The sequence below is a fragment of the Chitinibacter sp. ZOR0017 genome (genome assembly GCF_000799095.1).
Taxonomy (GTDB): Bacteria; Pseudomonadota; Gammaproteobacteria; order Burkholderiales; family Chitinibacteraceae; genus Chitinibacter; species Chitinibacter tainanensis.
The window spans coordinates 1-57,671 of the sequence record NZ_JTLG01000013.1 but is presented as its reverse complement, the minus strand read 5'-3'; the positions used below and the strand labels follow the sequence as shown (position 1 = coordinate 57,671).

Genomic DNA, 57,671 nt, shown 5'->3' with positions numbered 1-57,671 from the left:
TGGGGGTTACTCCGGATTGTAGCTTAACACTGCTCGTGGAATGTCCGGTTGATGACATCCAGCTGTTGCTCGCGAGTCAGTTTCACAAAATTCACGGCATAGCCTGAAACGCGGATAGTGAGCTGCGGATATTTATCCGGGTTTTCCATCGCATCGAGCAGGGTTTCTTTGTTCAGCACGTTCATATTCAGATGAAATAACTGGGCCATGATTTCTCCTTGTGGGGTATGGGCTACAAAGCTTTGATCCGCTTTGCTGAGCTGGCGATACACGGGTGGTGTATCGCCAAGCTGGGTTTAGCACTTCGCGTGGAAGGTCCGGTTAATCACGTCCAGCTGCTGTTCGCGGGTCAGTTTGACAAAGTTCACGGCATAGCCTGAAACGCGGATAGTCAGCTGCGGATAGTTCTCTGGGTGTTCCATCGCATCCAGGAGCGTGTCTTTATTCAGTACGTTCATATTCAGGTGGAACAACTGATCCGGGCCTTCTTCCAGCTCGGCCAGTGCTTGGTCTACGCGTTCCGCGCTTTGGCAAGTTGGGCACTCATCGCCGTGCGGGCCAAACAGACCATCGATCGACGCAGCCAGGGTTTTGACGCGATCGCTGGCATTGTGACCCAGCGCATCTGGCGTCATAGACGCAGTCCAAGACACCCCATCCAGTGCTGATTCGTACGGGATTTTCGACACGGAGAAGCCCGCAGCCACAAAGCCGTTTTTATCGCGGCCATTCATCGGGTTTGCACCTGGTGAGAATGGTGCGCCGGCACGACGGCCATCTGGCGTGTTACCGGTTTTCTTGCCGTAGACCACGTTTGAAGTGATGGTCAGTACCGATTGCGTTGGCATCGAGTCACGGTAGAACACTGGCTGGGCTTTGATTTTGTCCATGAAAGTGGTCGACAGCCACACCGCAATATCATCAGCGCGATCGTCGTTGTTACCGTAGGCTGGGTATTCGCCTTCGATCACATAATCGACCGCCAGACCGGCTTCGTTACGTTTGATATGCACTTTGGCGTGTTTCACGGCTGACAGCGAATCGGCCGCCACTGACAGGCCGGCAATCCCGCAGGCCATTGTGCGCAGGATATCGCGGTCGTGCAGCGCCATTTCGATCCGCTCGTAAGCGTATTTGTCGTGCATATAGTGAATGCAATTGAGTGCAGTGACGTAGGTTTTGGCTAGCCAATCGAGCATCTTGTCGTATTTGGCCATCAGCTCTTCGTAATTGAGCACGTCGCCTGTAATTGGCTCAAAACCTTTGGCTACCAGTTTGCCGGTTTTCTCGTCCACACCGCCGTTGATCGCGTACAGCATGGCTTTGGCCAGATTGACCCGAGCGCCGAAGAACTGCATTTGTTTACCCACGCGCATCGCAGATACGCAGCAGGCGATGGCGTAGTCATCACCCCATTTTGGCCGCATTAAGTCATCATTTTCGTACTGAATCGCCGAAGTGTCGATCGATACTTTCGCGCAGAATTCTTTAAAGCCTTGTGGGAATGACGTTGACCACAGTACGGTCAGATTAGGCTCTGGCGCTGGGCCGAGGTTATACAGGGTGTTGAGCACACGGAAGCTTGATTTGGTGACCAAAGTACGGCCATCTTCGCTCATGCCGCCGATCGATTCAGTCACCCAGGTTGGGTCGCCTGAGAACAGATCATCGTATTCTGGCGTGCGCAGGAAACGTACGATCCGCAGCTTCATCACCAGATGGTCGATGTATTCCTGGGCTTGCGATTCGGTAATGCGCCCTTCTTTGATATCGCGTTCGAAGTAAATATCGAGGAAAGTCGAAATCCGGCCGATCGACATCGCCGCACCGTTTTGCTCTTTTACTGCAGCAAGGTAACCAAAGTACAGCCATTGCACCGCTTCTTGCGCAGTGGCGGCTGGGCGGCTCAGATCAAAGCCATATTTTTTGGCCATGACTTTCAATTCATTCAGCGCTTTGATTTGCTCGGCCAATTCTTCACGCAGGCGAATCACATTTTCGCTGAATGCAACGTCATCGAGCTCGGCTTTTTCGCGTTTTTTGTCAGCAATCAGAAAATCTACGCCATACAGCGCCACGCGGCGATAGTCACCGATAATCCGGCCGCGACCATATGAATCTGGCAAACCGGTAATCACGCCTGAGCTACGGCAGGCCATGATTTCGGGGGTGTAGGCGTCAAATACGGCGTTGTTATGGTCTTTGCGGTAGTTGGTGTAAATCTCTTCGATTTGCGGATTCATTTCGAAGTGATACGCTTTCAGGCCGTTTTGCACCATGCGCAAACCGCCATTGGGCATAATCGCGCGGCGCAGTGGCGCGTCGGTTTGCAGACCAACGATGGTTTCCAGATCTTTATTGATATAACCGGCATCGTGGGCGGTGATGGTTGAGCCAAACTGGGCGGATACTTCCAGCACGCCGCGTTTGCGCTCTTCTTTCAGCAAAGCTGACAGTTCATTCCACAATTGGGTCGTACGTTCAGTCGGCCCCGCCAAGAATTGATCATCCCCTTCGTATGGGGTGTAGTTAGCCTGAATAAAATCACGTACAGCAACTTGCTGTTGCCACTCACCGGCGGCAAACCCGCGCCAGGCGTCCAGTTGTGATTGATCCAGAGCTTTATCGATTGGGGCGTTCATGAGTATCTCCTTGTGGCGATGTCGGCTGGACATCCTGTGCCAAAACCGCTTTTGGCTGTTCTACCGCTGTTCGGCAAACGTCGTTCAGGCATCGGCCGATACAAAAAAATTACATCCAATTATGCTAATCACCACGCCAGCGAAAAAAATTGATCTGGATCAGTTTCTAGCCGGTGTTGTAATGATTTGCTTGCTACATACTCGATTACTGACTGACATTCGGGTTTTGGTATTCCGAATGCATGAAAATATTCTATGCTTTTCGCGCACGAGCGGATATTCATTTTTGGCATTTTGGCCGGTTAATATTTACAGCGCAGATTAGCGGTCGATGCCGGGGTTTTTTGCGTTAAATCAATCATCCATATCTTGATGTTCGAATAAGGCGGGGCCCACTTGCACGATGGGCGTTTGCGGGTATAGCCGGTTATACAGCGCTTCTAATTCGGCGGGGCTAAGCTGCTCTAGCTGGGCACTGATGGCGCTAATGACACTGCTGCGGGGCATAGACATGGGGCATTCCTCCAGATTGGTTTACCCCAGCCTAGTCAACTTTGACGCCAGCGCGAGTAGCAGCGGATGAACAGCAAGCCCAGCGCGGCACCAAGCGCGTTGGCAAGCATGTCGTGCGGATCAAAACTGCGATTGGGGGTGAACGATTGTGCGATCTCGACCAAAACCCCCATCGTCGCGGCAAAGAGCCACACCCTAAGGGTATATGGCCAGAGCCTATATGCCAGAATGGCTAGCGTGGCATACCCGATGAAGTGCTGGATTTTGTCGCCCTGATCTACCACTTGCGGTGCGGCCGGCCCTAATGATCCTACCCATATGGCCAGCGTCCACAGTGCAAATAGGCTCTGTTTCGTGCGCGGATGTTGCCAATAGCACCAAAATGCTTGCATGTACTTCACCTTATTTTTTGGCGCTGCGCAGCAAAATAAGCACCGCTCCGGCGCTGCCGAGCTGCGGGCTGGCTTGAGTGTAGGCCAGCACTTCATCGCGCTGCGCGAGCCAGTTTTTGAGCTTTAGTTTCAAAATGGGTTGGCCAGCAGGAGAGCTCAGACCTTTGCCATGAATAATGCGCACGCATTTCAAACGCCGCGCCACGCTCTGGCTCAGAAACTGCGCGACTTTGGGGCGAGCGCTATCGATGTTTTCACCATGCAGATCCAATTCACCCTCCACCGGCCAATCGCCACGCCGCAGTTTTCGGATCGTTTCTACGCGTAAGCCGGGGCGAACAAAATGCAGGCTTTCGCCCGGCTCTAGCTCATCCCAAGGCCAGAAGTCGCTCATGTCAGCGATGACTTCAGTAAGCCCAGCCGGTTGTTGCCGTGGCCAGGGGCTAGGATGCCGTGGCGGATGCTGAATATATTGCTGCGCTAATGGTTGCACCCCCTGCATGGCGCGGGCAAATAATTCGGCCTCGCTCGGTTTGGGCGGGCTAATGGGGGTGGCTTTGGCACTGCGCAGATTTTTGCGCAGTTGTTTTAATTGCTCGATTGTTTTTTTATCCATGGCTAGTGGCCAACTGAACGATATAATTGAAGCATCGATTTGGGAGAAAGCCGAAATTGACGCAGGATAAAGTCCGTCTGGACAAATGGCTGTGGGCCGCACGTTTTTTTAAAACCCGCTCTTTGGCGGTGCAAGCGATTGCTGCCGGGCATGTTAACGTGAATGGCGAACGGGCAAAACCATCGCGTAGCCTGAAAGCAGCGGAAACCCTCGAAATACGCACCGAGCATGGGCGCTTTGTGGTGCAAGTGCTGGCGCTGAGCGAACAGCGTCGCGCAGCCGAGCTGGCGCGCGCTTTGTATGCAGAAACCGCGGAGAGTATTGCGCAGCGTGAACGTGAGCAATTTATGCGCGCGATGCAACCGCAGTTTGATCACGCCCATATCAAAGGTCGGCCCACTAAAAAAATGCGCCGCGAACTCAATCAACTTTACCAACAAGAATAAGACCGAGACCTGTTCATGTCTGCCACCCCTCGCCTGATTTATTTTGTGGCGCCGAATCAAGACACGCTGGCCAAAATTGGCGCCCAGCTGGCATTTTTCGGCTTTGATTACCGGGTGTTTGATCGTAATAGCGCCCTGCTGGCTGCGATGCACAGTGCGCAACCCTTCGCCGTGGTGCTGGATGAGCATGGGCTAAACGATTTTAGCGCCCTACAGTGCTTGCCCTTAATCCGCCGCTTGTTTGAAGGGCCGATTTTCCTCGCCTCGTTTGCGCTCGATATCGTCAAACAGCTGGAGTTTCTGCGCGCGGGGGTCACTGATTTTTTTGAGTATCCACTCAATATTCAGGCGCTGATTGATCGGCTGGATCATCATGATGAGCAGCGCAACCCACCCCCCTACCGTATTTTGCTGGTTGATGATTCGGAAATGGTGGCCAAGTGGGCGCAATCGGTGCTGCATGGCGCGGGGATGGTGGTGAAGCACCTGGCCGATCCCTTGCAGATTTTGAAGCGGCTGGAAGCCGATCAGCCGGATATTTTGCTACTCGATGTCTATATGCCGCAGTGCCATGGCGATGAAATTGCCAAGGTGATTCGTCAGCACCCGCAGTTTGATTCGATTCCGATTGTGTTTCTTTCGACCGAAACTCACCGGGGCCGCCAACTGATGGCGCGCAGCATGGGGGGTGATGATTTTCTCGTCAAGAATATGGAGCCCGATGAGCTCATCGCCGCCGTCAGCATCACGGTTGAGCGTTACCGCACGCTGCGCCGCTGGATGACCCGAGATAGCCTTACCGGTTTACTGAATCACACCAATCTGATCGACGCGCTGGGCCGGGAAGTCGCGCGGGCCAGTAAACAATCGCGCCAGCTCTCTTATTCCATGATCGATATTGATCATTTCAAGCGCATTAACGATCAGTATGGTCACTCGGTGGGTGATCTGGTGATCAAGAGTTTGTCGCGCTTGTTGAAGGAATTTAGCCCCAATGCCGAGCTGGTTGGCCGTTATGGTGGCGAAGAATTTGCCGTCATTTGGCGTGATCATACGCTGATCAAAGCCGCCCAGCGCACGGATGAACTGCGAGAGCGCTTTAATGCCCTGCTCCAGTGCGGGCATGACGCACAGTTTGTAGCCTCGCTCAGCGCCGGCGTAGCCCAGCTGGTTGATGGTATGAGTGCACAAAATCTCATCGATGCCGCCGATCAGGCACTGTATGAAGCAAAAGCCGCAGGCCGCAATCAAGTTGGCCTCGCCAAACGCTAGTTTTCAGGAATTTGCATGACTATTCATTATCAAGTGCGCCCGCAAGATATCGGCGCGCATGTGTTTGCCGTTCGACTCGATATTGCACAGCCAGATCCCGCTGGCCAGCAGCTGCAACTCCCCGTTTGGATCCCCGGTAGTTATCTCATCCGAGAATTTGCCCGCAATGTGGTGCAGATTCAGGCTCAGGGTATGCTGCCAAATGGGCAGTTGATGCCACTGAACGTGCAAAAGCTGAACAAATCGAGCTGGAAAGTGGCGCCATTTGCCGGGGCCATTCACATTAATTATGAAGTGTATGCCTTTGATTTATCGGTGCGTGGTGCGTATCTGGATCAGACGCGGGCCTTTTTTAACGGCACCAGTGTTTGCTTGCAAGTGCTCGGAGCAGAGCAGCAAGCGCATCAGCTGAGCCTTGCCGCCGGTAGCTGGCCTGCGGACGATTGGCAGGTAGCCACTGGCTTAACAGCCATCGCCTTGGATGAACAAGGTTTTGGCCGTTATCAGGCGGCCAACTATGACGAACTGATTGATTGCCCGGTAGAGATCGCACCATTTAGTGATGTGCGCTTTACCGCTTGCGGGGTGCCGCATCGCTTGGTGATTAGCGGCCGCCATCAGGCAGATTTAGCGCGCTTGGCGCAAGACCTAAAAGCCATCTGCGAGTATCAGATTCGTCTTTTCGGTGAGCCTGCACCGTTTAACGACTACACCTTTATGACGGTGGCCGTTGGGGATGGCTACGGTGGCTTAGAGCACCGCAATTCGACCGCCCTGATTTGCTCGCGCGGGGATTTGCCCAAAATCGGCGAGACAGAACAAAGCACCGGCTATCGGCAGTTTTTGGGCCTGTGTAGCCATGAATATTTTCATAGTTGGAATGTAAAACGCATTAAACCTGCGGTCTTTGCTCCGTATGATTTGCAGCAGGAAAACTATACGCGCTTGCTGTGGGCCTTTGAGGGCATCACTTCCTACTACGACGATTTAACGCTACTGCGCACCGGGCTGATAGATTGGACGCAATATCTACAATTGCTGGCTCAAACGGCAACACAGGTTGAGCGGGGGTATGGCGCGCAACGTCAGACTCTGGAAGACTCCAGCTTAGATACCTGGGTGAAGTATTATCGTCAAGATGAAAATGCGCCCAATGAGCTGGTGAGCTATTACACCAAAGGCGCGCTGGTGGCGTTCTGTCTAGATATGCATATTCGCCAGCACACGCACAATCAGCGCTCGCTGGATGATGTGATGCAACTTTTGTGGGCTCGCTATGGCCGCGACTTTGGGCACGAAGGTGTCGGCGTTGGCGAAGCGCAGTGGGAAGCGCTAGCTTGCGAGGCCAGCGGCCTTGATTTAAGCGTATTTTTTGACCGCGCCCTGCGCTCTACACAGCCCTTGCCATTAGCCGAAAGCCTTGCCTATCTGGGTATCGACAGCCAATGCCGTCCGGCGCTCAATGCGCAGGATAAAGGCGGCTGGCAGGATACCCTCATCGAAAAACTGAGCTGGGGCGTGCGTTACAGCGCCGATCCAGCTGGGATCAAACTCACGCACGTTCTGCGCGGCGAAGCCGCCGCTACGGCAGGCCTAGCGGCGGGGGATGTAATTGTAGCCGTTGATCACCTACGGGTGAATGCGGCGCAATTTGATGGTTTGCAGCAGGTCTTTACCGCTAACACCCCGGTGCAGATTCATGCTTTTCGGCGGGATGAATTGCTGCAATTGACCTTGCTGCCGCAAAAAGCCCGTTGTGACACTTGGGGCTTTAGATTGAAATCAGAGGCGGGTCAAGCTGAAGAAATAAATCGCAATGCCTTTGTAATTAAGTAATTGCGCAGCGCAGCAGATTGGGCTAGAACAAAGCTGATTTCAATTTCTAGCCCCTGTTACCCGCATGGCTGCATTCACGCTCGAACGTTTACGCAGTGCCCGTGCCAAGGTTTTATTGGTGCTGCTATCGCTTAATCTGCTGATTAGCGTCGTTCTTACTTTCAGTATTTACAAACAGCTAAGCGAAGCATTATTTGCCGAGCTAGATGGCCGTTTGCAAACTGCGGCCGCGGCCATTCCCTATATCCTGCCACCGGCTTATATCGATCAGGCTTTGGCCAAGCCTCCCGTACTATTAGGCGATTACGTCGGTCATGCCCGGCAAATGGCCCAATTTGCCCAGCAAAGTGGCTTGCGTTATGTCTACCTTTTGGCGCTGATTAATGGCCGGGTAGTCTATCTGGCGGATTCGGCCCCCGAGATCGAGCTGGCAGCCGGGAAATTTGGCCACTTTATGCAGCCGTACGCCGATCATGATGGTCGGGTGCGCAATACGCTGCTGAGTCGAGAAAATTATCGCGGGGTATTGCATGATGCCTATGGTGATTTTCGCTCCATTCTTTTGTTTCGAACGGCTGCCGATGGCACTCCCTATCTGCTGGGGGCCGACATGGAGCAGCAGCAGGTGCAATCCCAGCTGTGGTGGGTAGGCGCAAAAACCATTGGGCTTGGCTTGGCCTTGCTGATTATCGGCAGTGCTTTAAGCTGGTTGCTGGCCTCAAGGCTAACCGCCCCGTTGCGGCATTTTAGCCATGCGGTGCAGCGTTTCACCCTTGGCGAGTTTGATATACGGATGCCGGTCCATTCGTACGATGAGCTGGGCAATCTGGCAACAGCCTTTAATGCGATGGGGGATGCCATCCACGCGCGGGAGCACTTACTCAAGCAGCTGGCGTTTGTTGATCGCATTACCGGGCTGGCCAATCGCACCCGCTTTGTTGAAGAAATCGACGCCGATATCCGCCATGGCAAAGGTAGTTTTGCGGTAGTACTACTGAATCTTGCCGATTTTCATTATGTGAACGATTGCTTTGGCTTTGCCGAGGGTGACAATGTGCTGCGCACGGTGGCTGATCGGCTGCAGCAAATGCAGCCCAATGTCGTGCGCCATATTGGCCGGGTGTCTGGGAATGATTTTCTACTGCAAATTCCTTTCACCAATAGCATTCAGCTGAATGAAATGATTGTGTATATCGAGCAGAGCATTTCTGCGGCGATCGCCATTGATGAGCATCGCCTCAATCTCGCCATGCGTTTTGGTCTCAGCTGCCATCCATTGCATGCGACCGATGCCGAAGCCTTGCTGCGGCAGGCCGAAATTGCGCTGTTTAGTGCCAAAGAGCACTGCCAACTGTGCGTGTGTTATGACCCCAGCCGTGAAGTAGATCGGCAAAACCAGTTCCGGCTGATGGGCGATTTGCGCGAAGCCATCGATCACAATCAGCTTGTATTGCACTTTCAACCCAAGCTGAATATGCAAAGCACTCAAGTGCACTCGGTAGAGGCGTTGGTTCGCTGGCAACATCCACAACGCGGCTGGATCCCTCCCGGCGCGTTTATTGCCTTTGCCGAGCAATCGGGCAAGCTGCGGCTGATTACGGAATGGGTGATTAAAGCTGCGCTAGCGCAACAAGTAGCCTGGCAGGCGCAGGGCCTAGATTGGTGTATGTCGGTGAATGTGGGGGTGGCGGATGTGGAAGACCCACTATTTATCGATTTTATCGAGACACAAATTCGCTATTGCCCCGTGCCGGTCAATCTGTGCCTAGAAATCACCGAAACCGGGGTCATGCGCCATGCTGATCAGTTGCTACAAAATCTACTGCGCCTGCGCCAGCTGGGTGTGAAGATCTCAATGGATGATTTCGGCACCGGCTACTCATCGTTTGCATATCTGGCCAAAATGCCAATTAATGAGCTCAAGATCGACCAGAGTTTTGTGATGTCGATGAGTCATACTTTCGAGAGCATCTCGATCGTGCGCTCAATGATCGAGCTTGGCCATATTTTGGGCTTAACCGTGGTGGCCGAGGGGGTTGAAACCTTGAGCTGCTGGCAAGCCCTGTCAGTCATGGGCTGTGATGAGGTGCAGGGTTATTTCATCGCCAAGCCGATGGCCGCCGAGGCACTCTTTGCCTGGCAGCAAGAACAATTACCGCTGCTAAATCTAACCGCCATGCCAAACATGAGCCAGCAAGCCCGCTAGCGCGGTATACTGCGGCTTAACTTTTCGCTTTCGGATACATTGCCATGCGCCCTTCTCAACGCCAGCCCAATGAGCTGCGCCAGGTTACCCTTACCCGCCACTATACCTGCCACGCCGAAGGTAGCGCATTGGTCGAATTTGGCAATACCAAAGTCATCTGTACCGCCAGCGTTGAAGAAAAAGTACCGCCTTTTTTAAAAGGCAAAGGTGAAGGCTGGGTTACTGCCGAATATGGCATGCTACCCCGCTCGACCGGTAGCCGCATGAAACGCGAAGCTGCGGCTGGGAAGCAAAGTGGCCGAACTCAAGAAATTCAGCGCCTAATTGGGCGTAGCCTGCGCGCCGTGGTTGATCTCGCGGCCTTGGGCGAGCGGCAAATCACCATCGATTGCGATGTGATTCAGGCCGATGGTGGCACCCGTACTGCCAGCATTACCGGTGCCTATGTGGCACTGCAAGACGCGATTCAATCACTGATTGCTGCCGGTAAATTGAGCCAGAACCCGATTCGTGAAGCAGTGGCTGCCATTTCGGTTGGCGTATATGGCGATACGCCCGTGCTGGATCTGGATTATCTGGAAGACTCCGCCTGCGAAACCGACATGAATGTAGTCATGACGGCGGGTGGGGCTTTTATCGAAATTCAAGGCACTGCTGAGGGCAAGGCCTTTAGCCGCCAAGAAATGAATCAGCTCTTGGATTTGGCCGAGCACGGCATTGGACAACTACTGAAAAAGCAGGCACAAGCACTGGCCGATGCCGCCTAATCCTGCGCACTGTGCGAATAAAAAACCCGCTTTCACAGCGGGTTTTTTATTATCGATTGCCGTACTTATATTCACTCAAGCCCGTAGATCACTCATCAGCTCCTGCATTGCCCGATCAGTCAACGTCGCCTGCTGATCCAGCCGTTGCATCCGACCGCTATAGAGTTCATTTAACAATTCGGCTTGCAAAAAGGCCCGACCCTTTTCGGTGCGATTGGTAAACACATACCGAGTGCCTTGCGGGCTAATCCAAGAGAGCCGCAAGCGGATGAAATGCCCTTCTGGCGTTTGCCAATCGACCCATTCGCCTTTGCGGGGCAAGGTGGATTCTGGAGTGATATCAGGGCTTGCTTCTTCATCGCTGGCGCTATCCAGCTCACCACTAAGCTGCTCGACCAGCTCAGAGGTGGCAGTTGATGTGACTTCAGGCAGAGGAACTGCAGCTGCAGGTTGCCCTAGGACGGCTGGTGAAGTGCTGGCGCTGACTGGCGCAACGCTAATTGGTGTGGGCTCAACCGGCGCGTGCACTTCAACTTTAGCGGCGGGTTTGATGCCATTGCGGATTGCTGCGGCATGACATTGCACCAGCTCAGCAAAAAACGCATTGGCGGCGGTCTTATCCAGCCCCGCGGCCAATGCCCCCTCCTCCAGGGTTTTCAACATAGGGGTGAGTAGATTCACCATTTTGAATCGTTCTTCCGGCGTGGCTTTGGGCTGTACACTCCAGAGTAAATCATCCATTGCCTGTAGACGGGTGACAAACAATGGGGTGTTTTCTGCTTCGGTACCATAGGCCAGGCGTAACGCCTCTTGCCAGGTATTGGCCAGAAAGTCTTGAATGACTTGGGCTAGATCGCCATACCCTTGCAGGCGAGCTTGAATCAACTGCTCAGCGGTGACTTGCGCTAATTCCGCCCGCTCGTTTGCCGCCAAGTGATCCAGCTCTTCGCTCAAGGTGGCAATCGCCGCGGCTTCCAAGCTTTGTAAATAATCTTGTAGCGCTTGGTAGCTCTGCGCAAATACCCCCACATCCTGATCAAAATGCTTGATCAGATGTTGCACAATCTCCGCTAGCTTTTCGTAATGCGGCTGCCCTGGCTGCAGGGTTTCATCATCCATCGCACACAGTGCGAGCTGATCTACAAGCAGCCGTGCCGGGTGGTTTTTTTGCGCAAAAAAGCTCGCGTCGAGCATCGCGACTTTTAAGATCGGGATCTGTAAACGACCGATCAAGCTTTTCATCACTGAATTGAGGCGCGGGTCATCAAAGATATGCTCGAAGAGCATCGCCACCAGTTCCAGCGTCATGGCATTGAGTTGGGGCAGCTGTTTGGCCCAGCCACTTTCGCGCAGCATCGCGATCAGATTAATGCCCTGCTCTAGCGGATCTTGGCTGAGCTGTGCCAACTCGCTGCTGCCTTTGTGTTGCAGCAAATCAAGGAAGGTTTTCCACTCGGGTGTCTGCCCTTCTAAGCTCAGTGCGGCGCTTGGTGCGATAAAGTTTGCGCCCAATTCAGCCACATTCTGCGCGACCGGCGCCTGCAGGGCGGGTGAGCTAGCCGGCAAAGTGAGTTCGCTAAGATGATCAGCCAGCGCGCTGGGGCTGTGATTCACCGGCTTCACCGAGCGTTCGCTGGTTTCCCCGATTTCACCTTGACGGCTAGGGCTGCGACGTGGGGCGCTGCGTACGACCAACGGTTGCACGTTCTGCTTAATTAAATACTGGTTAACCTGGTGATACACATTCGCCACCTGGCTAGAAAGCTCTTTTTCAAAGGCTTTCATCGCCACCATGCGCGCTTCTACGCCGGTTTCGAGCTGTTTGCAGGCCCGCAAAAAAGCATCACAAATTGCTTCGGGGGCCATAGGGTTGGCAAAATCGGGGTTTTTGTCAGCGAGCAGGCGCGCAAAGCGCTGCTCCAGCTGATCTAGCTCTTCGCCGCCTTGATGTTTAATGCTTTTGACGACCTGATCCGCGGCAATGCTTTCTTCGTATTCTTCATTGGCGACGAGGCTAAGCTGATCAAGGTTGGCATTTACGAAATAGAATTTTTGCTCGGGCTGAGTGGCCGGATTGCTTACCCGCTGCTCGAACGCTTCGGTGATTAGCGTTTTAAACTGGCTGGCTAGTTGCTGGCGTTTATTGTGTGTTTCGATGCGGGCGGCAAAAAAATCATCGCGCAGGCGGCGGTCAAAACTGGTGTCGGCTAGCTGGAAATAGGTTTCTTCTAGCCGAACAAAAAATTGCTCGAGTGACTCGGTGAGCATTTTGACGGCGATATCGCGACAGGCGCGCAGCATGGGATCATGCGCACTACTCGATGGTGCGGCGCTGGGGCGCTGGATATGCGGCTGGCTCATGATCTCACCTGTTTAAATGGCACTGCTTCACTTGACTATATTAGCATTCCATAATATACAAGCCAACACCGTTGGTCATTCAATTTACTGCATCCAGCTTGCTGATTGTGGCAAATCCCACATCTGAGCCGTCAAACGTAAAGCCTTCCCCCAGCTAGAGAAAGCCGCTCCGGCGTTCTACAGTGCAAAGATCAGTTCACCCCGGAGCCGGTCATGCCCTTACCGCACGAATTAAGCAGCTGGTTAGCCCAGCATGGTCAAACTGAACAGCAGCGGTTTGCTGAGCGCTATTTTGCCGACGTGCCGGACGAAGACTGGCCACAGCGGCAAATCAGCGATTGGGGGGGCGCACTTTTGGCACATTGGCGCTTGGCCCAGCAGCGCCCAGCGGGGCAAGCCGTGGTCCGTATCTACAACCCCAATCAGGCCGAGCATGGCTGGCAAAGCATGCATACGATTGTCGAAATCGTGATCAATGACATGCCATTTCTGGTCGATTCGGTGGGTATGGCGCTGAATGCCTTGAAATATCAGGCTTCCATGGTGATACACCCGGTAATTACCGTACATCGAGACGAACAAGGTCACTTTACCGAGCAAGATGATGCGCTGGTGTGCAAAGAATCATGGATGCACTTTGAGATCACCCGCATTAGTCAGCCAGCTAGGCTGGCCGAGCTGCAGCAGCGCATCGAAAATGTATTGGCGCAAATCACGGCATGCGTCGCGGATTGGAGCCGCATGGCCGAGCACGTGGTTGACCTGTTGGAAGTGTTGCGCCATCAGCCGCCGCCCTTGCCCGCCCCTGCCGTCAAAGAAAGCGTGGCCTTTCTCGAATGGTTGCTGGCTGGGCATTTTGTGTTTCTAGGGATGCGGCAATATCAGTTTGCTGGTAACGAGCTCACGCTACAAGCTAATAGTGGCCTTGGTATTTTGCGCGATGCCGGTGAAGCCACGCCGTCCAAAATCTGGCGCAGCCTTAGCCCCGAATTACGCGCGATTGCGTATGCGCCAGATCGCCTGCTGATGCTCACGAAATCGGATCGCCGCTCTAGCATCCACCGGCCGGTGTATCTCGATACGATTTTGGTTCGCCAATTTGACGCCAATGGCGTGCTGTGCGGCGAAACGCGGATTGTGGGGCTTTATTCCGCCAGCGCCTATATGCTACAGCCGCGCAAAATCCCGTTGCTACGGCAAAAAATTGATGCCGTGCTGCAATTGAGCAAGGCCGATTTAAGCGGCTACCGCGGCAAAGCCTTGCTCAATACGCTGGATACCTACCCACGCGATGAGCTAATCGAAATCGAAGTGCCCGAGCTGCAGCGCATTGCGCTGGGCATTGTTTCGCTGCACGAGCGTTCAAGGGTGCGGGCGTTTTTCCGTGACGATATTTACCAGCGCTACGTGTCGGTGATGGTGTTTGTACCGCGTGATAATTACAGCACCGAGGTGCGCGTCAAAATTGAAAAGCTGCTGTTGCAGCGCTTGGGTGGCAGCAGCGTCGAATACACGGTATTGCTGGGCGATGCCAGCCTCGCTCGGATTCAGTTTATTGTGCGCCGGCCGGCCGAACAGCGTGGCCTTTATGATGGCCAAGCAATTGAAACGCAGATTGCCGAATTAGCCCAGCGCTGGCCAGATAGTCTGCAACGCGAGCTGATTCTGGCCAATGGCGAAGAGCGTGCGGCCGAGCTCTTTCAACGCTATCAAAATGCCTTTGGCAGTGCCTATTGCGCCGACTTTAGCCCGCGAGTGGCTACCCATGATATTGAAGCGCTAGAGCAGTGCCGACTGGAAAACCGGCTGGTGGTGACCTTGCAAGCTGGCGACCCGCTGCGGGCGGATATTTGGCGGATTAAGCTGTTTCGCAGCCAGGCGATCGAGCTCTCGGATTGCCTACCCTTGCTGGAAAATCTGGGCTTACGGGTATTGGATGAGCGGCCGTATCTGCTGCAACTCGCTGATGACAGTAGTTTTTGCATCATGGATATCGGCGTACGCTTGCCGGCCAATACCTCGCTAGAAAAACCGGAAGAACGGGCGCGTGTGGTCGAGGCGTTTTTGGCGCTATTTGCAGGTTTAGCTGAGAATGACCATTTCAATCGGCTGATTTTGCAAGCCGGCCTTGTGTGGCGCGAAGTATTATTGCTGCGCGCCTATGCGCGCTATCTGAAGCAGGTTGCGCTGAAATTTGCGATGGAATCGATCGGCGATTGCCTGCTGAAATACCCCTTGCTGAGCAAACAGTTGGTGAACGCCTTTGATCACCTACTCAACCCCGCCAACGCCCAACCGGCCGTGGCCGATATTGTGCTCGAAGAAGTCGAGCAAGCGGCCAAAGCACTACCCAATCTGGATGAAGAGCGCATTCTGACTGCCTATGTGCAAGCGATACGCGCGACGCTACGTACCAACCATTACCAACGGCAGCATGGTCAACCCAAGGGCTATCTCTCTTTCAAAATCGCCTCGGGCCGGATCAGCTTTATGCCGCAGCCGGTGCCGCTGTACGAGATTTTTGTGTATTCACCCGCGATGGAAGGTGTGCATTTGCGCGGTGGCAAAGTTGCGCGCGGTGGGCTGCGTTGGTCGGATCGGCGTGAGGATTTCCGCACCGAGGTGCTGGGCCTGGTGAAAGCGCAAATGGTGAAAAACACCGTGATTGTGCCGGTAGGCTCAAAAGGCGGCTTTATCGTTAAAAATCCGCCTGCCGAGCGCGAAGCCTGGCTTGCCAGCGGTATCGCCTGCTACCAGACCTTTATCCGTGGGCTACTGGATTTAACCGACAACCTCGTCAATGGCCAGATTGTGCCGCCGGTCGATGTTTTGCGTCGCGATGAAGATGACCCCTATCTGGTGGTGGCCGCCGATAAAGGCACCGCCACCTTCTCGGACATCGCCAATCAGATTTCGCAAGAATATGGCTTCTGGCTGGATGATGCCTTTGCCAGCGGTGGCTCGGTAGGCTACGACCATAAAAAAATGGGCATTACCGCCCGCGGCGCTTGGGTTTCAGTCGAGCGCGCCTTTATGGAGCAAGGGCTGGATACCCGCCGTGAAGCGTTTACGGTGGTGGGGATTGGCGATATGTCGGGTGACGTATTTGGTAACGGCTTATTGCGCTCGCCGCATACCCGACTGGTGGCCGCATTTGATCATCGACATATTTTCCTCGACCCCAATCCCGATCCGGTCGCCAGTTTCGCCGAGCGTGAGCGCCTGTTTGCCCTTCCGCGTTCATCCTGGGCTGATTATACGGCCGAGCTGATTTCGGCTGGTGGCGGGATTTGGCCGCGCAATGCCAAAACCATCCGCCTTAGCCCACAGGTGCAAGCCCTGCTCGCGCTTGAGGCGACTGAGTTGGAGCCAAACGCCTTGATTCAGGCGATTTTGCAGGCGCCGGTCGATCTGGTTTACAACGGCGGCATTGGTACCTATGTGAAGGCCAGCAGCCAAACCCACGCCGAAGCCAATGATCGCAGCAACGATGCGGTACGTATTGATGGTCGCGATTTGCGCTGCAAAGTGGTGGCCGAAGGCGGCAATCTGGGCTTTACCCAGTTGGGGCGGATTGAATACGCGGCCAAGGGCGGGCGGATTCATACCGATGCCATTGATAATTCGGCGGGCGTAGATTGCTCGGATCACGAGGTGAATATCAAAATCCTGCTCGGCCGGCTGATTGCCGCGGGCGATCTCACCCTCAAACAGCGCAATGAGCTGCTCGCCAGCATGACCGACGAAGTGGGCCAACTGGTCTTGCGCGACAATAGCCTGCAAACGCTGGCCATTTCGCTGGAGCATCGGCAAGCGCGTTCGCTACTGAGCGTGCATGGCCGGATGATGCAGGCGCTGGAAGCCGCGGGCAAACTCTCGCGGCGGATCGAATACCTTCCCAGCGATAGCCAGCTACTTGAACGTCAGCAAGCTGGGCTGGGGTTGTATCGCCCCGAGCTTGCGGTCTTGCTAGCCTATGCCAAGATTGTGCTCAAGCAAGCCTTGCTCGCGGAGGTATTGATCGATGATCCGCAATGGAACGGCCTGCTAGGCAAATACTTCCCTGGGGTATTGGCTGAGCGCTATGCCAGTGCAATTGCCGAGCATCCGCTGCGCCGCGAAATCGTTGCTACTGTTCTCACCAATCATGTGATTAATCGCTATGGCATGACCGTGGCCTATCGCCTGCAGGAAGAAACCGAGCACAGCGCCAGCGAAGTGGTGGCCGCGCTGCTGCTGGCCGAAACCCTGCTCGATGCGGAAACGCTAGCGCGGGCGATTGAAGCCACTGATGGCAGTGTGGATGCCGAAACGCAGGGTGAGCTCTTGCTGCACATTCGCCGCTATACCGAGCGTGTGGCACGCTGGCTGATCCAAACCCCGCTCACCACTGCGCAGCACGATCATTTGCGCACTTGCGCCGCGCTGGCCCTGCCCAAAGCGCCAGAATGGCTGGCCGCCAGCGAGCGCCATGCCGAGCAAAAAGCCCAATGGCTGGCGGCCAAAGTGCCGGCCGGACTTGCCATGCAGGTGTTGGTGCTGCAGGAAATCCAAGCCTTGCTGGAGCTGGCGCTGGCGGCCAACGACAGCGGCCAGCTGGCCGAGCAATTGCAGCTGCATCTGGCCGTGGGGGAAGCACTGGATCTGCCGTGGTTGCATAGCCTGATCGAGCAGCTGCCGCGCGACAATCGCTGGCAAACACTGGCACGCATGGCGGTGCGCGATGATCTGAGCGCTGTGCAAATCGCGCTGACCCGCCGCGTATGGGCCGAGCGCGAACAGCGCAGTGATGCGCTGGGCGAGTGGCTGGCGAGCGAGCAAGCGGCCATCGGCCGTGTGCAGCATATGTTTGCCGAGTTACGCGCCTGCCCGGCAGATCTGGCGATGATTTCGGCGGCGATTCGCGAGCTTCGCCAGCGGCTGAACGTCTGAGTGGCACTGAAATTCCGCCCCCAAAGCGGGGGCGGACTGATATAATTTGATGTTTTGCATCAGCATGGACGCGGAACATCGCATGGAAAGCGAACAGCTCAACCAGATTGAAAACCAGCTTAAAGAACTCGGCCAGCGCGCTGATGAACTGAAACGTTACCTCGATTACCCCGGCAAAGTCGATCGCCTGGAGGAAGTCGTGCGCCTGTCGGAAGATCCGGAAATCTGGAACGACCCGAAAAAAGCCCAAGAAATCGGCCGCGAACGCAAATCACTGGAAGACGTGGTGCATGTGCTTGACCGAGTCAGTGGCGCGGTGACTGACGCGCTGGAACTCTTCGAGATGGCCAAGCTGGAAGACGATTTCGACACCATCGGCGCCATCAACGACGACTACACCACGCTGGAAGCCGAAGTGGCCAAGCTGGAATTTCGCCGGATGTTTAATAATCCGATGGATCCAAGCCCATGCTTTATCGATATTCAATCGGGCGCGGGTGGTACTGAGGCGCAAGACTGGGCCGGCATGCTGCTGCGCATGTACGTACGTTACGGCGAGCGCAAAGGCTTTAGCGTAGAAGTGATGGAGCAATCCGATGGCGATATCGTGGGTATCAGCCAGGCCACCATCAAGTTGTCTGGCGACTATGCCTATGGTTTCTTGCGGACTGAAACCGGCGTGCACCGCCTGGTGCGCTGCTCGCCCTATGATTCAAACAACCGCCGCCATACTTCGTTTGCCTCGGTCTTCGTTTACCCTGAGGTGGATGACAGCTTCGAGATCGAAATCAATCCGGCGGATGTACGTACCGACACCTATCGCGCCTCGGGTGCGGGTGGACAGCACATTAATAAAACCGATTCAGCCGTTCGTCTGACTCACATCCCGACCAATACCGTGGTGCAATGTCAGAACGACCGTTCGCAGCACAAAAACCGCGACGAAGCCTGGAAAATGCTGCGCGCGAAATTGTACGAGCTGGAATTGCGCAAACGGATGGAAGCCCAGCAATCGCTGGAAGCCAGCAAATCCGACATCGGCTGGGGGCATCAGATTCGCTCGTATGTCTTCGACCAGAGCCGGATCAAAGATTTGCGCACCAACTACGAGGTTGGCAATATCAAGGCGGTCATGGATGGCGACCTTGAAGGCTTTATCGAGGCCAGCCTGAAACAGGGCGTATAAGTGATTATGCAGATACCCTACTGGGTATCTGCCCGAAATAAAACCCAGATCTAAACTGCAGGCACATACCCATGTCAGAAGAACAAATCCTCCCGCAAGACGAAAATCAGATCATTGCCGAGCGTCGCGCCAAACTGGCCGCGATCCGCAGCAAAGGCGTTGCTTTCCCGAACGACTTCAAACGTGAGCACCTGGCTGCCGATCTGGCCGCTGAATATGGTCACTTCGAGAAAGAGCCGCTGGAAGCGCAAGCCATTGCGGTTAGTGTGGCTGGCCGGATTATGCTCAAGCGGGTAATGGGGAAAGCCAGCTTTATCACGATTCAGGATGGCTCTGGCCGCATTCAGTTCTACATCAGCGGCCAAGCCGTGGGTGAAGACGTATACAGCGACTTTAAAACCTGGGATTTGGGCGATATCGTCGCCGCGCGCGGCACGCTGATGAAAACCAAAACCGGTGAACTGTCAGTCCATGTGACCGAGCTGCGCCTGCTGACCAAATCGCTGCGCCCGCTGCCTGAGAAATTCCACGGCCTGACCGATCAGGAAACCAAATACCGCCAGCGCTATGTGGATCTGATCACCAACGAAAACAGCCGTAATACCTTCATCAAACGCAGCAAAATCGTGCAACGCCTGCGCGAATTTATGACTGGCGAAGGATATCTGGAAGTGGAAACCCCGATGATGCACCCGATTCCGGGCGGCGCTTCGGCCAAACCATTCCAGACGCACCACAATGCGCTGGATATGCCGCTGTACCTGCGGATTGCGCCTGAGCTGTATCTGAAACGTCTGGTCGTGGGCGGTCTGGAGCGGGTGTTTGAAGTCAACCGCAACTTCCGCAACGAAGGCATGAGTACCCGCCACAATCCAGAATTCACCATGGTGGAATTCTACGAGGCCTATGCCGATTACCAGCGTATGATGGAAATGACCGAAGGCATTATCCGTGCCTGCGCGATCGAAGCCACTGGCCATGCCGTCGTGGAATATCAAGGCAAAACGGTGGATCTGTCTAAGCCCTTTGCCCGCTTCACCATTGTGGATGCCATCAAGCACTACAACCCCGAATACACCGACGAGCAACTGCACGACCGCGCCTTCCTGAAAGCCGAAATCGCGCGCTTGGGCGGCAAACCCGTGCTGACCGATGGTATTGGCGGCCTGCAGCTGAGCCTGTTTGAAGAAAACACCGAAGCGAAATTGTGGGAGCCGACCTTCATCATCGATTACCCGGCTGAGGTGTCACCGCTGGCGCGCGCATCTGATACGCAAGCGGGTATTACCGAGCGCTTCGAGTTGTTTATCGTGGGTCGTGAGCACGCCAATGGCTATTCCGAGTTGAATGATCCGGAAGATCAAGCCGCGCGTTTCCAGGCCCAGGTGGATCTGAAAGAAGCCGGCGACGATGAAGCTATGCACTTTGATGCCGATTATATCCGCGCACTGGAATACGGTCTGGCGCCAACTGGCGGCTGCGGTATCGGTATCGATCGCCTGGTGATGCTGCTGACCGACGCGCCAAGTATTCGTGACGTGATTTTGTTCCCGCAAATGCGTCGCGAAGACTGATTTAGCGGCGGTATTGGGCTGCAGGCTATGTTTAATCTGCGCTACAGCCCTATACCAGCAGTAGGTATCAATAAAAAAACCGGCTAAAAGCCGGTTTTTTTATTGGCTGCGCAAAGCGCGCAGTGTGCTGCTTATTTCTGCTCGCCTGCTACCGCATCTTTCAGCGCTTTGGCCGCAGTAAACTTCAGCACTTTCTTGGCTGGGATTTGCACTGCTTCACCGGTTCGTGGGTTACGGCCCACGCGGGCATCGCGCGATTTCAGCGCAATTTTGCCGACATTCGGCAGGGTTACTTCGCCGCCGCCGCTCACCGTGGCGGTAATCACTTCCGACAGGGTATCGAGCAATGCCGCGACGGTCTTTTTGTTGAGATCCGGGTGCTCGATGCTGGCCAGGTTATGGATGATGGCAATCAATTCGGTTTTTGTCATTGTACGACCCCCATGGAAGAATGCTTTCATTATGCCGCAGTGAGGCTGGCGCGGGGATAAATCTTGCCCCCAGCCTGCGCAAATGCGCATGCCAGTGTATTTTTACCAATCTTTCTGCCCGCCAGCCTGCGACAATACAGGTTTTGCGAGCGAATACTGCATGTCTGTTGCACGCCCTGCCCCAATTAGCCAGCTGAGCTGGGCGACTTTATTGTTCCCGCTGGCGCTGGTGCTCTTTGAGTTTGCCACCTACATTTCCAATGACATGATCTTGCCCGGCATGCCGGCTGTGGTGCGCGAGTTTGCCGCCGACCCTGCCTGGATTCCGACGGCGATGACCTTGTGTCTGCTGGGTGGTGCTAGCCTGCAATGGCTGCTGGGGCCTTTATCTGATCGCCTTGGCCGGCGGCCGGTGATGTTGGCCGGTGCCATATTTTTCACCCTGAGCTGTATTGGCATTATCTGGGTGCATAGTTTCTGGCTGTTTCTCACTTTCCGCTTTTTGCAGGGGGTTGGCCTGTGCTTTATCGGCGCCGTGGGCTATGCCACCATTCAGGAAAGCTTTACCGAAACCATGGCCGTGAGGGTGATGGCGCTGATGGCCAATGTGGCGCTAATTGCGCCTCTAGTTGGCCCGGTCGCCGGTGCTGCAGTGTTACAGCTGGGTGATTGGCGCTGGATTTTTGGCGTAGTGGCCGTGGTGTCGGCGATTTCTTGCCTGGGCCTGTGGTACAAAATGCCGGAAACCTCACCCAAGCTCGCCGAGCCATTGCATCCACGCCAGCTCTGGCAAGATTATCGCCAAATTTACACCAATCGCCGCTTTGTACTGGGCGCCGTGGCGCTCAGCCTGAATGCGGTGCCCTTGCTGGGCTGGATTGCGCTGGCGCCGGTGATTTTGATGCAGGATGCCGGGCTTAGCACGCTGGAATACGGCTGGTGGCAATTCCCTGTATTTGGTGGGCTGATCCTCGGCAATATCGCTTTGGCCAAATTGATTAGCCAATTGCCGATACAGAGGCTGATTACCATCGGCTCGATCCCTTTGCTGGCTGGGGCGCTGGCGGGCTTGTATCTGCTGGCCGAGCCCACCGCTTGGCGCTGGCTGGCCTGGTCGCTGGCCGTTGCGGCGTTTGGCATGGGCATGATCAATGCTGCACTGTATCGCCTGACCCTATTTAGTAGTGAGCAAGCCAAAGGGGTGGTGGCCGCGGCGCTCGGCATGCTGAATATGGCGGTATTTGCTGGTGGCATCGAGCTGTTAAAATGGGGCCATGCTCAGTGGGGCAATCGTAGTTTTGTGGTGCTGTGCGTGCTGGCAATTAGCCTTGGCATTGCCGCACGACGAGCCTTTTTGCGCGGGGAACCACTGCATCCGCCCGTTGCGTCCGCCTAAACCTGCTGTTTTGCCATGGCCTATACCCCGCTGCAAGCCGCTACGCTTGATTTTGCCGCTGATGGTACTTTGTATTCCAGCCGCTATGCCGATGTTTACCACTCCGCCCATGGCGCCTTGGCGCAGGCGCAGGCCGTGTTTATGGCGGGCAACGGCTTGCCGGTTCGCTGGCAGCAGCGCGAATGCTTTACCATTCTTGAAACAGGTTTTGGGCAAGGTTTAAGTTTTTTAGCCACCTGGCAGGCCTGGACAAATGACCCGCACCGTTCGGCGCGCTTGCATTTTATTTCGGTGGAGCAACATCCGTTTAGTCGCGCCGATTTAAGCCGGCTGTATCAGCGCTACCCTGAGCTAAGTACCTTCACTAGCGAGCTGTTGGCTGTCTGGCCGGCGCTCACCCCAGGCTTTCATCGGCTGGAGCTGGCGGATGGACGGGTCATTCTCACCTTGCTGTTGGGTGAGGTGCAAAGCATGCTTCACGAGCTGCAGGCCAAGGTGGATGCGATTTACCTCGATGGCTTTGCCCCAAGCAAAAACCCCGAGATGTGGTGCCTGCCCGTGTTTAAGGCGCTGTGGCGACTGTCCCATGCCGATACCACGCTCGCTACGTACACGGTGGCCGGCGCAGTTCGCCGCGGGCTGACCGAAGCGGGCTTTGCCGTTGAAAAAGTCGCGGGCTTTGCCAGTAAACGGCAAATGCTCGTGGGGCGCTGTGCGCGCATCCCCAAGCCACCCCGCGTATTTCGTTCTCACCCCGCGCGTCCACACCCAAAACGTGCGGTGATTATTGGCGCAGGCATGGCCGGCTGCGCGACAGCTGCGGCACTGGCGCGGCGTGGCTGGCAGGTTGAAATCTTTGAAGCCGAAGCGGATGTGGCCCAGCGTGCCTCGGGCAATCATGTGGGCCTCTGCCACGCGATCTTTAGTAAGGATGATAATGCCCTCGCTCGCCTGAGCCGGGCCGGCTTGGCGATGAGCCGGCAACGGATTGGGCAGCTGGGTCCGACTGTACTTGCGGGCTGCGGTCACCATCTGCAATTGGCCAAAGACGCCGAACAAGACGCCCTGCTAGCGAGCACCGCCGCTACCCTGCAATTTCCGCCTGAAGTGCTGCAATATCTGGATGCCGCCACCTGTTCCGCACAGTTAGGCTATCCGGTCAGCTATGGTGCGTGGTGGCTGGAAAAGTCGCTATGGGTGAATCCCTACAGCTTGTGCCAGGAGTATATCGCTACGGATATTGATCTAATTAGCATACAGGTCAATACCCCTGTTAGCTGTATCGAGCAACACGAGCAAACATGGCACATTTTTGGCGCGGACAATGCGCTACTGACCCGCACCGAAGTACTTATCCTCGCCAATGCACACTCTGTTCAGCAATTGTGGCCGGCAGGTGAGTTACCGCTGAGTGAAAGTTGGCGTTCGGTTACGAAAATCCCCGCCGCTGCCGTATCAGCTGATGTACTCAGCCTATCTGCGGCCCGTTATCTCACCCCAGCGCTAGCAGGCTGGCGCTGCACCGGTGCGGCCGAGGTAGGCGCGGCCAGCCTTGCTGAGCTCACGGCCAGCAATCTGGCGGGTGCAGCCGATTTGCTCGGGCATGAAATTACCAGCCCCGAGGCCAGTACCCGTATCTGCGCACGCCCCAATTCGCTTGATCGCCTGCCCTTGGTCGGGCAGCTGCATGTGGCGGGCGAAATAAATGAGCCTGTGCACCAACTGTTTCAAATGCCCCGTCAATCTGGGCTGTATTGCTGCGTGGGCTTTGGCTCGCGCGGCATTACTTGGCATGCACTGGCGGCGGAAATTTTGGCTTGTCAGCTCAATAGTGAGCCACAGCCCATCGAAAAAAGCTTATTGAATGCGATTGATCCGGCGCGATTTAAGTTGCGGCAATTGCGCAAAGCCGGCTAAAGCTGTCAGCGGCAGACAGTGTGGACCCGAAAGCAGCATAACAGTTCATCAATTCAGCCTGCCTGTACACCTAAATACAGTACAGTTGTGCCTCTGTAGCGTAGGCTGGTGGCGGCGTATTCTAGCTAAAACCTCGCAGGAGTACGATCATGGCTCAGACCACCCTTACCCGCTCACAATTACTCAGCCTGAATCAGCAACAGTTTGCCTGGATCCACTGTGACCATGGCACCATCTGGCTCACTGACGATGGCCATGATGTCGTGCTACAGGCCGGCGAAGCCTGGCAAGTACAAGGCTGGGAAGCCGTGCTGGTCGAGGCCTTGAGCGATAGTCAATTGCGCATTGGCACAAGCCAACCCAGCACCTCGCGCTGGCAGCCACTACTGCAGTGGGCCCAGCAATGGCTGCATGTAGGTAGCCAGCCCCGCCACGCTTAACCCTGCCAACAGTAAGGTTGCTCTGCCGCTAGTCTGTAAGTTCCAACCTTTCAGGCAATAGCGCTTGCCAGCGCCACCTGAGCAGCAATAGTGCAATTACAGGTTGGCGTTTGATGCACGGTGCATCCTCCTCGCTAGCCGAGGAGGCACTATGCTGCGCTCTATCCTACTGGCCGGCGCTTTGTGCGTTGGCGCCGCTAGCGTTCAAGCTGGCGAGCTGGTCGAAGACCTATTGCACATCAACACCCTGATCGAACAGCGCTGCGGCGAGCGGCTGCAAGTGCTGTGGGTTGATGAAAAAGGCGACAATCCCCCCTGCCAGATGTCTTATTCCGCGGCCTGTGTCGAAGCCCAAGCTGCTGGCCCGTATAGCTGCTCGACGGTAATGCGCAGCGTGGCCAGCGAATAGCGGGGGCAGGTTCGGCTTGGGTCTTGACTTGAGCAGCCCTAGCTTAGCCACCTTGCGCTGGGCTTAGTGTGCCGCAAGCGGCACGCTTTCCGGTGTGCCCAGCTGTTTGCGGGCCAGTTCGCCTAAGCGGGCGATGGCTTTTTCGTGCCGTGTGGTCCATTCCTCAACACAGCAGATGCGCAAACAGTTGCGGTAGCTATTGCTAGGTGAAAATAGCGAGCCAGGTGTGAAGCTAATCCCTTCGGCAAGCGCATCTTGCAGCAGGGTAATGGTGTCTATGCGGCTATTGAGCTCAACCCAGAGGATATACCCCCCCTGCGGCACATTGAGTCGGGTGTCAGCCGGGAAATAGCGTTGAATGGCATTCACCGCGTGATTGACTTGCTCGGCGCAGCTTTTGCGCAAACGGCGCAAGTGATGATCATACCCACCGGTTTCCAGAAAACGCGCCATGGCCCGCTGTAACAGCGATGGCGTGGAATAGGTATTAATAAATTTCAGCTGCTCGATCTGCTTTTGCCATTTGCCGGCGACCACCCAGCCGATCCGAAAACCCGGAGCCACTATTTTGGTAAACGAGGACATCAGCATGACATTGCCGGTTTTATCAAATGCCTTGGCTGGAATCGGCCGATCGCCCTGATAGCAAAACTCGCCGTAGATATCATCTTCAATCAGCGGGATATTGCGCTCTTCAAGTAGTTGCACCAGCTTTTGTTTGTTTTCATCGGGCATTAGGCTGCCTAATGGGTTGGCAAAATTCGGTAGCAAAACACATGCCTTTACCTCGCCATTGCGCGTGGCCAGTTCCAGCGCTTCAATCGAAATACCGGTTTTAGCGTGGGTCGGGATTTCCAGTGCTTTGAGTTTGAAGCTCTCTAAAATCTGCAACAAGCCAAAATAAGCTGGTGATTCAATCGCCACCACATCACCCGGTTGGGTCACCGCGCGCAGGCACAAATTCAGCGCCTCAATCCCACCCTGCGTGATGATGATTTCATCCGCTTCTACTTTGCCACCCCAGATCAGTGAGCGGCGGGAAATCTGCCGGCGCAATTCCAGATCGCCTTGCGGCTCACCGTAGTCAGCCACCAAATCAGGGAATTGGCGGGTGATTTGCGAGAGCATGCGCTGGATTTGCGCATTCGGGAATAATTTGGGCGAGAGTATCGCCATGCCAAAATCGACGCGGATTTCTTTATGGGTGCGATTCACTGCGGATGGGGTAAGCAGAGGGTCGATAAAGACATGTGAGGGATTTTTAGGTGGCGTAGTGAGCTCGGGTGTGGCAAAACTAAGTCGTTGGCGCACATAAAAACCTGACTGTGGGCGCGCCTCAATCAAGCCACGATCTTCCAGCTCCCGATAGGCTTCCATTACCGTGGATAAGCTCAGCTGGCGCTGACCAGACAGCTTGCGAATCGATGGCATTTTCTCCCCGACGCGCAGCACACCCGTACTAATCGCCTCGGCCATTTCATCGGCCAATTGCAGATACAGGGTTTTGCGAGGTGGGGTGATTTGTTCGCTCATCGGGCTCTCCTTGGGTAAGGAGTACTATAGCCGATATCGCAAATGCATAACAGATTGGCTTGGGGTGCAGTACCTAGGAAAATGTACCGGTACAGTTTACTTTTGTGATGTAGTTTTAGTTGGACTGCTACTAATGATCGCTGGCTTGCTGTGATCCAGCACCTGGAAGAACACTTCATCTTGGCGAATCATACCCAGCTCATTGCGGGCCCGCTCTTCGATGGCTTCCGAGCCGGTTTTTAAGTCACTCACCTCGGCATCCAGCGCTTCATTGCGCTCTTTAAGTTTGGCATTTTCAGCTTGGCGTTGCACCAGCTGTTCATCCAGTTGCCATACGCGCATCCAGCTGCCTTTGCCAATCCAAAGCGGCCATTGCAAAGCAATAATTAGCACAGCCAAAACTAAAGCAAGAATACGCATTCAGGAAACCGAAACAGACCATTCATAGAAAAAACCGGAGTACATACTCCGGTTTTGATCTTACTATGGCTGCGCGGCTAAGGTCGAGCTGACATCAGCGCTGCAGCCATAACACAACGCGTCTTAGCCTTTCAGCTGGTAGAACGCGTTCACACCTGGGTAAACCGCTGCATCGCCCAGTTCCTCTTCGATACGCAGGATCTGGTTGTATTTAGCGATACGATCAGAACGGCTCAGAGAACCTGTTTTGATCTGCATGCAGTTGGTGGCCACCGCCAGATCGGCGATGGTTGAATCTTCGGTTTCGCCTGAGCGGTGGCTCATTACTGAGGTGTAACCATGGCGTTTAGCCAGATCAACCGCAGCCAGCGTTTCTGACAGTGAACCGATTTGGTTTACTTTGATCAGGATCGAGTTACAAATGCCTTTTTTGATCCCTTCTGCCAGAATTTTGGTGTTGGTCACAAACAGATCATCACCCACCAGCTGTACACGCTTGCCCAGACGGTCGGTCAGCAGTTTCCAACCATCCCAGTCGCGCTCGCCCATACCGTCTTCAATCGAGATGATTGGGTATTTGTTAACCAGGCTTTCCAGGTAATCAACCATTTCCAGCGACGTGAAAGTACGGCCGCCTGATTTCTTGAATACGTAGTTGCCGGTTTCTTTATCGAAGTATTCAGAAGCCGCGCAATCCAGTGCGATACGGAAATCGGTACCGGCTTTGTAGCCTGCTTTCTCAATCGCAGCCATCAAGAGATCCAGCGCATCTTCTGGGCCGGCCACGTCAGGTGCGAAACCACCTTCATCGCCCACTTGAGTTGGCAGATGTTTGTCGTGCAGGATTTTTTTCAGGTTGTGGAACACTTCGGCGCCGTAACGCAGTGCTTCACGGAAAGTTGGCGCGCCAACAGGCACGATCATCAACTCTTGGAAATCCAGGCTGTTAGACGCGTGCTCACCACCGTTGATTACGTTCATCATCGGTACTGGCAGAGACATTGGGCCCGAACCACCTACGTAGCGATACAGTGGCAGACCGGCTTCTTCGGCGGCAGCTTTGGCAACAGCCATAGATACGGCCAAGATCGCGTTAGCGCCCATGCGGCTCTTGTCTTCGGTGCCGTCCAGATCCAACATGGTTTGATCGATGAAGGCTTGATCTGCAGCGTCCAGACCGATAATGGCTTCACAGATTTCGGTGTTGATGTTTTCAACCGCTTTCAGAACACCTTTACCCAGATAGCGTGATTTATCGCCATCACGCAGTTCCAGCGCTTCGCGCTCGCCGGTAGAGGCACCAGATGGTACCGCAGCGCGGCCCATAACACCTGATTCCAGCAATACATCGGCTTCTACAGTCGGGTTACCACGCGAGTCCAAAATCTCGCGGGCGATCACTTCAACAATCGCGCTCATGGGCGTTATACCTCAGTTGGTTTGAAGATAGGTACGAATATATACAATAAATATGACAGCTGCGGTGAATTAATCCCACCGCATATCGCAAAGAAATTACAAGGTATGCTCAATGAAAGAGTGTGCCTTAACCGCACGATCAATTTCCTTGAGCGTAATCAGCAATTCCTGCATCCGTGGCAATGGGAAGGCATTAGGGCCATCTGATAGCGCTTCGCACGGATTAGGATGGGTTTCCATAAAGAGGCCCGCAATACCCGAGGCCACCGCTGCGCGCGCCAAGACCGGCACCATTTCGCGCTGACCGCCAGAGCGATCACCCTGCCCGCCTGGCTGCTGAACAGAGTGCGTAGCATCAAAAACCACCGGGCAACCGGTTTCGCGCATCACCATCAGGCCGCGCATATCGCTAATCAGCGTGTTGTAGCCAAATGAGGTGCCGCGATCGCAAACCATCAGATTATCCAGACCACCATTGGCTTCTTTACCTTTGGCAATCACGTGTTTCATGTCCCACGGGGCCATGAACTGACCTTTTTTGATATTCACCGGTTTGCCAGTGGCGCAGACCGCGTGGATAAAATCAGTTTGGCGGGCCAAAAAGGCTGGGGTTTGCAGCACATCAACCACTTGCGCCACGATGGGCGCTTCCGCTTCGGTATGCACATCGGTTAGCACCGGCACGCCGATTTGTTTTTTTACTTCGCTCAGAATGCGCAGACCTTCATCAATCCCCAAGCCGCGGAATGATTTGCCTGATGAGCGATTGGCTTTATCAAAGCTAGATTTATAGATAAACGGGATATTCAGCGCGCTGGTCAACTCTTTCAGTTGGCCAGCGGTATCAATGGCCAGTTGCTCGCTTTCGATGACACATGGACCGGCGATCAGGAAAAATGGCTGATCCAATCCAACTTCAAAGCCACACAGCTTCATGAGATACCCCTTCTTTGTATTGCCTTGGGAAATAGACAGGGTATAGCTTTGCAGGCTATACCCTGTAGATCAGGATCAAAGATCCTGCAGTATTGCTTAGCAGCTCAGACCTTCACGGCCATTTTCGCGTGCATAGGCGATCGCCGCCTCGATGTACGACTTGAACAGCGGATGGCCATCACGTGGCGTTGAGGTGAACTCTGGGTGGAACTGACAAGCAAAGAACCAGCGATGTTCCGCCAGCTCAATGGTTTCCACCAGTTGCTCGGCGCCCACGGATTTACCACTGATTTTCAGGCCAGCCGCTTGCAGGCGGTCCAGATAGTAGTTGTTCACTTCGTAGCGATGACGATGGCGCTCGGTAATCAGCTCATTGCCATAAATTTTGGCGGCGAGCGAACCACTTTCCAAGCGACATTGCTGCGCACCCAAGCGCATGGTGCCACCCATATTTGAGTTTTCGTCGCGTTTTTCAACTTTACCGTCGTGGTTCACCCACTCGTCGATCAGCGCCACCACCGGATATTCGGTTTCCAGATCAAACTCGGTCGAGTTCGCGCCTGGCATATTGGCCAGATCACGCGCAAATTCGATCAGCGCGATCTGCATGCCCAAACAAATCCCCATGTATGGGATATTGTTTTCGCGTGCAAAGCGCACCGCCACAATCTTGCCTTCAACACCACGTTTACCAAAACCACCTGGCACCAAGATCGCGTCCATGTCTTTCAGGCAGCCTGGGCCTTCGGTTTCCAGCGACTCAGAATCCACGAAATGGATTTTGACTTCCGAGCGCGTATGAATGCCGGCGTGTTTCAGTGCTTCGATCAGCGATTTGTACGATTCGGTCAGTTCGACGTATTTGCCGACCATGGCAATATTCACGGTCTGCTGAGGGTTTTGAATCGCATCGACGATGCCATCCCAAACCGATAGATTAGCTGGTGGCAAATCGAGACCAAACTGACGACAGATGATGTCATCAATGCCTTGCTCAGACAGCGCACGCGGAATTTTATAAATCGAATCCAGATCCGGACACGAAATCACGGCTTTTTCCGATACATTGGTAAACAGCGCAATTTTGCGGCGCTCTTCATCCGGCACCATGCGATCGGCGCGGCAGATCAGCACATCGGGCTGAATACCAATTTCGCGCAGCTCTTTCACGCTGTGCTGGGTAGGTTTGGTTTTGATTTCACCCGCAGCCGCGATATACGGCACGTAGGAAAGATGCACAAAGCAGGTGTTTTCCTTGCCCAACAACACGCCCATCTGGCGAATGGCTTCCAGGAATGGCAGCGATTCAATATCACCTACCGTGCCGCCCACTTCAATCACCGCAACCTGCGCACCGCTTGAGCCACGCTCAACAAACAGACGGATTTCATCGGTAATGTGCGGAATGACCTGTACGGTCTTGCCCAGATAATCGCCACGACGCTCTTTCTTGATCACCGAGTCATAAATCTGCCCGGTCGTGAAGTTGTTGCGTTTCGCCATTTTGGCGGTAATGAAGCGCTCATAGTGACCGAGATCGAGGTCAGTTTCCGCACCATCTTCGGTAACGAAGACTTCACCGTGCTGCATGGGGCTCATGGTGCCCGGATCGACGTTGATGTACGGATCCAGTTTCATCATGGTGACATTGAGGCCGCGCGATTCGAGAATCGAAGCCAGAGACGCGGCGGCGATGCCTTTGCCGAGCGAAGACACAACGCCACCGGTTACGAAGATATACTTGGTCATGTTAAGAGCGCACAAGTTTGAATCCCCTATTCTACCCGAACCACAAGGCGAAGCTCAATTCTGGACAAGGGACCATTATTGTGCATTTCGCATTCTGCACTGACTTTAGCCGCCTTTATTCGCTGCGGCGACCGTAGGCGACGCCTGGCTCATCGCCCGAAGCTTTCAGTAATACACGATCGAGCCACGCGCTGGGCAAGATGCGCTTCAAATACCAGAACCACTGCGTGGGTTTGGTGACCCGGTATCGGGCGCGAGGCCTTGCGCTCGTTAGCGCCGCGAGCAATACCTCGGCCACGGCGCTCTCCGGCAGCGTAAATGGCGCGGGTGGCCCGCTTTTGAGTAGGCGCCGCGCCATAGCGGCATAAGCCGGGGCGTGAAAACTCGCCTCACTATTGATCCAGCGCTTAAATTCTTCAAACGCATTGGCGCGAAAGCGACTCACAATCGGGCCGGGCTCAATCAGGCTCACTTTTATCTGAGTGCCGATCAATTCCTGCCGCAAGGTATCGGCAAAACCCTCGAGCGCAAATTTGCTGGCGTTGTACGCCCCCCGATACGGCATCGCCGCAAAGCCCAGTACCGAGCTATTAAACACAATCCGGCCGTGACCTTGGCGGCGAAAGAGTGGCAATACCGCATTGGTGAGTTCAATCGCGCCAAACACATTGGTTTCAAATTGATGCCGCATTGCGGCGCGGCTTAAATCTTCCACCGCGCCCGGCACACCAAAGCCAGCGTTGTTAAACACCGCATCCAAACGCCCGCCAGTGAGCGCCAATGTAGCCGCCACACAAAAAGCAATGGATTCGCTGTCGGCGACATCCATTTGTAAGGCAGTAAGCCCTAGCGATTGCAAATATAAGACATGGTCATTTTTTCTCGCTGTGGCAATCACTTGCCAGCCATGCTGTTGCATAAATTGCGCAGCATATAGCCCAATACCACTCGAACAGCCAGAAATCAGCACCACCGGTTGATTACTATTCATGAAAGTGTATCCATTATGTCACTTAAGGCAATATTCCAATTTACATACGGGATAGCCCTTAGCTACGCTTGCCCAGCCTCACAAGGGTCTTGCGCAAGAACAACAATATTCTGCCCACCAGCGGCAGAGGCATTCATTCAAACATCAAGGATATACGAAGTATGGCAAAAGTAGCTCTCGTTACAGGTGGTATGGGCGGCATCGGGACGGCAATCTGCCGCAAACTGGCCGACGACGGTTTTAAAGTGATCACCACCTATTCCAAACCAGGCAAACAAGATGCTTGGCTCGCCGACAACAAAGCGGCTGGCTACGATTTTGCAGCGTTTGAATGTGATGTCACCAATTTTGACGCCTGCGTGGCGCTCAAAGCCACCGTAGACGCCCAGATTGGCCCGGTTGATGTGCTGGTCAATAATGCCGGTATTACCCGCGATGCCACCTTCAAAAAGCTCGGCAAAACCGATTGGGATGCGGTAATTGGCACCAACCTCGATTCGGTGTTTAACGTGTCGAAACAATTTGTGGATGGCATGGTTGAGCGCGGCTGGGGCCGAGTGGTGAATATTTCTTCGATCAATGGCCAGAAAGGCCAGTTTGGTCAGACCAATTACTCGGCAGCGAAAGCCGGCATGCATGGCTTCACCATGGCACTGGCGCAAGAAGTGGCACGCAAAGGCGTAACCGTGAATACGATTTCCCCAGGCTATATCGCAACGGAAATGGTGATGGCGGTGCCCGAAGATGTACGCGAGAAAATTGTGGCGCAAATTCCGGTGGCACGCCTGGGCAAACCGGAAGAAATCGCCGGCTTGATTAGCTATCTGGCGAGCGATATTTCCGGTTTTATGACCGGCGCCAATCTGGCCATCAATGGTGGTCAGCACACCTGCTAAATGCTAGGCGCATTAAACTTACAAAGGGCTACCAGATTGGTGGCCCTTTTTTCTAGCAAAAATTACACGAATCAACGCTTAGCTTTAGGTATAAATACATACGGTCGCGTAATATTGTTCAAGCATAATTGTGCGCCCTAGCGATGCACCAAAAATCACTTAGTAAACTTGCCCGCAAAAGAAGAATACCCAGGCAGGTATGCGCATACAAATCTTAATTAGCAATACTTTTCATAATATACCCCTACGGAGCTGGCCATGACCCACGCTTTTAAACCTCAATCCAGCCGCATTTTGCTGGCTTCGCTAGCCTTGGCTGGCTTACTGACCGCCTGCGGTGAAAAGCCACAACAACGGGAAATCCCACCGGCCCCCGTTACCGTGATTAAAGTGACCAGCGGCTCTGCGCCACTGAGCTATGAAGTTTTGGGTGAAACTGCAGGCTATCGCGATGTGGAAGTGCGCTCACGCGTAAGCGGCATTTTGCAAAAACGCACCTATGTGGAAGGCCAGAATGTTGCCGCAGGGCAAGTGTTGTTTGAAATCGACCCTGAGCCGTACAAAGCGGCACTGGATCAGGCCAAAGGCAATCTGGCCATTGAAGTAGCCAAGCTGGAAAAAGCCCGCGCCGATCGCGACCGGATTATTCCGCTATTTAAAGAAAACGCGGTTAGCCGTAAAGATTACGACGATGCAATGGCCAGCTACGCCGCGGCGGTGGCCAGTAACTCGGCCGCCGAAGCCAAAGTGCGCGAAGCCGAGCTAAATCTGGGATACACCAAAGTGGTGGCGCCGATTTCAGGCATGACCAGTACGGTAGCGCAATCAGAGGGGAGCTTGATCTCGCCATCGGGTGAATCAGGCCGGCTGACCACCATTTCGCAGCTGGATCCGCTGTATGTCACCTTCTCGTATTCAGAAGAAGATCGCCAACGCCTGGAGCAGATGGCCAAAAGCAAGCAGGTGAATCTGAACGATCAGCGCAATATCAAAACCACGCTGCGGCTTGCGGATGGTAGCGCGTATGAGCACAGCGGCAAGCTGGATTTCTCGGATAACCGGGTGGATTCCAAAACCGGCACTATTCGCGCCCGGGCGATCTTTAGCAACCCGCAAGGCAAATTGCTGCCAGGCCAGTTTGTGCGCTTGCACCTTGATTTTGGTACCTACCAGAACGCCATCTTGATTCCGGAGCGCGCGATTGTGCAGTCGCAAGCCGACAAACTGGTGATGACGGTAGATAAAGACAACAAAGTCAATCCGCGCCCAGTGAAAGTGCAGCCGAGTACCACCGCCGGCATGGTGCGGGTGGAGTCTGGCCTGAATGTGGGTGACACCTTGATTGTGGAAGGCCTGATCAAGGCCAAACCGGGCGCAGTGGTGAAACCCGTCACCGCCAGCAGCGCCTCAGCCGTCGCCAAATCCTAAGCGAGGATCGCTATGTTTTCGAAATTCTTTATCGAACGGCCGATCTTTGCCTCGGTCATCTCGATCATTATTGTGCTCGCCGGCCTGGCTGCGATGCGCTCTTTGCCGGTGGAGCAATACCCCGGCATTACGCCCCCCGTGGTTTCGGTTACCGCGTTTTACCCTGGCGCCACTCCCGAAGTGATTGCCCAGACGGTCGCTGCCCCGTTGGAGCAGCAGATCAATGGCGTGGAAAAAATGATTTATGTGCAGTCCGGCTCAGCCTCGAATGGGCAGATGTCGCTGAACGTGTACTTTGAAATCGGCACCGACCCTGATCAGGCCACGATTAACGTCAATAACCGCGTTTCTGCGGCGATGGCGCAGTTGCCCGAAGAAGTAAAACGCCAAGGCGTGACGGTGAAAAAGAAATCCACCTCGATTCTGAACGTTATTACTCTCAGCTCGCCTGACAACACCTACGACACCACTTACCTATCCAACTATGCGCTGTTGAATATCGTGGATGAGCTAAAGCGGATTCCAGGGGTGGGTGACCTGTCGATGTTTGGGGGTACCGATTACGCCATGCGGGTGTGGTTGCGGCCAGACCGGATTGCGCAACTGGGTATCACCACGTCCGACATCATTTCGGCCATTCGTGAACAGAATGCCCAGTTTGCCGCCGGTAAAATCGGTGCACAGCCCACCAGTAAACAGGTCGATTTCACCTTTACGGTCAATACGCAAGGCCGGCTGAAAACCGCTGAAGACTTTGGCAATATCATCATCAAAGCCAGCGCTGATGGCGCCAAAACCCGCCTGAAAGACGTTGCGCGGATCGAGATGGGGGGTAAGGATTACGATCTCTTGGCCAATCTGAACGGCAAAAAAGCTGTGGCCATGGGGATTTATCTGCAGCCGGGTGCTAATGCCGTGGCGGTGGCCGAAGCGATTCGCAACAAGATGGATCAGCTCAAAACCCGTTTCCCGCAGGGCATTCAGTACGATATTCCCTATGACACCACCGTCTTCGTAAAAGTATCGATCGAAAAAGTGGTGCACACGCTGTTTGAAGCGATTGTGCTGGTGTTTATTGTGGTTTATCTGTTCCTGCAGAATTTCCGCGCCACCCTGATTCCGTGTATTGCCGTGCCAATTTCGCTGATTGGTACCTTTGCCGGCATGCTGGTCTTGGGCTTCTCGATCAACTTGCTCACCCTATTGGGGATGGTACTGGCGATTGGTATCGTGGTGGATGACGCCATCGTGGTACTTGAAAACGTCGAGCGGATCATGGCCGAGAAAAAATGCTCAGCCAAGGAAGCAGCGATTCTGGCGATGGAAGAAGTCGCCGGCCCCGTAGTCGCGATTGTCTTGGTCTTGTGCGCGGTATTCCTGCCGGTGGCCTTTATGGGCGGAATGACCGGGGTGATGTATAAGCAATTTGCGATCACCATTGCCGTATCGGTGGCGATTTCCGGCTTGGTGGCCCTGACCCTCACGCCAGCTCTGTGCGCGATTTTGCTCAAAAGTGGTCACCATCAACCGGCCAAATTCTTCGTCTGGTTTAACCATAGCTTCGATCGTCTGACCAATGGCTATGTGAATGGCGTGGCTTTCCTCAACCGCCGCGTTGGCATTGCCTTTGTGATTTTCGCGCTGATGATTGGTGGGCTGGTTTACCTTCTGAAAGCCGTGCCGGGTGGCCTGGTGCCTGATGAAGATCAGGGCTATCTGCTCTCAGCGGTGATGCTGCCTGATGCCGCTTCACTCAAGCGTACTGAAGCCGTGTCTGCGCAATACGACGCGATGCTGCTGCAAAACAAAAACATCGAAAACGTCGTTTCGTTTGTGGGCTATGACATTCTCTCGGGTGCGGTTTTAAGTAATAGCGGCATTACCTTTATTACCCTAAAAGACTGGAAAGAACGCCCAGACCGGATGGATAGCTCGTTTGCGCTAACCAAAATCCTGCAAGGTCAGGCATATATGAAGCTGCAGGATGGTTTTGCGGCCACCTTTAACCCACCAGCCATTACCGGGATGTCAACCACTGGTGGCTTGGAAGGTTATCTGCAAAATCGCGGCTCGGGCGACACCAAGCAATTCGCGGCGGAAGTACAGCGTTTCGTAGATGAAGCCAAAAAACGCCCTGAGTTTGCCAATGTCTCCACCACCTTCCGCGCCAATGTGCCGCAGATCTATGTCGATCTGGATCGCGAAAAAGCCAAAGCACTGGGTGTGAGCATTAACTCGGTGTTTGACACCATGCAGGCGACTTTTGGTCAGGTCTATGTGAATGACTTCAACCAGTTTGGTCGTACTTATCGGGTGCAGCTGCAGTCGGAAGCCGATTACCGTGCGCGGCCGGAAGACATTGCCAATGTCTATGTGCGCTCGGCCAATGGCACGATGATTCCACTGACCAGTCTGGTGAAAGTGAAAAGCTCGGTCGGCCCTGAGCTGGCGGAACGCTTCAATATCTTCCAAGCAGCCAAGCTGATGATACAGCCGGCCCCGGGCGTGAGCTCGGGTCAGGCCATCAAAGCCATGGAAGAAGTAGCCAATGAAGTGCTGAGCAATGACTTCAAACTGGAATGGACCGGCTCGGCCTTCCAGGAAAAAGAAGCCGGCTCCACCGCGCTAATGGCCTTTGTTTTCGGGATTGTGATGGTGTTCCTGATTCTGGCAGCGCAGTACGAGCGCTGGAGCTTGCCGTTTGCGGTGATTACTGCCGTGCCATTTGCGCTGTTTGGGGCATTGCTGGCGGTATGGCTGGCAGGGATGACCAATAACGTCTACTTCCAGATTGGTCTGGTGACGCTGGTGGCGCTGGCGGCGAAAAATGCGATTCTGATCGTGGAATTTGCCGTGCTGAAATACGAAGAAGGCATGAGCTTGCTCGATTCCGCACTTGAAGCCGCGCGCCTGCGCTTCCGCCCGATCGTGATGACCTCGCTAGCCTTTATCTTGGGTTGTGTACCGTTGGTGATTTCCAGCGGTGCTGGCCGCGCCAGCCGCGCCTCATTGGGTATGCCGGTGATTGGCGGGATGTTGGCGGCCACCTTTATTGCGATTTTCTTTATTCCGCTGTTCTTCCGTTTGATTATGAAGCGCGATGAAATGAAGAAAAAACAGGCTGCCAGCACTGCGGCAGCTGAAGGAGAACATCATGCGTAAAACGATACTAGCACTGGGTATCGCCTCGCTACTCTCGGCGTGTGTAAACATGCCGGACTATACCCTGCCCAATACAGATATCCCTGCTACCACGGGTAGTGCTGCGGTGGATGCCCAATGGTGGCATACCTTTGCCGATCCAACGCTTGATCAGCTAATTGCAGCAGCCGTGGCCAATAACCAGAATCTAGCCATGGCGACAGCGAAGTTGGCCGAAGCGCGGGCCGTGCTGGGCATTGCCTCGGCAGAACAGCTGCCGCGGGTGGATCTGGGCGGCGGCGTTGCTCGCCAGCGCACCTCTCAAGAAGGCACTGGTAAACCAAGCCAAACCTACGACTATTACAAGCTCGCTGGCAGCGTGAGCTGGGAGCTGGATTTGTGGGGCCGGGTGCGCAATACCGCGGCTGCGGCGCAGCAAAGCCTACTCGCCAATCAATACAACCGCGATGCCGTACAGCTCACGCTGCAAGCTGATGTGGCGCAAACCTATTTCAACCTGCGCACGCTGGATCGGCAATTGGCCATCACCGATGCCACCATCCAGTCGCGGCAGGAAGCGCTGGATTTACGCCAGAAACGCTTTAAAGGCGGCATGACCTCGGAATTGGATGTGCGCCAAGCCGAAGTGGAGCTGGCGGCCGCGCAAGCTTCGCGCCCTGCGCTGGTGAAGGCCATCGCCAAAGCCGAAGGCGCCTTGGCGGTGCTGACTGGCGCGTCGCCGCGCCAGCTGATCGAGCAAAATATCGCGCGCGGCACGGCCATGGGACAGTTTAGTGCACCAGCGCCACTGCCAGCGGCGCTGGATAGCGATCTACTGCTGCGCCGGCCTGATATTGCTCAAGCCGAGAGTGTCTTGCTAGGCAGCCGCGCCAGCATTCAAGCGGCTCGCGCGGCCTACTATCCGCGCATTTCGCTCACTGGCCTCTTAGGGTTAGAGAGCATGGAGCTAAGCAATCTCTTTCAGGGCAGCGCCAAAGCTTGGTCTTTTGCCGGCAATCTGGCCATGCCGCTGTTTGATAATGGCCTGACTGCCGCGCAAGTGGATCAAGCCAAAGCACGCGAACAGCAAGCCGCCGCCGCATACCAGCTGGCGGTGCAAAATGCCTTTAGTGAAACGCGGGCGGCGATTGTGGCCGACCAAGTGGCGCTCGATAAGCTTAAAGCCGAGCAGCAACAAGTGACCGCGCTAGAGCGGCAATTGAAACTGGCCACCCTGCGCTACGACAATGGTTTTTCCAGCTACCTGGAAGTGCTGGACGCGCAGCGTAGCCTGTTTACCAGTCAGCTTAACTACACGCAGGCCAAAAGTGATCTGCTAATTAGCCGAGTGCAGCTGTATAAGGCGCTGGGTGGTGGCTGGCAAAAGCCCAGTAAATCATAAGTAGCTGAAAATAAAAAACCCGCCAATCGGCGGGTTTTTTATTGCGCTGATTAAGCTAAACTCGCCAGCTATTAGTTCCAGCAGATCAGCACGTAGTTTTTCTTGCCACGACGCAGCAGTGTGTAGCGGTCAAACAAGCGATCCGCAGCGCTCAGGGCATGATCGGCTGCTTCAACTTTCTGGCCATTGATCAGCACCGCCCCGCTTTGCACAAAGGTGCGTGCTTCGGATTTAGACTTGGCAAGGCCACCGGCCACCATCGCATCCAGCAAGCCACTGGCAGCGCTGTCCAGCTGAATGCTTGGCATGCCGTCTTGCGCCAGCTGGGCAAAATCGGATTCGGTCAGCGCGGCCAGCGAATCGCTAAACAGGTTTTGCGAAATCCGCTGCGCGGCTTCAACGGCAGCCTGACCGTGCACAATCGCCGTCACCTGCTCGGCCAGTACGCGCTGGGCCTGTGGTTTTTGCCCGCTGGTTTTGTCACTTTCTTCCAGCGCATCAATCTCAGCCACCGACAGGAAGGTAAAGTATTTCAGGAACTTATACACGTCCGCATCGGCCGTATTGAGCCAGAATTGGTAGAAGGCGTACGGCGAGGTTTTGCTAGCGTCCAGCCAGATGGTGCCAGTTTCGGTTTTGCCGAATTTAGTGCCATCCGATTTGGTCACCAATGGCAAAGTCAGGCCATACACTTGTTGTTGATTCAGGCGGCGGGTGAGATCGGTGCCGGCGGTGATATTGCCCCACTGGTCCGAGCCGCCGATCTGCAGTGCACAACCGTAGCGACGATTCAGCTCGGTAAAATCATAGCCTTGCAGCAGGCTGTAGGAAAATTCGGTATACGAAATACCCTGATCTTCACGCGCAATGCGCTGCTGCACGGCTTCTTTTTTAATCATCTGGTTGACGGAGAAATACTTGCCAATGTCGCGCAGGAATTCCAGCGCGCCCATGCCGCCAAACCAGTCGTAGTTGTTGGCCATCAGGGCAGCGTTGTCGCCTTCAAAACTCAGAAATGGCGACACTTGCGCGCGGATCTTCTCGACCCAGCCGGCAATCACATCAGGTGTATTCAGTTTACGCTCGGTGGCTTTAAAGCTGGGGTCGCCAATCATGCTAGTGGCGCCGCCCACCAGAGCGATCGGTTTGTGGCCGAACTGCTGGAAGCGCTTGAGCACCAGAATCGGCACCAGTGAGCCAATGTGCAGGCTGTCGGCGGTGGGATCAAAGCCGCAATACAAGGTCACAGCCTCTTTATCCAAGAGTTCGGTCAAGGTCGCTTGATCGGTGCATTGCGCGATCAGGCCGCGGTCTTGCAAATCCTGTAACAGATGAGGCGTGGGCATACGGGGCTCCAAAGGGGAAAACACAGCCAGCTTGCGCGAAGGCTTAGCTGGCTAATCAAAGCTGACTATTCTAACCCAAACCGTCGGCAAGCCCAATCTACCCAGGCATAGCGGCTTTACCCCCACATACCCCTTGCCGTATCAGCTGCTAAGTCATGCTTGATAAGGGCTGACTGCAGATACCCATCAGTGCATTTTCACGCTCAAGCCGTGCGGCGCAGTACTGAGCCGATGCGCCGGCGCTGGTATAATTGCCGTTTTGTTTGTCCGGCGCTGTATCGACTTATGACTTTGCCTGCCCTACCTCGTGCCTCTGAACGTTTGCAATTGCCGCTGCCGCATGGCTCGGGTGATGCCCGCCTGCTGGCCGAATATGCACAGCAAGTGGCGACGCTGGTTGTGATCACCGCCAGTGCGCAAGAGGCGAGCCGTCTGCGTGATGAGCTGGCGTTTTTCCTGCCGGGCAAAAACGTGGTGCAGCTTCCCGATTGGGAAACCCTACCCTACGATCATTTCACGCCCCATAGCGATCTGATCAGCCAACGGCTGGCAGCGCTGTGGCAGCTGCGCCAAGGTCAGGCAGAAGTGCTAGTGGTACCGCTACAAACCGCGATGGGCGTACTGCCACCGGTCGAGTTTCTGACCGGTACGACTTTTTTCCTGAAAAAAGGCGAAAAGCTCGATGCCGAGCAGCTGCGCGCCGATATGGCGCTGGCGGGCTACAGCCATGTGACGCAAGTGTATAGCCCGGGCGAATTTTCGATACGCGGTGGCTTGATTGATTTGTTCCCGATGGGTAGCCCGCTACCCTACCGGATTGATCTGTTTGATGACGAAATCGAAACCATCCGCACCTTCGATGTCGATACGCAGCGCAGCTTATATCCGGTGCCGGAAATCCGGTTATTGCCAGCGCGCGAATTTCCGACCGATGATGCGGGCAAAACCAAATTTCGCCAGCGCTTTCGCGAGGTATTTGAAGGTGCGCCCAGCAATGCCCGGCTGTACAAAGACATCAGTAATGGCATCATTCCAGCCGGCATCGAATACTACCTGCCGCTGTTTTTTGATCAGACGGCCACCTTGTTTGATTATCTGTGCGCCGACTTTGCCAGCGAGGGGGTATTGGCCCTGCACGGCGATTTGGCGGGGGCTGCCGAGCAATACTGGCAAGATATCGCCGAGCGACACAAACTGAATATCGGCGACAAAGACCGCCCTTTGCTGCCGCCGCGCGATCTGTTTCTGGCGCCAGATTTACTCTTTGGCCAGCTCAAAAAATACCGCCGGCTAGAGCTCACCGCTGGCAGCAGCCTCGTCACCAGCGCCCTACCTGCGCTGGATGTCGATCGCCGCAGCGAAAACCCATTGCAAAAGCTGCAGCAATACCTGAGCACCTACGCTGGCAAAGTGATCTTGGTGGCCGAAAGCCTCGGCCGGCGCGAAACCATGGCGCAGTTTTTTGCCGAATATGGCCTCAGCGCACAATTAAGCGACAGCTGGGCCGATGCGCTGCAGAGCGTCGCGGCCGTGCAGCTGATCGTGGCGCCGCTGTATCGTGGCTTTATCTGGCAGAACGACGGCATAGCGCTGATTACCGAAGCCGACCTCTATCCAGCCGTGGCGCAATCGCGCGGCAAAAAACAGCAAAAACGCAGCAATACCGACAGTATGCTGCGCGATCTATCCGAGCTGAAAATCGGCGACCCGGTGGTGCACGAAGCGCACGGCATCGGCCGCTATATGGGCCTCACCTCCATGGATCTTGGCGATGGGGATACCGAGCTCTTGCTGATCGAATACGCCGGCGGCGATAAATTGTATGTGCCGGTGAGCCAGCTGCATGTGATCTCACGCTATTCTGGCGGTGCCGCCGATAGCATTCAGGTGCATAAACTCGGCTCGGGCCACTGGGAAAAAGCCAAACGCAAAGCCGCCGAACAGGTGCGCGATACCGCGGCCGAATTGCTCAACCTTTACGCCCGCCGCGCCGCGCGCGAAGGCCATGCCTTTGAATGGACAGCGCATGATTACGAAGCCTTCGCGGCCGGTTTTGGCTTTGATGAAACCCCGGATCAGGCCGCGGCCATTGAGGCGGTACTGGTGGATATGCGGGTGAAACAGCCGATGGATCGGCTGGTGTGCGGCGATGTGGGCTTTGGGAAAACCGAAGTGGCGCTACGCGCGGCGTTTTGCGCAGTGGCGGGTGGCAAACAGGTGGCGGTGCTGGTGCCGACCACCCTGCTGGCCGAGCAACATTTTCAAACCTTTAGCGACCGCTTTGCCGATTGGCCAATCAAAATTGCCGAGCTCAGCCGTTTCCGCTCAGGCAAAGAAACCGCCGCCGCCCTCAAAGGCTTGGCCGAAGGCACGGTGGATATCGTGATCGGCACGCATAAACTGGTGCAGCCGGATATCGAATTTGCCAAGCTGGGCTTGGTGATTATCGACGAGGAACACCGCTTTGGCGTGCGACAGAAAGAGCAACTGAAAGCCCTGCGCGCCAATGTGGATGTGCTCACCCTCACCGCCACGCCAATCCCGCGTACGCTGGCGATGAGCCTAGAAGGCCTGCGCGATTTCTCGGTGATTGCCACGGCACCAAGCAAACGCCTGGCGGTGAAAACCTTTGTGGCCAAATACGGCGATGGCATTATCCGCGAAGCGGTACTGCGCGAGTTGAAACGCGGTGGGCAGGTGTTCTTCCTGCACAATGAAGTCGACACCATCGACAATATGCGCGAAAAACTGGCCAGTTTGCTGCCGGAGGCACGCATCGGCGTCGCGCACGGGCAAATGCGGGAGCGCGAACTTGAGCATGTGATGCGCGATTTTCACCAGCAGCGCTTTAATGTGCTGCTGTGTACCACCATTATCGAAACCGGGATCGATATCCCGAATGCCAATACCATCGTGATGAATCGCGCCGATAAATTCGGCCTGGCGCAGCTGCACCAGATGCGTGGACGAGTCGGCCGTTCGCACCATCAAGCCTATGCCTATTTGCTGGTACCTGATCCAGAAGGCCTCACCAGCGATGCGAAAAAACGCCTAGAAGCCATCCAGATGATGGAAGAGCTGGGCTCAGGCTTTTATCTGGCCATGCATGATCTGGAGATCCGCGGGGCGGGTGAAGTTCTGGGTGACTCGCAATCGGGCGAAATGCAGGAAATCGGATTTGCGCTGTACTCACAAATGCTCAAAGAAGCCGTGAAAGCCTTAAAAGCGGGCCGCGAGCCCGATTTATCGCAGCCATTGGGCGTCACGACCGAGATTAATCTGCATGCGCCAGCCTTATTGCCGAATGAATATTGCCCGGATGTCAACGAGCGCCTGAGCCTGTATAAGCGTCTGGCCAGCGTGGAAAACGCCGATGAGCTGAGCGATATTCATCAGGAGCTGATCGACCGCTTTGGCTTGCTACCCGATGCCACCAAAGTCTTGCTCGATTGCCACCGCTTGCGGCTCTTGGCCGGGCCATTGGGGATTAGCAAAATTGATGCGGCCGACACCGCGATCATTGTTCATTTCCTGCCCAAAACCCCAGTCGAGCCGATGAAGATCATTTCGCTGATTCAAAGCAAGAAAAACTACAAACTGGCCGGGCAGGATAAATTGCGCATTGAAGGCAACTGGCCGGAAGCCGTGTTGCGCGCGGTGCGGGTGAAAGAGCTGCTAGCCGAATTACAAACCTGAGGGGTATTGCCCTGAAAACATTATTTTTCAGTGATTAGCTGCAAATACGTGGCTGGGTATTTGCCAATTCGACTCGATGGGGTGGCTAAATTGGCGGGGCGGGCCGCCAGCTCGCCGCACACCCGATTGCGCCCGGCGAGCTTGGCCGCATACAAATGTTGATCGGCTATTGCCAACATGCCTTCGGGCTGCAGCCACGGGTTAGGCTGAGTGCAGGCATAACCAATACTGACCGTAACCGGCCCGCCCTGTGGGCTGCGCAGCGGCAAATTTCCTAGCGAAGTCTGGATGGCCTGCGCGATTTGAATCGCCGTCGGCGCCGAGGTAAAGCCCAGCAAAACCAGAAACTCTTCACCACCATACCGAATCAGCACATCATCAGCTCGCTGCGCATAGGTCCGCAAGACCTGCGCCACGGCCTGCAAACACTGATCGCCCACTTGATGGCCAAAATGATCGTTGTATTGCTTGAAATGATCGATATCCAAGAGCAGCACCGACATGCAGGCGTGATGCCGCGCATGTTGTTGCCATAGGCGTGGCAGCTCAGTCGTGAGTAGCCGGCGATTGCCCAGCCCCGTGAGTGGGTCATGCAAAGAAAGATGCTCAACCGCAGCCTCAGCCTGTTTGCGCTGGGTGATATTGTGATGAGAGATCACCAGATGCTGCCCATCGCCACTGCGACTGAGCTGCATCATAAACCAGCGCTCTACCGTGGGGCTGTGGCAGGGATACTCCATCTCCCCGCTCTCCTGCTGACCTTGCAGCATGGCCATGATTAAAGCTGCAGCCTGCGTAGCATCAGGATCAGCACTTTGCTGACACACTTGCAGATAATTGCAGCCGAGCCAATTGTATCCGGCCGGCATACCGTTTTCTTCGCCAAACAGCTGCCATGCCGCATTGACATACACAATGTGGCCCGCGGCATCAATCACCGCGATCTGGGCTTCCAGTGCATCAAGGATGGTACTGAGCGAAAGTTGCATACACCGGCCTTACGGATTGGCTACATTCCTACCATAGCCGCTGACCGGGGTTTTGCTAGCGAGGCATGAAGGAACCGAAATGAACGGCTGCTTTGCCAGCCGGCAGGTACATGGCTAGCCAGCTTAACTCTTGCTTCACCAGATGCATTAACTGCAACACCAACTCTGGCGATGCGTTAGTAGCAAACCAATATTCTTTGCGCCACACGGTGTGTTCGATATCAAGTGGCTCGGCGGGCTGTTGATATTCATCAATCGCTGCGCTGGCTTGCTGATAACCCACCATGGCTAACAGCTCATCGAGCGGGCTGATCACTTGCGATACTTCCAGCACAAACGCTGACATTTGCTCGTTCTGCACTTGTAAATTCGCGTAGGTTTGGCAATTTAATTCCAGGGCGATAAATCCGTCCCGGCAACATGTCGGGCAGGCAAACGCCAGCGACTGAAAAACCAGATGCTGCAAATGTGCTTCCAGCTCAGTGAATGCCTGCAATATCGGGCGGTGCCCGCAGCGGTGCTGCGCAGTAGCGGGGAGGAATAGATCCGCCATACTGGACCAATCCTTTTGCTGTTTGTAATTGATTGACATTATACAGAAAGGAATGTGGCATCAGTTTGTGCACAGCCAAACGGCTTTGTGGCGCTAAATGGGTCTTGAACCTAGCCATCATCGAATTGCAGCATTTGCCGTTTATGCTGGTGGCAACGATGAAATTTTGATGACGCCCGCCCTTGGACGCCCATGTACGCCAGCCACGATAAATTGGTGATCTTTGATGCCGATGGCACGCTGATCGACGCCTTTGATGCCATTGCCCAGACTTTTCGCCTGCGCGGCATGGATATTGGGGATCTGGCGCGGTTTCAAAAGCGTCGTAATCTATTCAAGTATTTTGGCGGCTTGAAAGAGTTTCCCAAAAATCTGGTGCGGCAAAGCACGCCGCAGCAGCGCAAAGAGCTGATTAATACCCTGACCGAAGTCTATCGCGATAGCGCCCAGCTCTACCCCGGCGTGGCGGCGCTGTTACAACAGGCGCTGGACACCCCAGGCCTGCGAGTGGGGATGGTGACCCGCAATATCACCCATCAGCCGGAATACACCTTGCAGCGCTTGTTTGCCCGCCATGGTGTGGCGCTGGAGCAGCTGGATTTTCTGGCCTGCATTCCGCTCAAAATGGAAAAAACTTGGCATTTTCGCCGCGCGCGTGAAGACTTGGGCATCAATCCATCGCGAGTCTGGGTCTGCGGCGATGAGCACAAAGACTATCAGGCGGCCCTGGCGGCAGGGCTCAATCCAGTGATTGTCAGTTATGGTTTTGAAGACTATCAGCGCCTGCATCGCAAATATGCGATTCCCGATGAGCAAATCGTCCGCAGCCCGGCGCAGCTCTGCGCACGCATGAGCCATACCCTTGAGCTGCCAAGCATGGTGCGGCTGGAGCTTGAAATTGATAGCCTTGGTTTATTAAATAGCGCGGTTTAAAGATACCAAGCGGGGTATTGCTCGAAGGGCTTTATCTAGATTCGATTTCAAGGCTATACCCTAGCCCGCCAGCATCGCCTTGGCTTGCTCGAGGTATAAATCGGCCACTTGCGCCGCTTGCCGCGATTCGCGCAGCGCCATATTCCAGCGCGCCATGGTGGCACGTAATGCGCGTGGGCAGCTGATGGCTTCGATCTCGCGGATCAGCGGCTTGGCCATTAGCCCTAAGCAGGCGCTACTGCTATTGATCATCAGTGTTTTGACTTGCGCGAGCTGTTCGGGGGCTGCCTCTAAAGGGGCTTCGAGCGGGCTGGTTTCAGGTTCCGCCACTGGCTCTGCGATCGTGAGATTGCTCGGCATAGTTTCGACGCTCGCCGGGGCTTGCCAAGCTGCGACGGCCGCAGCCAACTGGGTTTGTTGCTCGGCGCTGCACTTGGGCACCGCTTGCCCTGCTTGACTCAGCTGCACAATCAGTCCCCGTTCGGCCAATTGGCTGAGCCGTTGCCCGACGGATGGGCTATTGAGCATACGCATCAAGGAGGCCACATTTTTCTCACCATCGATCAGAATCAGCAAATGCCGCAGCTGAGCCGGTAGATCTTGGCTGCGTTCGCGCAAGGCGGCCTGACCTTCGGCGGTTTTGTTGTAAATGCGGGCAAGATATTCAGGCTGGCGATGCATGGGGCAATCCGTTTCAGGGCAAACAAGCATTCAACGGCAGCATCATAAGGCACTGATATTGCAGGCTAACGAAGTTTTGCCAACGCAAACTGTAAGCTCTTCGATCTAGCGCAAGCTTTGTGTGGGCGAGATTAGCTATGCTAAAGATCATCGCCGGAGCCCAGCATGCTAAGCCAGCTATTTCAGCCCAAACTTATATCTAGCCTGCGCGGCTATAGCCGCCAGCAATTCGGGCTAGATCTTGCCGCTGGCCTGACTGTGGGGGTGCTGGCTTTGCCGCTCGCCATGGCCTTTGCCATCGCTAGTGGCTGCAGCCCCAGCAGCGGCATCTGGACGGCCATCGTCGCCGGGTTATTAATCTCGCTGCTGGGAGGCTCGCGTGTGCAAATCGGCGGGCCCACCGGGGCTTTTATTCCGATTGTGTACGGCATCGTCACCGTGCATGGCATGGGGCAATTACAGGCCGCTACCATGCTGGCCGGCGCCATCTTGCTGCTGATGGGGCTGAGCCGGCTGGGGCAACTGATTCGCTTTATCCCGGTGACGGTGGTTATTGGTTTTACCAATGGCATTGCCGTGGTAATTTTCTTGGCCCAGATTAAAGACTTTTTCGGTCTACCAGTGGCGCAAGTGCCAGCCGAGTTTTTCCAGCGCGCGCAGGTTTTGCTGCAGGCAGCACCGCAGTTTGATCCTGTCACCACTTTACTCGCCAGCGGCTGTTTGGTTTTTCTGCTGCTCTACAATCGCCTTACGGTATTTCTACCGTGGCTGGCGCGTATTCCGGGGCCACTGACCACGCTAGTGCTCGGCACGCTAGCGGCGATCGTGCTCGATTTACCGGTCGTCACCATCGGCAGTCGCTTTGGCGGGATCAGCGCTGAGCTCCCCGCCCCCGCCTTACCCAGCATTAGCCTGCATCACATCGGTACGCTGATTTCCCCTGCCATCACCATTGCCCTGCTCGGTGCGATTGAATCACTGCTGTCGGCCCGGGTGGCCGACGGGCAAATTGATGATCAGCATGACCCCAATCAGGAACTGATGGCGCAAGGGCTGGCCAATCTATGTGCGCCATTATTCGGCGGGATAGCCGCAACCGGCGCCATTGCCCGCACGTCGACCAATATCCGCTGCGGTGGGCGCACCCCCATAGCTGGTATCGTGCATGCCGTGGTGCTACTCCTGATAGTTGTACTCGCCGCACCACTGGCCGCTCATGTGCCGTTGGCGGTGCTGGCCGCGATTGTGATGGCAGTGGCGCTGCATATGGGCGATTGGGCAGCGTTACGCGAATTACACCGCTATTCATGGAATTATCGCAGTATTTTGCTCAGCACCTTTATCCTCACGGTGCTGTTTGATCTCACCATTGCGGTCGAGATCGGCATGGTGCTGGCCTGCCTGCTGTTTATCTATCGCATTGCCGATCTCACCCGGCTTGAGCTGCTGCCCTTACCAAGCAGCGCCAGCCCCGAAATCAGTGCCTGGCGGCTATCGGGTTCGCTGTTTTTTGGGGCGGTCAACAAAATCGAAGCCCTGATCCAGCCTGGGCTGGCGCAAAAAAAGGTGCTGATTCTTGATCTTTCGCAGCTGTTTCAGCTCGACACCAGCGGGCTGGAAGCGCTACAAAATCTACAGCGACAATTACACAAGCAAGGCTGCCAGCTGCTGTGCTGCGGGGTACTGCCGCAGCCAGCCTCGCTGATGCAACGTTCGGGTTTCACGCAGCAGCTGGGTGCGCAATGGTTTAGCCCCGACTTACACGCAGCCTTAGCCAGTGCAGAACAATATCTCAAGCAGTAATGGGAGGGTATAGCTTTATAGCCTATTTAATTCGATGAATTGATTGATATACATGCCGGGGTATATTGCTTTTACAGTCGTACCAACCTAACCATGCCACCACTCGCCCGCTTGTCAGTCTGGCGGCTTTTGCGTATGATGCGCAGCTTCTATTGCGGAAAGATGGATGAGTGGTTTAAGTCGCACGCCTGGAAAGCGTGTATAGGTTAATAGCCTATCGGGGGTTCGAATCCCCCTCTTTCCGCCAAGTAAAGATAAGCCTTTGATTTGTCAGTAAATTGCTGATTATCAAGGGCTTTTTTTTTGACTTCCACGGCAAAGTTCCACGGCAAGACCCCGATTGGGGTGCTTGTGGCGGTGAAAAAAGGAGGGGCTAACATGGGACAAGATAAAACCTTGAAACCTGATAGCCACGTAGTGAAGCGCCCAGAGCGCAGTAAGAATTACTATTTCAGAATGGAAATCCCCAAGGATGTGCGGGCGGCCTTCGGGGGTAAACGCGAATTCGAAAAGAGCCTGAAAACGGCTGATGTTCGCGAAGCAAATCGGCTGGCCGCACCGATTCGCACAGTCCTCTATCAGCAAATCGACGCAGCTAGAAAAGCCCAGATTTCGCCCGATGATTTACCCTTGGAAAGCTTGCAAAAAGCTTGGGTACACCAGTTGTTAGCTGATGATGAACAAAGCCGCAGCATGGGCTTATCTGAATGCGGTCACGAAGCGTTATCTGTTGGCTTAGACATTGAAAAAGCCGAAGTATCCAAAGGTCTAGCATTAGGCCGAACCCCCGACTACCTCAAAAAAACATTTACTGAATTCCTTGCTAGCCACGGGCTGAATGTTCCAGAAGGGACACCTGCACGGGCGCGCCTTGAATATCGGCTGCTGCAAGCGCATCAAGAGACGCTGCATCACATTGGCCGACGACAGCAAGGGAGCTTGGTTCCCACCCCAGAGCAACCGAAGAAACCCGAGGGTGTCGCAAACCATGGGCTAATGGCTATCCTTGCGAAGTATCAAAACGAGCGCCGGCTTGCCGACAAAATCTACAACGATGCGGTGCGACACGTTAAAGCGTTCATCGCAATTTGTGGAGATAAACCTGTCCGCAAGTACACAAAGCAAGATGGGATTAAATTCAAAGAAGCCCTCCTAGAACGGGATTTGCACCCCAGCACAATTAACAGCAAGTATCTTGGCTGGATTAACGTGCTGCTCAATTGGGCGGCGCAGAATGACTACCTAGACGTGAATCTGCTTAGCGCCATCAAAGTCAAAGAGGGCAAAGTACAAAAAGTTGCACGCCTTCCCTATGATGAAAATGAGCTTCGGGTCATATTCTCCAGCCCAATTTATAAGGGCGGCAAAGTCCCAACAGGTGGCAAAGGTAGCGCAGCTTTCTGGCTCCCTCTTCTCGGTTTATTTACCGGCGCTCGCCTAGAGGAGCTAGCTCAGCTCCAGCCATCAGACGTTATCGAAGACCCGTTGGGTGTTTATATTTTCATCGCTGATTACAAGGCAGGCTCAGGGGTGAAGACCAACGAATCAAGACGGCGTGTTCCTTTACACCCAGAGTTGCTGCGGATTGGATTCCAAGCTTATTGGCGGTCAGTTCAACATGAAAGCTTGCTGTTCCCTTTGCTGAAGGTAGATAGCAAAGGCGACATTTCGGGGCATTGGTCTAAGTGGTGGGGGCGCTGGTGCAGACAATCGCTGGGCATTACTGATACTCGGAAGGTATTCCATTCGTTTAGGCACGGTTTCAAGCATCTCTGCCGCGAAGCTGGGATAACCGAGGAGGTGCACGACGCCCTGACAGGACATGCGGGTGGAACTGTGTCCAGGAATTACAAAGACACCTTTTATCCACTACCGCCACTATTCGAGGCCATCGCAAGATTGACTGCACCAATCGACTTAACAGGGATTAAGTGGAAAGAGCCTTCCGATGCAGCTTAGCGCTGCCCATAGTTCCTCTCCAATGCCCGTAGATGGACTTCATGAGGCACTTGGGCTAAGGGGGGGTGAGGGTGGGCCTTGAGTACTTCAGCTAAGACTGCATCGCGGTGGCATGGCGCTGTCTAGTATATGCTGGGGCACATGCACCAAATAGGCAGAGGCCCCCATAAACCCCATGATGGTGATAAGGCGATAAGCCTTAATCTGGGAGGGCAACAAGGAAGCATTCACAAGTTTGGATATTGCACCGGATTTGATTAAAGCCGTGCGAGTGATAAACCTCTGCAATAGAGGCGTAACTCCTGAACAATTTGCCCTTGCTGCGCGTCGTTTTTTCTAGCGACAACTTTGACAGCCTTATCATCGACAGGATTGAACAAGAAGCATATTCTTGCGAGTTGTCTTCACTGGGCCTAAAGTGGCACTCCTTCATTTTTATCGTTAGGATGTATCCCACTAGAGCCTGATTTCGCGAAAAAGGAGACACTTATCGTTATCCATTTTCGGAAGTCACCTCCGGAAAGTTTGGATACATTAATAATTCAAGGTTTCCTTTGTCTTTGGATGGAGCGCTAAATTGTTCATTGTCTATCCTTCAACTGCATTTTACGTACAAAACAACGCTTAGGGAGGGCACATGTCGGATGAAGTCGTAGAAAACCAAGTTATTACTCAACCCGTCATAACAGAAAACTTATTTACAGGCTATTCTATTGGCACCTTTCAAGAGAACTTCCAGTTATGCGAGGCAGACTTCCTTCGATTAAAGAACGAAGGAACGCCCCTAACCTCTTGGTCGTTAAACCTATTTTTCGCAACTATCGGATATTTTTTAAGCATACTACCTAAATGGATTTCAGAAATTGCAGGTAAACCAGAAAGAGTCTCCCAGAGTGAATGGGTCGTTTTAGCAATAGGTGCTTTTTTTAGCTTAGCACTTTTTATTATTGGAAAGTTACTTCCGAACGAAAAGAAAATACTCCTAAATCAAATATCTCAACATTTCAAATCTGCACCCAAGTGCCGCCAATTTATTAGGGAGCAAAAATGATTACCACGTCCAATTTGCCAGCCAACTATAAGCCATATATGAACTTGAACTTTTGCAGTAACAATATATCTGGTGGAGGCCACATCTTCACCATTGGCGAAGTGTTACCTTTGCTAGTAGGTGTCGGGAAGACCCCAAGGATTTGGCTTCAAGCTGTAGCCGCCCCTCGAGAAAGCGAATTCATAACAATTGTCGCCGACTCTAAATCCAACCACCCTGCTGTTGAGGTGAAAAAGACTGGCTGCAGTATCTTAGTTTATGTGCATGGCAAAATTGTCCTTAGTGTGAAATCAGTTTCATCAGAAATGGCTCAAGTGTCAGAAGTTGATTTCCGTCCTTTGGGTTTAAATTTATTTGGCAATTCATCTAGCCTAAATCTAGGAGGCATGCACCTGAGCCGCAACACATTCTCCAATGTTCGCGTTGCATTTAAGTTGGGCAAATAACCTAGTCATAAATTCTCGTTCCAGCAAGTTGCAGTACAGCACGAGATTGAATAACTTGAAGCAAAACCCAATGCCAGATGTCTATTTTGGGTCGTAAGCAAACTCTTAGCCCCCATCGTCCCTTTGAAGATACATCGGGTTGCCCTTGCGCACCGTCAGCTCCACCTGAACCAGAACCCTAGCAACCCCCTCCCCCCCATGCCGTACAGGAACTCAGTAAAGCACTTGGGGCTGAGGGCGTGGGGTTGGTCTGCCTGTGCTTCAGCGAGGGCTGTAGCGCCCTCCAGCGGGGCGGCATGGCGCTGCCCTGCGTTGTAGACACTATCGGCAGGGTTCATGGTCAGAACTCCATGCTAGTGTAAGGCTCCATGTAACCGCCAGCTAGGCCATAGCGGCTGGGCTTGATGCGGCCACCATAGTTACGGGCAATGACTGCTGCGGCGCTATCCCGTGTCTGGTGGGGCATTTGAATTGCCGCAATAAAGGCCGAATAAGCGCGGTCATAGATTGCTAGGTCGTCGGTAAACAAAACATCGCGGATACCCCGACCGCAGCCCAGCAGGTCACGCCACGCGGACGCGGTAAGCCCCGACAGGATTTCAGCGACACGGTTTTTAATGTCTCGCTCCCAGCTTAGCGCCTTTGGTTTATCGTATTCTGCTTTTTCCAGTAGAAATTGGTACAACGCTTTGTCCTCATCGGTCAGATTGCGATGTTCCCCGCGCACCTGAAGACCATAGAACGCACGCTCCATGGCTCGGAAATATGCTCGCACGGTATCGCCCTTCGGTGTACGTACCTGCATGGCAAGGTCAGCGGCCACATCACGCGACAGCAGGTAGCCGACTTGGGGACGCCCTTTGGTGGGAATCAGGAAGTCCACGACCTCACGGACTTTTGGACTTTTTTGTCCAAAACTTTCCGCAGGGACTTTTGGAGAATTTTGTCCAAAACTTTCTAAGAGGGGTTTGATGTACTGCTCAGCCCACTTATTGAATTGTCTGTATGGCTTCCCGATACGCTCCCAGAGTTTCCGAGCATCGTACTTCGGGGTTTTGCTATCTGGGTCGAATGGTAGGACGCGGCGCATCCGCACCATAGCGTCAGCTTCAGCAGAGGCAAAGCCCACCGCTACTAGGTCATGGCGGGAAGCGGTCATTGGGTCAACGACCACAGTTTTACCGGTACGGGTGGTGATTGATTTAGACATGGTTTGTTTTCCTCATAGGGGAACCCGCGCAAAGTCGCCTCCATGCCTGCCCATCAGCGCCCACAAACAAGGGCGACAGACACAGCAATGCACGGATTCGCCTATACGGGCTGATGTCAAATTGATGGTGATGGGAGCCGGCGTTGGCTCTCTTGGGAATTACTGGGGATTGCCCTTGGGCGTTGGCTCTGCGCTGGTAGACAACACATTGCAGCAGCTTGACGAGGCTGCGGTGTACGCCCTTGCGTGGGGCTGTAAAGCTACTTGGAGGATTAGCTAAGTGACACCCTCAGCCCTGCTCTAGCTGTCATTGATTGAGGATATGAATGGAATATCATCATCACAGTAGAACGCTATCGATACACCTGAAGCTGGCTTAAAGTAGCAGCTTAAAGTGTATCTTTAGTTGGGCTGAGAGAGAGGGCTTAGGGTTTTCTCCGTTACGTGGGGGTGGTCATTCCCCGCCGCTGGTGAAGCCCTTTACTCGTTCATAATGCTACCCTTCAGTGCCAAGTATGCAATGTTGAATTGCCCTTCCATCCGCGCCAGTTGTTCAATCAGGGGCTTGCAGATGTCATAGGTTGGCTGTTCTGCCGCCCAGAGTTGCTCTTCTAGGCGATGGGCTTCGATGAGCAGCCAGCGTGTATATCCTACGCTATGGTTCAGTGCAGCACACTCGGATGCAACGTGGCGAAGGGCTTTATTGAATTCCAGCTGCGTTACTTCAATGTCGGAAGTTGCGGTGGGGATTGGTGTAGTCATTGTTGGTGCTCCGGTTTGGTTGTTTGGTGGGTTGAACGCGAGGCGGTTTCCTCAGCGTTACGTGGGGGTGGTCATTGCAGCCCCGCTAGGCTCCTAGAGCAGCATCCAGCAACAACGGTAGGCTTACCCCTACCAGTACGCACCACATAGTCCAATGCGCGTAGAACACCCAAGAACGCGACATAAAGCCCCTGTCTACCGTCAACTGCAAGCGACACCCTGCAAGGTAGCGATTCCCCAACTCATCCCGCCAGCGGCGCAGCCCCCAGCCCGCGCAAGGCTCAATCAATACGCCTGAACCCTCCAGTCCTACAAAGGCGGAATAGCGCGACAACTCAATGCGAGCGCGGCCAAAACCAATCGAAAACATTAATGCGACTTCCTACTTCAGTTGAAAAAGGAGGCGCATAGTAGTTGCTGATTGTTTCAATCGTATGTCATTGATTTATTTGCATTATCGTAGAAATTTCAACACCGAGACCCATGCTATTTCGGAGTATTCCCGCTATCGCCATCGCTCCCTTTGCGGGCTGTGGTTCTGCTGGTTTCGCCCCCATCTTTTGGGCGGTTCCTGCCGGTCTTATGGTCATGCCAAGAGGAATACAACAAGAGGCCAACGACGACGACAAAAAGGGTGATGATGTCGCCCCATGAAACCGTAGTGGGGTCAATGAAGATACTGGAGCCGAACATTTAGGGAACTCCTATGGGTTATGAGCGGGAGTGTCAGACTTGGCGATGTCGTAAGAACCCGTCTTGCGAATACTTGTCAGCACCTCACCGTTCACCCAATCACGGAAGGGTTCGGTTTGCGGCGAATAACCCCTGTTAAGGATTTCATAGACAACACTTTCTGTTGCCACCCAAGAACCGCCGCCGCCTTTCGCTAGGAGTTGTTTCAGGGGATGCGTTTCACATATCCCCTTAGTTATCGTATTGAGTTTAAAGGTTTTTTTGCCGCTGTATTTGCGCCCTTGGATGCTTGTTTGGCTTTGCGAGCTTGGGTGGCCTGCCGCGTCTAGCACCTTGCGTAAGAAAAATAGAACATCATGCTCAGGATGCCCAAAGATAATATCCAGCTCAACGCCGCAGAAGGTACGCTTTTCAATTTTCAGTTGTTACATGGTGTTGCTATTGAGCTGCACTGCCACGCCTGAGTAGCCAGCGTGTCGTAGGCACGGATGACTTCGAGGTGGAACTTAGGGCTAATCAGCGATGCGCTAGCACGCATTCATATCGCGTAGGCGTAGACCAGTTCCTTGACTACGTAGGTTCCCTGCTCCAAACCTTTACCAAGGACTTGTGAGACTGGATTTAAGGTCTGCGAATTTGCAGAGCTTGAGAGTTCAGCAATCAGCGCCTTGGTGGTACTACGGCGCATGAAGAACGCAGGCTGGTCACTGCCCATGCCGCCCGAAGCCTTGTGCAAGTCGTTCAGGCAGTAGCGTCCTTCAGCGTCTTGGCGAATTTGAGTAGATGCGATAGTGAGGGGAAACTTTTTTTCTATCCCCTCGCTTAAACCGTCTACAGATAGCCAGACAATACCCGACAAATCTACTCAACTATTCGGCACAAGCCCGCTTTACGCTGCTCACACTGATACCGAAGTAGTCCGCAGTGGCCTTGATGGTCGCGCCGTGCTCAGCCTTCCACGCCTTCACCTGAGCGTCGTCGATGGTCTTAGGCTTGCCACGATAGCGTCCTTCCTGCTTCGCAATCGCAATTCCCCGCGTTTGCATCTCGCGGCGATTCTTGTAGTCAGCCTCCCCTTGCGCGGCCATGAAAGCCAGCACAGCGTCCCGCACAGCCTTCTTCATGGGGTCGTCGGTGAGTCCGTCAAACTCCATACCGTTCATGGTACAGACCACCTTAACGCCCTTCCCCATCAGCTCCCCCATCGTGGCGTGGAGTTCATCGTAGCGACGGCTGATGCGGTCTAGCCAGCGAACGTAGAGCGTATCTCCTTCACGAATACCCGCCAGAACCGCTTTCCAGCCCTTACGCTCTACCGGTGCGATGTGATAGCCCGATACCCCTTCATCAAAGTAGGAACGCTCACAGCCCAGCTCAGCGGCTTCCCTGCGCTGCTGCTCAAGGTTCTGCTCGGAGGTCGACACGCGGCCATAGTAGAACAACATGGTTAAACCCTTCCCTGACTAGCTCATTGAGATTGACGGCTCAATAATGGCGCTAGCTCAGAATACTGTCAACCCAAATGAACCACAAAAGGACAGCAGAAGATGCAGCTCAAAGAGGTATACCTGATTGAGCCAACAGCGGCGCAAGGGAATGAACGGCGACAACAAAGGAAGGGGCTACTTCAGAGGCTACGCTGGGGCGTGGTCTTAGATGTCTGGAGGAAAGGCTCAGGCCACGGCAAGCAGGAAACATTCCGCGCATGGACAAATTATCTAGCGGGAAACTACCCCCCACGGGGGAACATCGACCGTTTTAATCGGTAATGTAGGCGGACAAATTTTTGCGATGAAAATCTTTTGCTCTTCCACGAAGGGATTCCACATTAGAGACGCAAGCTATTGCCAAGCACATGAATACAAAGGAAAATAAAATCAAATTGACGAATCCCCCTCTTTCCGCCAGTCTTTACAAGCCCTTGATCGATCAGCTAGTGCTGATTGCGCAAGGGTTTTTTTACGTCTTTTAATCGTCGCGGCAAGTCTGCCTTTTAAAGACGCTTGATCACATCCTACCCGTCTACTCTTAACATCGGCACCACACGGTTGCCGGCGAACTAGCCTATGCACGTTAGGCATCCTTTCTTTCATGCTCGACTGAGTTGTAATTCAAATCACCCATGTCTAGGTAATGTCATATTTCTGGGCGCCAAAGTCATATCAGCAAACGGTAATGTTATGTAAGTTAAATCCGCGCAATAAAAAACAAAACATAGGAATAACGCTGCCTAGCGATTTCGGAATGCACCGACGTGATGTTGGGACGCGGCATTGTGGCCAATCCCGGCTTGGCGCT

The 57,671-nt window shown here is 54.3% G+C and carries 44 protein-coding genes and 1 tRNA gene; 23 read left to right on the top strand and 22 right to left on the bottom strand.

Features of this window, described 5'->3' with window-relative positions; all coding sequences use genetic code 11:
• Positions 1–23: 23 nt before the first annotated feature.
• The 5 genes from L991_RS03825 to L991_RS03810 form a co-directional block, all read right to left on the bottom strand.
• Entirely contained in the window at positions 24–272 is a 249-nt protein-coding gene (locus tag L991_RS03825) for a glycine radical domain-containing protein (protein WP_034619118.1), read from the bottom strand.
• Between the two features lie 24 nt (positions 273–296).
• Complete coding sequence (gene pflB, locus L991_RS03820; RefSeq protein ID WP_047392434.1) at positions 297–2,642, bottom strand: formate C-acetyltransferase; 2,346 nt, start codon at positions 2,640–2,642, stop codon at positions 297–299.
• 354 nt (positions 2,643–2,996) lie between these two features.
• Positions 2,997–3,155 (bottom strand): hypothetical protein, encoded by a 159-nt coding sequence (locus tag L991_RS17190; protein WP_156128972.1) that lies wholly within the window; start codon positions 3,153–3,155, stop codon positions 2,997–2,999.
• 35 nt (positions 3,156–3,190) lie between these two features.
• On the bottom strand, positions 3,191–3,547 hold the full coding sequence (locus L991_RS03815; RefSeq protein ID WP_052190573.1) for a VanZ family protein: 357 nt from the start codon (positions 3,545–3,547) through the stop codon (positions 3,191–3,193).
• 10 nt (positions 3,548–3,557) lie between these two features.
• A complete protein-coding gene (locus L991_RS03810) occupies positions 3,558–4,163 on the bottom strand; it encodes a Smr/MutS family protein (RefSeq protein ID WP_052190572.1) in 606 nt (201 codons plus the stop codon).
• Positions 4,164–4,219: 56 nt separating this feature from the next.
• On the opposite strand from L991_RS03810, the gene L991_RS03805 reads away from it, so the two are divergent.
• The 5 genes from L991_RS03805 to rph all read left to right on the top strand — a co-directional run bounded on the left by L991_RS03805 (position 4,220) and on the right by rph (position 10,690).
• Positions 4,220–4,609, top strand: coding sequence for an RNA-binding S4 domain-containing protein (locus L991_RS03805; RefSeq protein ID WP_047392431.1), 390 nt, complete (start codon positions 4,220–4,222; stop codon positions 4,607–4,609).
• A 15-nt stretch (positions 4,610–4,624) separates the two neighbouring features.
• Positions 4,625–5,881: a diguanylate cyclase gene (locus L991_RS03800; protein WP_052190571.1), complete on the top strand. Its 1,257-nt coding sequence runs from the start codon at positions 4,625–4,627 to the stop codon at positions 5,879–5,881.
• A 15-nt stretch (positions 5,882–5,896) separates the two neighbouring features.
• The gene (locus L991_RS03795; RefSeq protein WP_047392428.1) at positions 5,897–7,717 is read left to right on the top strand and encodes a M61 family metallopeptidase; all 1,821 of its coding nucleotides are present in this window, start codon (positions 5,897–5,899) and stop codon (positions 7,715–7,717) included.
• Between the two features lie 64 nt (positions 7,718–7,781).
• A complete protein-coding gene (locus L991_RS03790; RefSeq protein WP_047392424.1) occupies positions 7,782–9,923 on the top strand; it encodes a bifunctional diguanylate cyclase/phosphodiesterase in 2,142 nt (713 codons plus the stop codon).
• 44 nt (positions 9,924–9,967) lie between these two features.
• Positions 9,968–10,690: a ribonuclease PH gene (rph, locus tag L991_RS03785; protein WP_047392421.1), complete on the top strand. Its 723-nt coding sequence runs from the start codon at positions 9,968–9,970 to the stop codon at positions 10,688–10,690.
• A 75-nt stretch (positions 10,691–10,765) separates the two neighbouring features.
• Here the strand turns inward: rph and L991_RS03780 are convergent, their stop codons facing one another.
• Positions 10,766–13,051: a DUF1631 family protein gene (locus tag L991_RS03780; protein ID WP_047392418.1), complete on the bottom strand. Its 2,286-nt coding sequence runs from the start codon at positions 13,049–13,051 to the stop codon at positions 10,766–10,768.
• Between the two features lie 213 nt (positions 13,052–13,264).
• On the opposite strand from L991_RS03780, the gene L991_RS03775 reads away from it, so the two are divergent.
• The 3 genes from L991_RS03775 to lysS all read left to right on the top strand — a co-directional run bounded on the left by L991_RS03775 (position 13,265) and on the right by lysS (position 20,743).
• Positions 13,265–17,983, top strand: a complete 4,719-nt coding sequence (locus tag L991_RS03775) for an NAD-glutamate dehydrogenase (protein ID WP_052190570.1) — start codon at positions 13,265–13,267, stop codon at positions 17,981–17,983.
• A gap of 82 nt (positions 17,984–18,065) precedes the next feature.
• Positions 18,066–19,169 (top strand): peptide chain release factor 2, encoded by a 1,104-nt coding sequence (gene prfB / locus L991_RS03770; protein ID WP_047392414.1) that lies wholly within the window; start codon positions 18,066–18,068, stop codon positions 19,167–19,169.
• A gap of 71 nt (positions 19,170–19,240) precedes the next feature.
• Positions 19,241–20,743, top strand: coding sequence for a lysine--tRNA ligase (gene lysS / locus L991_RS03765; RefSeq protein WP_028449334.1), 1,503 nt, complete (start codon positions 19,241–19,243; stop codon positions 20,741–20,743).
• Positions 20,744–20,874: 131 nt separating this feature from the next.
• On the opposite strand, the gene L991_RS03760 is transcribed toward lysS, so the two are convergent.
• The gene (locus tag L991_RS03760; protein WP_028449333.1) at positions 20,875–21,174 is read right to left on the bottom strand and encodes an HU family DNA-binding protein; all 300 of its coding nucleotides are present in this window, start codon (positions 21,172–21,174) and stop codon (positions 20,875–20,877) included.
• Between the two features lie 160 nt (positions 21,175–21,334).
• Between L991_RS03760 and L991_RS03755 the strand changes: the two genes are divergently transcribed.
• The 4 genes from L991_RS03755 to L991_RS03740 all read left to right on the top strand — a co-directional run bounded on the left by L991_RS03755 (position 21,335) and on the right by L991_RS03740 (position 25,336).
• A complete protein-coding gene (locus tag L991_RS03755; RefSeq protein ID WP_047392482.1) occupies positions 21,335–22,570 on the top strand; it encodes an MFS transporter in 1,236 nt (411 codons plus the stop codon).
• A gap of 15 nt (positions 22,571–22,585) precedes the next feature.
• On the top strand, positions 22,586–24,487 hold the full coding sequence (gene mnmC, locus L991_RS03750; protein WP_047392410.1) for a bifunctional tRNA (5-methylaminomethyl-2-thiouridine)(34)-methyltransferase MnmD/FAD-dependent 5-carboxymethylaminomethyl-2-thiouridine(34) oxidoreductase MnmC: 1,902 nt from the start codon (positions 22,586–22,588) through the stop codon (positions 24,485–24,487).
• A 149-nt stretch (positions 24,488–24,636) separates the two neighbouring features.
• Complete coding sequence (locus L991_RS03745; RefSeq protein WP_047392407.1) at positions 24,637–24,927, top strand: DUF2917 domain-containing protein; 291 nt, start codon at positions 24,637–24,639, stop codon at positions 24,925–24,927.
• Between the two features lie 151 nt (positions 24,928–25,078).
• On the top strand, positions 25,079–25,336 hold the full coding sequence (locus tag L991_RS03740) for a hypothetical protein (protein ID WP_028449329.1): 258 nt from the start codon (positions 25,079–25,081) through the stop codon (positions 25,334–25,336).
• Between the two features lie 63 nt (positions 25,337–25,399).
• Here the strand turns inward: L991_RS03740 and L991_RS03735 are convergent, their stop codons facing one another.
• The 6 genes from L991_RS03735 to L991_RS03710 all read right to left on the bottom strand — a co-directional run bounded on the left by L991_RS03735 (position 25,400) and on the right by L991_RS03710 (position 32,384).
• Positions 25,400–26,869, bottom strand: a complete 1,470-nt coding sequence (locus L991_RS03735) for a PLP-dependent aminotransferase family protein (RefSeq protein ID WP_052190569.1) — start codon at positions 26,867–26,869, stop codon at positions 25,400–25,402.
• Between the two features lie 96 nt (positions 26,870–26,965).
• The gene (gene ftsB, locus L991_RS03730) at positions 26,966–27,289 is read right to left on the bottom strand and encodes a cell division protein FtsB (protein ID WP_028449328.1); all 324 of its coding nucleotides are present in this window, start codon (positions 27,287–27,289) and stop codon (positions 26,966–26,968) included.
• Between the two features lie 123 nt (positions 27,290–27,412).
• Positions 27,413–28,708, bottom strand: a complete 1,296-nt coding sequence (gene eno, locus L991_RS03725) for a phosphopyruvate hydratase (protein ID WP_028449327.1) — start codon at positions 28,706–28,708, stop codon at positions 27,413–27,415.
• A gap of 96 nt (positions 28,709–28,804) precedes the next feature.
• A complete protein-coding gene (kdsA, locus tag L991_RS03720) occupies positions 28,805–29,644 on the bottom strand; it encodes a 3-deoxy-8-phosphooctulonate synthase (protein ID WP_028449326.1) in 840 nt (279 codons plus the stop codon).
• A 96-nt stretch (positions 29,645–29,740) separates the two neighbouring features.
• Positions 29,741–31,393 (bottom strand): CTP synthase, encoded by a 1,653-nt coding sequence (locus tag L991_RS03715; RefSeq protein WP_028449325.1) that lies wholly within the window; start codon positions 31,391–31,393, stop codon positions 29,741–29,743.
• A gap of 115 nt (positions 31,394–31,508) precedes the next feature.
• Positions 31,509–32,384 carry an SDR family NAD(P)-dependent oxidoreductase gene (locus L991_RS03710; RefSeq protein WP_052190568.1) on the bottom strand — a complete coding sequence of 292 codons (876 nt, stop codon included), beginning with the start codon at positions 32,382–32,384 and terminating at the stop codon, positions 31,509–31,511.
• Positions 32,385–32,545: 161 nt separating this feature from the next.
• On the opposite strand from L991_RS03710, the gene L991_RS03705 reads away from it, so the two are divergent.
• The 4 genes from L991_RS03705 (at position 32,546) to L991_RS03690 (ending at position 39,251) form a co-directional block, all read left to right on the top strand.
• Positions 32,546–33,280: a beta-ketoacyl-ACP reductase gene (locus L991_RS03705; protein WP_047392403.1), complete on the top strand. Its 735-nt coding sequence runs from the start codon at positions 32,546–32,548 to the stop codon at positions 33,278–33,280.
• 258 nt (positions 33,281–33,538) lie between these two features.
• Positions 33,539–34,708 carry an efflux RND transporter periplasmic adaptor subunit gene (locus L991_RS03700; protein WP_052190567.1) on the top strand — a complete coding sequence of 390 codons (1,170 nt, stop codon included), beginning with the start codon at positions 33,539–33,541 and terminating at the stop codon, positions 34,706–34,708.
• A 12-nt stretch (positions 34,709–34,720) separates the two neighbouring features.
• Positions 34,721–37,870, top strand: coding sequence for an efflux RND transporter permease subunit (locus L991_RS03695; RefSeq protein ID WP_047392396.1), 3,150 nt, complete (start codon positions 34,721–34,723; stop codon positions 37,868–37,870).
• Positions 37,863–39,251 carry an efflux transporter outer membrane subunit gene (locus L991_RS03690; RefSeq protein WP_047392393.1) on the top strand — a complete coding sequence of 463 codons (1,389 nt, stop codon included), beginning with the start codon at positions 37,863–37,865 and terminating at the stop codon, positions 39,249–39,251. Before L991_RS03695 ends, L991_RS03690 begins: the two co-directional genes overlap by 8 nt.
• A 71-nt stretch (positions 39,252–39,322) precedes the next feature.
• Here L991_RS03690 and tyrS read toward each other — a convergent pair whose 3' ends face one another.
• Positions 39,323–40,597: a tyrosine--tRNA ligase gene (gene tyrS, locus L991_RS03685; protein WP_047392390.1), complete on the bottom strand. Its 1,275-nt coding sequence runs from the start codon at positions 40,595–40,597 to the stop codon at positions 39,323–39,325.
• Between the two features lie 285 nt (positions 40,598–40,882).
• On the opposite strand from tyrS, the gene mfd reads away from it, so the two are divergent.
• The gene (mfd, locus tag L991_RS03680) at positions 40,883–44,293 is read left to right on the top strand and encodes a transcription-repair coupling factor (RefSeq protein WP_047392387.1); all 3,411 of its coding nucleotides are present in this window, start codon (positions 40,883–40,885) and stop codon (positions 44,291–44,293) included.
• Between the two features lie 20 nt (positions 44,294–44,313).
• Here the strand turns inward: mfd and L991_RS03675 are convergent, their stop codons facing one another.
• Both L991_RS03675 and L991_RS03670 read right to left on the bottom strand, forming a co-directional pair.
• On the bottom strand, positions 44,314–45,282 hold the full coding sequence (locus L991_RS03675; protein WP_052190565.1) for a diguanylate cyclase: 969 nt from the start codon (positions 45,280–45,282) through the stop codon (positions 44,314–44,316).
• Positions 45,283–45,337: 55 nt separating this feature from the next.
• Positions 45,338–45,835: a hypothetical protein gene (locus L991_RS03670; RefSeq protein WP_156128971.1), complete on the bottom strand. Its 498-nt coding sequence runs from the start codon at positions 45,833–45,835 to the stop codon at positions 45,338–45,340.
• 192 nt (positions 45,836–46,027) lie between these two features.
• Here L991_RS03670 and L991_RS03665 point away from each other — a divergent pair, with 192 nt between their 5' ends.
• Positions 46,028–46,768 (top strand): HAD family hydrolase, encoded by a 741-nt coding sequence (locus L991_RS03665; RefSeq protein WP_052190564.1) that lies wholly within the window; start codon positions 46,028–46,030, stop codon positions 46,766–46,768.
• Positions 46,769–46,828: 60 nt separating this feature from the next.
• Here L991_RS03665 and L991_RS03660 read toward each other — a convergent pair whose 3' ends face one another.
• Positions 46,829–47,449 carry a hypothetical protein gene (locus L991_RS03660; RefSeq protein ID WP_047392383.1) on the bottom strand — a complete coding sequence of 207 codons (621 nt, stop codon included), beginning with the start codon at positions 47,447–47,449 and terminating at the stop codon, positions 46,829–46,831.
• A 165-nt stretch (positions 47,450–47,614) separates the two neighbouring features.
• On the opposite strand from L991_RS03660, the gene L991_RS03655 reads away from it, so the two are divergent.
• The 5 genes from L991_RS03655 to L991_RS03635 all read left to right on the top strand — a co-directional run bounded on the left by L991_RS03655 (position 47,615) and on the right by L991_RS03635 (position 52,708).
• Positions 47,615–49,252: a SulP family inorganic anion transporter gene (locus tag L991_RS03655; RefSeq protein ID WP_047392380.1), complete on the top strand. Its 1,638-nt coding sequence runs from the start codon at positions 47,615–47,617 to the stop codon at positions 49,250–49,252.
• Positions 49,253–49,408: 156 nt separating this feature from the next.
• A tRNA-Ser gene (locus L991_RS03650) sits at positions 49,409–49,499 on the top strand.
• 131 nt (positions 49,500–49,630) lie between these two features.
• Positions 49,631–51,211 (top strand): site-specific integrase, encoded by a 1,581-nt coding sequence (locus L991_RS16305; protein WP_081986502.1) that lies wholly within the window; start codon positions 49,631–49,633, stop codon positions 51,209–51,211.
• Between the two features lie 637 nt (positions 51,212–51,848).
• Positions 51,849–52,262, top strand: a complete 414-nt coding sequence (locus L991_RS03640; RefSeq protein ID WP_047392377.1) for a hypothetical protein — start codon at positions 51,849–51,851, stop codon at positions 52,260–52,262.
• Positions 52,259–52,708, top strand: coding sequence for a hypothetical protein (locus tag L991_RS03635; RefSeq protein ID WP_047392374.1), 450 nt, complete (start codon positions 52,259–52,261; stop codon positions 52,706–52,708). The genes L991_RS03640 and L991_RS03635 overlap by 4 nt, the downstream gene beginning before the upstream one ends.
• A gap of 340 nt (positions 52,709–53,048) precedes the next feature.
• Here the strand turns inward: L991_RS03635 and L991_RS03625 are convergent, their stop codons facing one another.
• The 5 genes from L991_RS03625 to L991_RS03610 form a co-directional block, all read right to left on the bottom strand.
• A complete protein-coding gene (locus L991_RS03625) occupies positions 53,049–53,918 on the bottom strand; it encodes a hypothetical protein (RefSeq protein ID WP_047392369.1) in 870 nt (289 codons plus the stop codon).
• 480 nt (positions 53,919–54,398) lie between these two features.
• Entirely contained in the window at positions 54,399–54,680 is a 282-nt protein-coding gene (locus tag L991_RS03620) for a hypothetical protein (protein ID WP_047392366.1), read from the bottom strand.
• Positions 54,681–55,384: 704 nt separating this feature from the next.
• A complete protein-coding gene (locus L991_RS17995; RefSeq protein ID WP_374749636.1) occupies positions 55,385–55,750 on the bottom strand; it encodes a BRO family protein in 366 nt (121 codons plus the stop codon).
• A gap of 161 nt (positions 55,751–55,911) precedes the next feature.
• On the bottom strand, positions 55,912–56,232 hold the full coding sequence (locus L991_RS03615) for a KilA-N domain-containing protein (RefSeq protein WP_052190562.1): 321 nt from the start codon (positions 56,230–56,232) through the stop codon (positions 55,912–55,914).
• Positions 56,233–56,242: 10 nt separating this feature from the next.
• A complete protein-coding gene (locus tag L991_RS03610) occupies positions 56,243–56,818 on the bottom strand; it encodes a recombinase family protein (RefSeq protein ID WP_047392363.1) in 576 nt (191 codons plus the stop codon).
• Between the last annotated feature and the right edge of the window lie 853 nt (positions 56,819–57,671).

Excerpts from the sequence above, each read along its gene's own strand:
- pflB (WP_047392434.1), bottom strand. The coding sequence starts at position 2,642 with ATGAACGCCCCAATCGATAAAGCTCTGGATCAATCACAACTGGACGCC.
- L991_RS17190 (WP_156128972.1), bottom strand. The coding sequence starts at position 3,155 with ATGTCTATGCCCCGCAGCAGTGTCATTAGCGCCATCAGTGCCCAGCTA.
- L991_RS03815 (WP_052190573.1), bottom strand. The coding sequence starts at position 3,547 with ATGCAAGCATTTTGGTGCTATTGGCAACATCCGCGCACGAAACAGAGC.
- L991_RS03810 (WP_052190572.1), bottom strand. The coding sequence starts at position 4,163 with ATGGATAAAAAAACAATCGAGCAATTAAAACAACTGCGCAAAAATCTG.
- L991_RS03800 (WP_052190571.1), top strand. The coding sequence starts at position 4,625 with ATGTCTGCCACCCCTCGCCTGATTTATTTTGTGGCGCCGAATCAAGAC.
- L991_RS03795 (WP_047392428.1), top strand. The coding sequence starts at position 5,897 with ATGACTATTCATTATCAAGTGCGCCCGCAAGATATCGGCGCGCATGTG.
- L991_RS03790 (WP_047392424.1), top strand. The coding sequence starts at position 7,782 with ATGGCTGCATTCACGCTCGAACGTTTACGCAGTGCCCGTGCCAAGGTT.
- rph (WP_047392421.1), top strand. The coding sequence starts at position 9,968 with ATGCGCCCTTCTCAACGCCAGCCCAATGAGCTGCGCCAGGTTACCCTT.
- L991_RS03780 (WP_047392418.1), bottom strand. The coding sequence starts at position 13,051 with ATGAGCCAGCCGCATATCCAGCGCCCCAGCGCCGCACCATCGAGTAGT.
- L991_RS03775 (WP_052190570.1), top strand. The coding sequence starts at position 13,265 with ATGCCCTTACCGCACGAATTAAGCAGCTGGTTAGCCCAGCATGGTCAA.
- prfB (WP_047392414.1), top strand. The coding sequence starts at position 18,066 with ATGGAAAGCGAACAGCTCAACCAGATTGAAAACCAGCTTAAAGAACTC.
- lysS (WP_028449334.1), top strand. The coding sequence starts at position 19,241 with ATGTCAGAAGAACAAATCCTCCCGCAAGACGAAAATCAGATCATTGCC.
- L991_RS03760 (WP_028449333.1), bottom strand. The coding sequence starts at position 21,174 with ATGACAAAAACCGAATTGATTGCCATCATCCATAACCTGGCCAGCATC.
- L991_RS03755 (WP_047392482.1), top strand. The coding sequence starts at position 21,335 with ATGTCTGTTGCACGCCCTGCCCCAATTAGCCAGCTGAGCTGGGCGACT.
- mnmC (WP_047392410.1), top strand. The coding sequence starts at position 22,586 with ATGGCCTATACCCCGCTGCAAGCCGCTACGCTTGATTTTGCCGCTGAT.
- L991_RS03745 (WP_047392407.1), top strand. The coding sequence starts at position 24,637 with ATGGCTCAGACCACCCTTACCCGCTCACAATTACTCAGCCTGAATCAG.
- L991_RS03740 (WP_028449329.1), top strand. The coding sequence starts at position 25,079 with ATGCTGCGCTCTATCCTACTGGCCGGCGCTTTGTGCGTTGGCGCCGCT.
- L991_RS03735 (WP_052190569.1), bottom strand. The coding sequence starts at position 26,869 with ATGAGCGAACAAATCACCCCACCTCGCAAAACCCTGTATCTGCAATTG.
- ftsB (WP_028449328.1), bottom strand. The coding sequence starts at position 27,289 with ATGCGTATTCTTGCTTTAGTTTTGGCTGTGCTAATTATTGCTTTGCAA.
- eno (WP_028449327.1), bottom strand. The coding sequence starts at position 28,708 with ATGAGCGCGATTGTTGAAGTGATCGCCCGCGAGATTTTGGACTCGCGT.
- kdsA (WP_028449326.1), bottom strand. The coding sequence starts at position 29,644 with ATGAAGCTGTGTGGCTTTGAAGTTGGATTGGATCAGCCATTTTTCCTG.
- L991_RS03715 (WP_028449325.1), bottom strand. The coding sequence starts at position 31,393 with ATGACCAAGTATATCTTCGTAACCGGTGGCGTTGTGTCTTCGCTCGGC.
- L991_RS03710 (WP_052190568.1), bottom strand. The coding sequence starts at position 32,384 with ATGAATAGTAATCAACCGGTGGTGCTGATTTCTGGCTGTTCGAGTGGT.
- L991_RS03705 (WP_047392403.1), top strand. The coding sequence starts at position 32,546 with ATGGCAAAAGTAGCTCTCGTTACAGGTGGTATGGGCGGCATCGGGACG.
- L991_RS03700 (WP_052190567.1), top strand. The coding sequence starts at position 33,539 with ATGACCCACGCTTTTAAACCTCAATCCAGCCGCATTTTGCTGGCTTCG.
- L991_RS03695 (WP_047392396.1), top strand. The coding sequence starts at position 34,721 with ATGTTTTCGAAATTCTTTATCGAACGGCCGATCTTTGCCTCGGTCATC.
- L991_RS03690 (WP_047392393.1), top strand. The coding sequence starts at position 37,863 with ATGCGTAAAACGATACTAGCACTGGGTATCGCCTCGCTACTCTCGGCG.
- tyrS (WP_047392390.1), bottom strand. The coding sequence starts at position 40,597 with ATGCCCACGCCTCATCTGTTACAGGATTTGCAAGACCGCGGCCTGATC.
- mfd (WP_047392387.1), top strand. The coding sequence starts at position 40,883 with ATGACTTTGCCTGCCCTACCTCGTGCCTCTGAACGTTTGCAATTGCCG.
- L991_RS03675 (WP_052190565.1), bottom strand. The coding sequence starts at position 45,282 with ATGCAACTTTCGCTCAGTACCATCCTTGATGCACTGGAAGCCCAGATC.
- L991_RS03670 (WP_156128971.1), bottom strand. The coding sequence starts at position 45,835 with ATGGCGGATCTATTCCTCCCCGCTACTGCGCAGCACCGCTGCGGGCAC.
- L991_RS03665 (WP_052190564.1), top strand. The coding sequence starts at position 46,028 with ATGTACGCCAGCCACGATAAATTGGTGATCTTTGATGCCGATGGCACG.
- L991_RS03660 (WP_047392383.1), bottom strand. The coding sequence starts at position 47,449 with ATGCATCGCCAGCCTGAATATCTTGCCCGCATTTACAACAAAACCGCC.
- L991_RS03655 (WP_047392380.1), top strand. The coding sequence starts at position 47,615 with ATGCTAAGCCAGCTATTTCAGCCCAAACTTATATCTAGCCTGCGCGGC.
- L991_RS16305 (WP_081986502.1), top strand. The coding sequence starts at position 49,631 with ATGGGACAAGATAAAACCTTGAAACCTGATAGCCACGTAGTGAAGCGC.
- L991_RS03640 (WP_047392377.1), top strand. The coding sequence starts at position 51,849 with ATGTCGGATGAAGTCGTAGAAAACCAAGTTATTACTCAACCCGTCATA.
- L991_RS03635 (WP_047392374.1), top strand. The coding sequence starts at position 52,259 with ATGATTACCACGTCCAATTTGCCAGCCAACTATAAGCCATATATGAAC.
- L991_RS03625 (WP_047392369.1), bottom strand. The coding sequence starts at position 53,918 with ATGTCTAAATCAATCACCACCCGTACCGGTAAAACTGTGGTCGTTGAC.
- L991_RS03620 (WP_047392366.1), bottom strand. The coding sequence starts at position 54,680 with ATGACTACACCAATCCCCACCGCAACTTCCGACATTGAAGTAACGCAG.
- L991_RS03610 (WP_047392363.1), bottom strand. The coding sequence starts at position 56,818 with ATGTTGTTCTACTATGGCCGCGTGTCGACCTCCGAGCAGAACCTTGAG.